Here is a 57,671-nt window from a genome sequence, read left to right as displayed (position 1 = left end):
TTAGGCTTTCTTTTGGTAGGAAACCAGTCGGCAAATTACAAGAAAAAGTTTGTCAGGTACAAATCACTAGGAGTGAAATAAGATTTCCTTAGGTTAAAATGACGTAGAAAACACTGTTAAAATGTGGTGTAAATACTCGCTTTCAGGCTTATCCTACAAGTACAACTTTGGATACAACTTATTTAAATACAGCGTATTAACCACTACCAGCACAGACATTCGGGTAATCTATTTTGATGTAGCTACCTATAATTGTTGCCTGCCACGTTTTGGCCCCTCTATCGTACTTTTGGCATAGTAGAATAGTCTGCTGGTGTGCTCATGACCAGCCACGTTTGTAACCAATTGTATATGACAAAGTCAATGGCATCATTGCCAAGCCACTATACGGGCGAGTTTTACACTGACACCACCACCCGGACGCTCTATGCCACCGACGCCTCGGCCTACCGCGAGATGCCCCTGGCGGTGGCCGTGCCTCGCACCGAAGCCGACCTAGCGCTCCTAGTTCAGTACGCCCGTCAGCACAAGTTGCCCCTAATTCCGCGCACGGCAGGTACCTCGTTGGCCGGGCAGGTAGTGGGCAACGGCCTGGTGGTCGACGTGTCGAAGTACCTCAACAATGTTTTGGAAATTAATGCCGAAGAGCGCTGGGTACGAGTGCAACCAGGCGTTGTACGGGATGAGCTAAACCAGTTTTTGCGGCCTTACGGTCTCTATTTTGGTCCTGAAACCTCAACCGCCAACCGGGCCATGATTGGTGGTATGGTGGGCAATAATTCCTGCGGATCCAACTCTGTAGTATATAGAGCTACGCGCGAACACACGCTGTCGGTGAAAGCAATCCTGTCCGATGGATCGACAGCAGAGTTTGGTAATCAATCAGGCTGGGAGTATACGAAGGCCGTGGGCGAAGCAAGCCGCAAGAATGACCGAACGCGGCCCGGCTCTGCCTCACTGGCCGACCAGATTTTGCTGAAGACCAACGCTATACTGAGTAATCCGGTCAATCAGGCTGAAATCAGGGCGCATTTCCCAAAAGCCAGCATCGAACGCCGCAATACGGGTTACGCCCTTGACGAACTGTTGAGCTGTGCTCCTTTCGCGCCCAACGGTGAGCCGTTCAACTTCTGCAAGCTCATTGCCGGTTCGGAAGGTACGCTTTGTTTTATAACCGAAATAAAGCTGAACCTGGTACCGCTGCCCCCCAAAGAAGGCGGTCTGGTGTGTGTGCATTGCCACAGCATCGATGAGGCCCTCCGCGCTACCCTGGTGGCCCTGAAATACCAGCCGCAGGCCGTTGAACTTATCGACGACATTATTCTGGAACGGGCCGACACCAACGCCGCGCAACGGGCCAACAGCTTTTTTGTCCAGAAAACACCAGTTGGGGGATTCCCCATTATCCTGGTGGTCGACCTCTCGCGGCCTACGCATGACGAAGTCGTAACCGCCGCCGCCCAGATGGAGGCCGAGATGCGGGCGGCAGGCATGGGCTACCATTTTCCGTTGCTCTTCGGCGACGATACCAAGAAAGTATGGATACTGCGCAAAGCCGGGCTGGGCCTGTTGGGCAACCTCCCCGGCGACGAAAAAGCAGTGGCCGTGATTGAAGATACCGCCGTGGACGTCAATGACTTACCGGCCTATATCCGGGAGTTTAATGAGATCCTGAAAACCCACAACATGGCGTCGGTGCATTATGCCCACGCGGGATCGGGCGAGTTGCACTTACGGCCTATCATCAATCTGAAGACCGCCGAAGGCCACCGGCAGTTTAGGATGATTGCCGAAGAGATTGCCACGCTGGTGAAGAAATATAACGGCTCGCTCTCTGGCGAACATGGCGATGGGCGCTTGCGGGGCGAGTTTATTCCGCAAATGGTGGGCGCACACAATTACGAACTGATGCGGGAGATCAAGCACCTCTGGGACCCGGATGGACTGTTCAACCCCGGCAAGATCGTCGACACACCCCCCATGGACACGTTCCTACGTTACGAAGCCGACCAGCAAACGCCCGATTTTCAGACCTATTTCCGCTTTCACGACCAAAATGTACTGCAACATGCTGAGCAGTGTAACGGCTCAGGCGACTGCCGGAAAACAGAAAAATCGGGTGGGACGATGTGCCCCAGCTACATGGCTACCCGCAATGAAAAAGACACCACGCGGGCGCGGGCCAACATCCTGCGCGAGATGCTGACACGGTCGCCGAAGGAAAACCGGTTCGACCACAAAGAGATCAAAGATGTGTATGATCTCTGCCTCTCGTGCAAGGCGTGTAAGTCCGAGTGCCCTTCAAACGTGGACGTGGCGAAGCTGAAGGCCGAGTTTCTGCAACACTACTACGATGCCAACGGTGTGCCCCTCCGGTCGCGGCTGGTGGCCAATTTTGCCACATTGTCGGGCATTGCCAGCTATGTGCCCTGGGCCTGGAACGCGGTATTGGGCACCCCCGCCCTGCGCCGCCTGGCCAACCGCCTCGTGGGTTTCCACCCCAACCGCACCATGCCACTCATGGGGAAAACGACGTTAAAAAAGTGGTTTGACACTAGACACCGGACGCTGGATGCTGGGCCTACGATACAACCAGCCGCTATCCAACGTCCAATGTCCAATGTCCAACGTCTTTATCTCTTCTGCGATGAGTTTACCAATTTCAACGATGTAGAGGTAGGCAAGAAGGCTATCATGCTGCTAGAGCGGCTGGGGTATACGGTGGTCATTCCTGAGCATGGCGAAAGTGGCCGGGCGGCGCTCTCGAAGGGAATGCTGAAATACGCCAAAAACCTCGCCGAGCGAAACGTATTGGCCCTGCGCAACCTGGTTACCGACGAAACGCCGCTGGTGGGTTTGGAACCCTCGGCCATCCTCACCTTCCGCGATGAATACCCCGATCTGGTCGATGCGTCACTAGCCGACGATGCCCGCGACATTGCTAAAAATGCGTTGACGTTTGAAGAATTTATTGCCCGTGAGTTAGATAATAAACGCATTGACTCGCAAGCGTTTACCGATGAAAAACGCCTAGTAAAAGTCCATGGTCACTGCCAGCAGAAAGCAGTATCGAACATGGCTCACAGTAAGCGGATGCTGGCCTTGCCGAAAAATTATACTGTTGAATTGATTCCGTCAGGCTGTTGCGGCATGGCGGGGTCGTTTGGCTACGAAAAAGAGCATTATGATGTCTCGATGCAGGTAGGCGAGCTAGTCTTACTGCCCACCGTGCGGCAACTGGCCGATGATGTGATTATTGCCGCCGCTGGCACCTCCTGCCGCCATCAGATTCACGATGGTGCCCACCGCACGGCCAAGCATCCGGCTGAGATTTTGTACGAGGCGTTGCGGTGAGAGAGTCAAGCCTAATTAAGCCTGCTACGCCAATTCGCGTTCGCCTGCATTTTCGTACTTTCGTGGGTATTTTATCAGTCATCGACTTAATGAAAAAAATCCTTCTTGGTGCCGCCTTGCTGCTTAGCTGGCAAGGTATGGCCCAAACTTCATCAACCACTAGCACAGCGGGTTACGACCCGCAGGTGCTGTTTCACCCGCTGTTTAATATGCAGCCCGGCAACGACTACCGCACGGGCAGTGGTGCCCCCGGCCCGCGCTATTGGCAGAACCGGGCCGACTACAAAATCAATGTCAGCCTCGACGATGTGCAGAACACTGTAACGGGCGAAGTAGAGATTACGTACAAAAACAATTCGCCCGAAGCACTCAACTACCTCTGGCTGCAACTAGACCAGAACGCCTTTAGTGACTCGTCGCGGTCGGCTAAGACCACGCCGATTCAGGGCGGGCGGTTTGGCAACAAAGATTTCGCCGGAGGCAATACCATCACGGCGGTATCGGTAGAGCAGGGAGCCAGAAAGTTGGCCGCTGCCAACTTCCTCATCACCGACAGCCGGATGCAGATCAAGCTCACCGAGGCCCTGAGAGCGGGTGGCGACGTGGTGAAAATTAAGATCGCCTATTCGTTTAAAGTACCTGAATACGGCTCGGACCGGATGGGGCAGTTGAAGCGCAAAGACGGCGTCATCTACGAGATTGCTCAGTGGTACCCCCGCATGTGTGTCTATGACGACATTCAGGGTTGGAACACACTTCCCTACTTGGGCGCAGGTGAGTTTTACCTCGAATATGGTGACATCGATTTTGCCATTAACGTGCCCTGGGACCACATTGTAGTAGGTTCGGGCGAGTTGACCAACCCCACCGAGGTGCTCACCGCCGAGCAGATTAAGCGGCTGGCGCAGGCCCGCACGAGCGACAAGACGGTGATGATCCGCAGCAAAGACGAGGTCACCAATGCCAACTCGCGACCCAAACAGTCGGGTCGGCTGACGTGGAAATTCCGCGTCACCACCACGCGTGATGCCGCCTGGGCTTCTTCAAAAGCGTTTGTCTGGGATGCCGCCAAAATCAACCTGCCGAGTGGCAAAACAGCCCTGGCGCAGTCGGTGTATCCCGCCGAAAGCGCCACCGATGATTCGTGGAACCGGTCTACCGAATACGTGAAGCACAGCATCGAGTTCTATTCAGGCTATGTCTACGAGTACTCGTACCCCGTGGCGACCAACGTGGCGGGCATTGTGGGCGGCATGGAGTACCCCGGCATTGTTTTCTGCGACCATCGCGACAAGAAAGACGGCCTCTTTGGCGTAACCGACCACGAGTTTGGCCATAACTGGTTTCCCATGATCGTGGGCAACAACGAGCGCAAATATGCCTGGATGGATGAAGGCTTCAACACGTTCATCAACTTCCTCTCAGCGGCGGCCTTTAACAAGGGCGAATACAACCGTGAGCAAGGAACCATGCACGACGTAGCCCCGGCACTTTATTTCCCCAAAGAGCCAATCATGACCATTCCCGATGTGCAACCTGCGCGGGCACTGGGCGTATTGGCCTACTACAAGCCAGGCATGGGCCTGCGGATTCTGCGCGAAAGTGTGCTTGGCTCTGAACGGTTCGACTACGCCTTCAAGCAATATGTGGCGCGCTGGGCGTTCAAACACCCCACCCCGCACGACTTTTTCCGGAGCATGGAAAACGGCTCGGGCGAAGATTTGGGCTGGTTCTGGCGCGGCTGGTTCTTTGAAACCTGGAAGCTCGACCAAGCCGTGAAAGACGTGAAATACGTGAACTCGTCGCCCGAAAAAGGGTCGACCATCACCATCGAAAACCTCGATAAACTGGCTATGCCTGCCGTGGTAGAGATTCAGGAAAGCAACGGAAAGAAGACCCGCTTAACCCTGCCCGTTGAGGTGTGGCAACGTGGCGGCACCTGGAGCTTCCGAGCCAACACCACCTCGGCCATCTCGCGCGTGACCATCGACCCCGACGAAAAACTGCCCGACTACAACGAGAAGAACAATGTCTGGACCGGCGAACCTGCCAGCCAGGGGAATTAGAGACGATTTAAGCGCTTGTCGGTTATGATTACAAAACGGCGGTTCTTCGGGGCCGCCGTTTTGTGTTTACTGTTTTCGCTACGGCACCAAAATCAGCTTGCCCGTGGTGCCGCGCCCTTCGAGGTCGCGGTGGGCCTGGGCGGCGTCGGCCAGAGCGTAGGTTGGTTGGATAAGTACGTTCAGTTCGCCTGTGGCCACCCAGTTGAAAATAGCCCTGGCGCGTTCCAGCAGGGCCGAACGGGTGGCAATAAAATGCCCTAGCGAAGGCCGCGTGAGCACCAACGACCCCCGCCGCATTAGTTCGGTCAGGGCTACAGGTGGCACCTGCCCACTAGCCGACCCGTAGGAAGCCATCATCCCCAGTAGGCGTAGGCAGTTCAAACTCCCCTCGAAGGTGTCTTTTCCTACGCCATCGTAGACCGCGTGTACACCCTGCCCGCCCGTGAGGGTCTTCACGGCCTCGGCAAAATCGGTTTGCGAGTAGATAATAACCTCATCGGCTCCGTTGGCACAAGATAGTTCTGCTTTGTCGGGCGTGGAGACGGTAGTGATGACCCGCGCGCCCCGCCTGCGGGCCAGCTGGGTCAGCAACAGGCCCACACCGCCTGCGCCCGCATGTACCAAAACGGTGTCGCCGGGGCGGATGGGATAGACTGTAAAGGCCAGGTAGTGCGCCGTCATACCTTGCAATAATACTGCGGCCGCCTGCTGGTCGCTGATATGGTCGGGCAGAATAATTAGCTTGTCGGCAGGCACGGCGGCATACTCGGCGTAGGCTCCTGGTTGGGTGTTGTAATACGCCACGCGCTGCCCTACGGCGACCTCCGTTACGCCCTCGCCCAAGGCCTCCACCACACCTGCGGCTTCACATCCTGGCACAAAAGGCAGGGGTATGGGGTACATGCCCTTGCGATGGTAGGTGTCGATGTAGTTGACGCCGATGGCCGTGTGTCGGACAAGTGCCTGACCGGCGCCTGGTGTTGGCGTAGGCATAGCGACCAGGGTAAGCACCTCCGGACCACCCGTTTCTGACAATTGTATAGCACGCATAAGGGCAAGCGATCTTATTTAAACTATGGGCTAAAGTAACACTAACAGTGACCAATGTGGCTTGTATTAATCGGCGATTTTGGCGTAATTTTGTAAGACGTATTCTTGATTAACCAACACGTAACATGAAAAAATCGCTGCTTTTCAGTACACTACTGGCGCTGCTGTTTGTAGGCCTGAGCGGGTGTCAGAAGCAAGCCGAGCCGACCGAATATATGCCCAAAGCGGCCAATCCGGAGCGGTATAACGCCTGCCTGAACAAGCTGACGCAGGTGGTCATCCACGACATCTTTTCGCCGCCTGTGGCCAGTCGCATCTATGGCTACGCTACGCTGGCAGGCTATGAGGCCATGGTTGCCTTCAACCCGAATTACGAATCGCTGGGGGGTAAGCTGAAACGGTTTAAAACCCCGCCCCGCCCCGAAGCCGGGCAGGCGTATTGCTACCCCATTGCCGGGGCCAAAGCCTTCCTGACTGTGGCCCGTGCCCTGACGTTCTCGGCCAATTTTTACGACGAATTCGAGCCAACATTTTACCAGCAATTTGAAGCCGATGGCGTTCCCGACGACGTGCGCGAACGGTCGATGGCCTACGGCGAAACGGTGGCCAAGGCCATTCTGGAGTTTGCCGCCAAAGACACCTACAAGCAAACGCGGGGGTTCAAACACACCGTGACCAACGAAGATGGTACCTGGGTGCCTACCCCACCTGCTTATATGGATGCCGCCGAACCCCAGTGGAACCACATCCGCTGCTGGACGCTGGACACCTGCAACCAGTTTGCCCCGCCTAAACCGTTCAAGTTCACCACCACCAAGGGGTCTGATTACGAAAAAGAACTGACGGAGGTGTACAACATTGGTAAGAGCCTGACGAAAGAACAAACCGAACTAGCTTACTTCTGGGACGACAATGCGTTTGTGATGAACGTGGCCGGGCACGTGTCATACGCCTCGAAAAAGATGACGCCGGGGGGCCATTGGCTGGCCATTGCCCAGACCGTAGGGCGGCAACGGAAGCTCGACCTGATGCGTATGGCCGAAGCCTATGCGCTTACTTCGTTTGCTCTGGCCGATGGGTTTATTGCTTGCTGGGATGAGAAATACCGCAGCAAAACCGTGCGGCCCGAAACCGTGATCAACAAGGTGGTAGACCCCAAATGGGCACCGTTTCTGCAAACACCACCTTTCCCCGAATACCCCAGCGGCCACAGCACCATTTCGGCCGCTGCCGCCACCGTACTCACCCAGCTTATGGGCGACAATATTGCCTTCACCGACTCGACCGAGTACCAGTATGGGCACGGGGTGCGGTCGTTCAAATCGTTTAAGGATGCCGCCGACCAGGCCTCCATTAGCCGCCTTTATGGAGGTATCCACTACCGGTCGGCGCTGGTCAACGGCGCAGCTATGGGTGCCAAAGTAGGCCAGAACGTGCTGGAAAGGGCCAAAACCCGCAAGGGTGAAGTAGCAACGAAATGATATTGGATTTTGGATTGTTGCTGACGCCAGAGAAAACGTACGCTGGCGTCAGCAACAATCCAAAATCCAATATCATTTTCTTTCCAGTTCCCGCAGCAGCTTGTTAGCGTAGATGAACTCGTTGAGTTCTTTCACGTCCGAATGGGCCAGGGTGTCGCTGTTGCCTTCCCAGAGTTTGTGGCCTTCAAAGAGAAACATAATTTTCTCGCCAATTTCCATCATCGAGTTCATGTCGTGCGTAATCACCACCGTGGTGATCTTGTATTCGTCGGTGATCTCTTTGATGAGCTGGTCAATCTTGATCGACGTGAGCGGGTCGAGGCCGGAGTTAGGTTCGTCGCAGAAGAGGTACTTGGGGTTCATTACGATGGCCCTCGCAATACCCACCCGCTTTTTCATACCCCCCGAAATCTCCGACGGCATCCGCTGTTCGGCGTTTTCCAGTCCTACGCGTTGCAGGCTGGCATGCGCCCGGTCTGCTTTTTCATCTTCGCTCATTTGCGTAAGCATATCGAGCGGAAATCGGACGTTATCAAACACGTTTTTCGAATCGAATAGGGCCGACCCCTGGAAGAGCACGCCCATTTCGCGGCGAATAGCCTTGCGCGTGTTTTCATCGGCGGTCAGGAAATTACGACCGTCGTAAAGCACTTCGCCCTCGTCGGGGGTAACAAGACCAATCATACACTTTAGCAGTACACTTTTACCCGTGCCACTACCGCCAATAACCAGGCTGGTTTCGCCCGGCTGAAATGACCCGTCGATGCCCGCCAGCACCTGCCGGTCACCGAAGGTCTTGGCTATGTTCTTGATTTCTATCATGGAGGGGCATGAGTGAAGGTCTGGCGTTCATTCACTCATTAGTTTCTATGCCAATAACAATTGAGTCAGTACGAAGTCGGCGACGATGATGGAGATACAACTGGCTGTAACGGCGTTGGTCGAGGCGTTACCGACTTCCAAAGCGCCGCCACTTACATTGAAGCCCTGATAAGCCGAAATGGTAGCAATTAAGAAGGCGAACACCTCTGTTTTTATCAATGCAAACTTGATGCCGAACGGGTTGTAGCTAAAGCGCAGGCCGGTCATGAAATCTTCGTGCGAAATAACACCCACGATAACCCCCGCCAGATAGCCACCCAGAATGCCCAAAAAGGCCGCCATGATGGTCAGTAAGGGAAACATGAGCATGGCCCCGATTACTTTAGGCAACACCAGATACGAGCTTGAATTGATGCCCATTACTTCCAGCGCGTCGATCTGCTCAGTCACGCGCATGGTGCCCAGCTGACCCGCAATGCTAGAGCCAACCTTACCCGCCAGCACAATGCTGCTGATGGTGGGCGCGAATTCCAAGATGGTGCTGTCACGTACAATAAAGGCAATGATGTTGCGCGGCACAAAGGGGTTGTCGAGGTTGTAAGCCGTTTGTACGCAGGTAACAGCCCCGATAAACGACGCAACGATGGCGACGATGAAGACCGAGTTGACACCGATATCGACGCATTCGTCAAGGATCAGGCGTAGATATACTTTGAGGCGTTCGCGGTTGCGGACCAGCGTGCCCAGGAAAATAAAATACCGACCAAGGGTAACCATAGTAAGGGGAGAAGTGGGGTGCCCGACCGCAACGGTCATCTATAGTGGCACTAGCAGAAAGAACGGCCCGGCCCGGCGAATGGTTTCGGGGGCGGCTTCCGTTTGATAGCCGAATGGCCGAACTTTGCCCCATGAATAAGCTGATTGTGGTTACCGGCGGGTCGAAAGGTATTGGCCGCGCCATTGCCGACTTTTTTTCGCAACGTGGTTATGATGCCGTAGTCTGTGCCCGCTCTGTAGATGGTATTTCGGGTGAACGGATGCTCCCCTTTGCCGCCGACCTCAGCACCCGCGAAGGCGTCAATGCACTGGTAGGGTACGTCAAGAGCCTGAACCGCCCCGTCGACGTGCTGGTAAACAACACGGGTACGTTTCAGCCGGGGCAAATCAGCAACGAAGCCGAGGGCACGTTTGAGACGCTGATGAACACCAACGTAGCCTCTGCCTACCATCTTACGCGCGGCCTTGTAGGTGCCATGATTGCCCGGCGGGCGGGGCATATCGTGATGATGTGCTCTACGGCCAGCATTACGGCATACACCAACGGCGGCTCGTACTGCATCTCTAAATTCGCCCTACTGGGCATGAGCAAGGTGTTGCGTGAAGAACTGAAACCCCACGACGTGCGCGTGACAGCCGTGCTGCCCGGTGCCACGCTCACCGCCAGTTGGGAAGGCACCGACCTGCCCACCAGCCGCTTCATGCAAACCAACGATGTGGCCGAAACCGTCTGGGCTGCCTGCACCCTCCCCCCCACCGCCGTTGTCGAAGAAATCCTCATCCGCCCACAGCTGGGAGACATCTAATTTTAGTGGTAAGTGTTGAGTGCTCAACACTTACCACTCCCTTTTATGAACACCTACTTCCGCCTTCTTTCGTTTGGTAAGCCGCTGGGGCGGTTTTTGGTGCCGTATGTACTCACGTCGCTGCTGGCGGCGGTGTTTGCCACGATCAATTTTACGCTGTTGATTCCTCTGCTCAACGTGCTCTTTGAACAGACCAACACCACCAAAGTACAGGCTATGCTGAGTAAGCCTATGCCTGCTCACTGGTATGACGTTACAGCCTGGTTCAATTACTACTTCGCCTATTTCTTTCGGGCTTACGGCCAAATGGGTACGCTGAAGTTCGTTTGTGCAGCCGTGGTCGTTTCGGTGCTGAGCAGCAATATTTTCAAGTACCTGTCGGTCAGGCAGTTGGAGTCATTCAAGGCGCGTATGGTAGCCACCCTGCGCGAAACGGTCTTTGCACGGGTACTCGGTCTGCACCTCGGCTACTTCTCCGATCAGCGCAAAGGCAATCTTATTTCGCACATCACCACCGACGTGCAGGAGGTCGAAAATTCCATTGCCAACACGCTCTCGGCGGCCTCAAAAGAACTGTTTACGCTCATCAGTTTTCTGGTGGTGCTGTTCAGCATTTCCACCCAACTCACGCTGGTGGCGTTTCTGGTGATCCCAGTGTCGGGCGTGATCATTGCCACCCTGGTGCGGCGCATGAAACGCGACGCCACCCAAGGCCAACAACGCCTCAGTGGCCTGCTCACGGTGCTTGACGAAACCTTCGGCGGCATGCGCGTGGTGAAGGGTTTCAACGCCGAAGGGTTTGTGCTGAGCAAGTTCCAGACTGAAAACAACGGCTACCGGCAGGCCGTACAGTCACTGGCCAATCGCCGCGAACTGGCCTCGCCGTTTTCCGAATTTATGGGCGTGACGGTACTGGCGGGCATTCTGCTCTATGGCGGGTCGTTGGTGTTGTCGGGGCAGTCGCCGCTGACGGCGGGTGAGTTTGTGGCCTACCTAGCCATTTTTTCGCAGGTGACGCGGCCCGCCAAAGACATCTCTAACGCCTTTAGCGCCTCGCAACGGGGGCTGGTGTCGGGCAAACGGGTGCTGGACCTGATTGATACCGCACCCGCCGTAACCGACAAACCCGGCGCCATCCAACTGACCGATTTCAAAGACGCTATTTCGTTTGGGCGGGTGTCGTTCGCCTACGAATCGGGTACGCCGGTGCTGAACAACGTGAGCTTTACGCTCAACAAAGGCAAGACCATTGCCCTGGTGGGGTCGTCGGGCGGGGGCAAATCGACCCTGGCCGATCTGGTGCCGCGCTTCTACGACCCCACGTCGGGCAAGGTGAGTATTGACGGCCACGACCTCCGCGACTGCCAAACGGCCTCGTTGCGCAACCTCATGGGCCTGGTGACGCAGGAAAGCATTCTGTTTAACGACACGGTGTTCAACAACATCGCTTTTGGCAGCGCCGCCACCCCCGTCGAGGTGGAACAAGCTGCCCGCATTGCAAATGCCCACGAGTTTATCAGCGCTATGCCCAACGGCTACCAAACGGCCATCGGCGACCGGGGCAGCAAGCTCTCTGGCGGGCAGCGGCAGCGCATCAGCATTGCCCGCGCGGTGTTGCGCAACCCGCCCATCCTGATCCTCGACGAAGCCACCTCGGCGCTGGATACCGAGTCGGAGAAGTTGGTGCAGGAGGCTCTCACGCGCCTGATGGCCAACCGTACCACGCTAGTGATTGCCCACCGCCTCAGCACCATTCAGCATGCCGATGAGATTCTGGTAATCCACAAAGGCCAGATTGCCGAACGCGGCACTCACCAGTCGCTGCTGGCCAAAGAAGGCGGCTACTACTGGCGCTTGCAGACTATGCAACAGGGATGAATAGAGTATGCATCGGGGTTAGTTAAGGTACGATATGTATTGGCAAACAGCATACTAGTTCGTAGGCAAAAACCTAGGAAATAGCATACCTTTTTGTAAGTATACGCTTACGTAGTCGGGATTGTGGGTCATAAACACGCCCGGCCTTTTCCGTGTTATGTGCTTTACAGACCATCCACCATGCACGTCATCAGTATGTCAACACAGCCCCCCGAAAACACGCCCGGTCCAATTGACCAACTGGCGTTGCGGTACCTTCGGCGGGCACTCGACGCGAACCACCCGACCGACGAGCCGTATGTACTGAACGAGGTAGAAACCTATGTAATCCACAAAATCAGGTGGGAAACATTAAGCATGGCGGGCCTTTTTGGTGTGCTGGGCGTGGCTCTGCTTTACATGCCACAATATTTCTGGCCTGCCTTCTTCCAGGGCACGGTGCTGTCGCTGTTCAGCTATGAGGTGGAGGCTCCCCTTGTTACGGTGCTGTATGGCATTTTACTGGTATATCTGGAGATCTACGCCCTACTCTACATTAACCTTCGGGCGGTGCGCTATATCATGGCCGTCTGTCAGTTTCCCCGGCAACATGATGCCCAATATGAACGGCACCTTCAGGCACTGGCCGACGCCGCCCAGGAAAAAGAAAATCAGTCTATTCTGCGCTACAGCATCGATCCCTACCTGGGTCTGCCACGCTGGGGCCTGATGTTCTTCTTCATCGTTAACCGGCTAAAAGCAGCGCTAAGCAACATGGTGCTTAAGTTTCTGGTGAAACGCCTGTTTGGCCGCTTTGTAGTGCGGCAGGTGACCGACTTTGTGAGCATGCCCGTCTATGCATTCTGGAATATCTGGGCATCGCATCGGGTTATCCACGAAGCTAAAATCAGAGTGATGGCCCCGCTTACCGTCCGCGAGTTTGTCGAGAACCTGCACGACGAATGGAAGCACAATGAAGAGTTTCGGAGCCTTATTCCCGAAGCCCTTCAATACGTAGCTATCCTGAAACGGCAATACAATTACGCCCACCTGCTGCTCACCGAAAGCCTGATAAATCGCTTTGGTATTCAGTCAGTTAAGCCAACCGGCAACTTTCTGACCATGCTCGAAAAGACGTCGCCGGAATTGCGCCGTCCGCTGGAGCGGCTGGTTGTTTTCGGCGTCCTTATCGACGGTGATCTGTCGTGGTTCGAGAAGCAGCGCCTGCGGAAATTGAAAGCCCGTGGCTGGCTTACCTATTCCATTGCCGACATTGAAGCTATCGGCGATGAGTACTACAAAGGCCGGGGCCTTTGGGTGTGAGAGGTTATTGGTTATTAGCCCTGCGGGCGTCATTAGCCTTCGGCGTCATTCGGCAGTAATTCATTGCCTTTACGACGAATGACTACCGAATGACGCCGAAGGCTAATGACGCCCGCAGGGCTAGTGACCAATAACTTATTTCAGACTTTCTAACACAATTTCTTCGAAGCCGGGTAATGTCTTATAGGCATAGGTAGCCCGCCAGGGGGTGTCTTTGTAGTCATATGACACTTCGAGATAGGGTTTCTGGCCGTTGCCGCCCGTATCGGCCCGGCGGGTGTTAATGCGCACGGGTATGTTTTCGTAGTACTTGAAGTAGTTGGGATGAGTGAGGTAACCCAGCGGTGTGGTGTCCCAAGGTACAAATCCGTCTACGCCAAAGGCCGCTTTGTTGAGCAACTGCCACGGGCGCAGGGTCTTGCTCAGCCACTGATCGCCCTCAGAACCACGTGCCAGAAAATCAAGGTCAGTACGGCCCAAAAATGTGTAAACGCTGCATTCATAACCTGACAGCACCACTTTTACGCCCGAATCGAAGAGAATACGAAATGCATCGGGGTCCATCTCGAAATTGTAGTCGCCCACGGTTATTTTCTCCAGTCCGGGCCGAAACGGCAGGCCCGGCGTACGCCCCGCACACACTACCACAACCTCAATCTGTTTGGCCAGTTCGGGGTGGTTTTTGAGTACCGTGGCTACGTTGGTAAGGGGGCCAATGGCCAAAATGGGCATCCGTTCGCGGCGCAGGGCTTCGGCCATAGCACGGCTGGCATCGGTTTCGCGGCCAGCGTCTCGGAGGGTATCTGACCCCCGAAAAACGGGAATAACACGGCCCGTTTTGTTGTAGTAGCCCAGCAGTTTCTGGGTTATACTGTGGCCATAGTTTACGTAGGTCACTGTGCTGATACCCACTAGTTGCACTTTGTCGCTATGGCGCAGAGCCATCATGAGCGCAATGGCATCGTCTACTTCGCGGGCGCCCTGTCTGTCGGGCAGCCCCACCATAATGTCGGTGTCGAGCCAGATGTGTTTGGGGGCTGATGGAGCCGTTTGTGCAACGCTCAGCAGCGGCAGAAGTAAAGAAAGAAGGACGTATTTCATTCGTTGACAGATATAAACAATGGCCTTAGGCCGTATGAATCAGCTGGGCCGCTTTGGCCAGTAGTACTTTTTTTTCAGCCAGCGACAGACTCAGCGGCAACTGCGCCAGGCCAATCAGCCGGCGCATGATTTCGACACCCGTAAACTGATGCAGCAGGGTGTCATTGAACCCATCGGGGCGGTCATACAGGTGCAACACCTGCTCCAGCACGGCCATGGGCTGCCGGGCCATGTGCAGGTGTGCCAGCATCACGCCCAGGTCAAATTCGGGCGGGCCGTAGAAACAAAATTCAGGGTCTATAATGCGCGTACCTGCCTTTGTATGTAGCCAGCTACCCGGATAATAATCGCCATGCAACAGTGAGTAGAATTCAGCACGGTTATTGCTCGTATACTGCTCAGCCAGCGTAGCAATGGCCTTTTTCAGTGCATCGTCTTGTTTGCAAGGCATAGCCAATGCCTGCAAACCGGCCTGAACAGTATCCAGATCGAAGCCATTATCGGCTAGAAAAGGGTAGTTGAAAATATGTTCGGCGTTGAGGGTTCGCATGGCCTGATTAGCAAAGGCCGGGTCGGGTTGAGCCACGCGGAACTGATTGTGTAACAGAGAAATAAACGCCACTAGTTGCCGCAACTCGTCCAGGCTGAGCGTATGGTTGGGTCCGTTGGTACTACCCTGGTAGAGGTGCGTAAAATCGCTCGATTCGCCCAGGTCCTCCAGTACCAGCAGCGACTCGTCGATGTCGGCTCCCAGCAGTTGGGGCATTGCGCCTGTCAGTATGGGGTTACAGCCCACACGCTGGTAGAACTGCCCTTCTATGACAGCCCGTTCAACGGGAGCGGCAATGGTTGGGTATTTTTCAACGTAGGGCCGGGCCTGCTTGACAATCAACGAGCGGGCGTTGGTTTGCACACGAAGCGTATAGTTCATATTGCCTTCGCCGGGTTTAGTCAGCGAAAGCAGCGTTTCATCAGGGCTAATCCAGCCTTTATTGATTAGGTAGGTTTGCAGTTCAAGAGGCTGATTTGCGTCGAGGTACATAGATAGCGGGCGGTTGCAGAATGATGCTAAATGGCTGCAAGGCTGCAAGAATAAGCCATTCAGCAAAGGATTTGCTAAAAATTACGGAGAATGCAGGGCTTTGGATGACAGAAACACCACGTTGCCCTCTAAACTATATAACTAGTAAACGGGGGAGTAACCCCCCGTTTACTAACAAAATATTTCCCGCTTGTCGCCTTAGGCGCCAGTGGGCTTTGTGATTCTTGTTTAGTGCTTACCTTTAAACGTCGGTTGATGAGCCATACTTACGTCAGCCACCTTATTCATCAGCATTGCCCGTGTCTACAATTCGTTGTTGCCAGATTGTTTGCTTCTTCATCTGGCTTATGCCTGCTTACGGTATTGCTCAGGGGGTTCCGGTCATTGGACCAGAACTTGAATTTGCTGGTATATCGGTGGTTTTAACAACGCCAGGGCAGCAACGCTTACAACAGGAAGTAGCCCGTCTTTACGCCGACCGCACAGCCCTGCGCAATTCGCTCGAGCAGATGCGCTATGTGCAGTCAGTGCTGGAACCGCTGCTGGAAGAGCATGACGTCCCCAACGATTTCCGGTATCTATGTCTGCCCCTCACCCAACCCGGTGGCGGGTATTGGCAGGTAGATAACGCCACCAAAGCCAAGGCCCTCAACCTGCGCGTAGATGACCAGATTGATGAGCGGCTTAACGTGGCGTCAACGTCAGAGGCCGCCCTGGCCGAAATAGCCCAGCTTCATGCTGCCCAACCAAACTGGATGCTCGTGTTGCTTCAGTACGTTGGCTACCGCGCTGCCGCCAATGCCGCCACCGTCTCGCCAACTCAGTATACCCTCCCGCTCGACGCGCCAGCGGTCGTTTGGGGCACCATTGCCCGTAAGCTCGTTTTTGAGCGTGAATCGCCGCTGGTGCGGCCCATTGAGCCTTATTTGCTCTACGATTACCGCCAAAGCCGGGGCAAATCGCTGTCTACTATTGGCCGCGAACTGGGCGTTGACCAAAGCCGGTTTGTGCCGTTTAACGAATGGTTGCGGGGCCGCGTTATTCCCCTCGACAAGGCCTATCCGGTGCTGGTTCGGCTTACGCCCGGTGAGTTTTTGGGCGTTAAGAGTCAACTCAACGGCCTGGTACAAGCTAACCAACTAGGGCAATCGGGGCAGGCTGTGCAACGGACCGACATGGGTTTCCCTATTCTGAAAAAGCTGCCCGCTACCACCTCACGCGACGCCCTCACCCGGGTGTCGGCCCAGTTTTATGAGATCAATGAACTGCGTGGTATTCAGGCTCAACCCTGCGACAATGCCGTCACACTGGCTTATTACGGCAATATTTCGGTTAAATCATTTCTGGATTATAACGACCTGAATGAGCGTGATCCCGTGCGGCCCGGCGAGATTTACTACCTGGAGCGCAAAGCAAAAAAAGCCAAAATACCCTTCCACGTGGTCCAATATGGCCAGTCCATGCGCGACGTGTCGTCGGTCTACGGGGTGCGGCTGCAAAACCTGTTGCATTTCAACAACATGGAACCCAACCAGCGCGTACAGTCGGGGCGGATTCTGTGGATGCAAAAGAAGCGGCCGTCCAGTCAGCCCATTGAATACCGCAAAATGCCCGATCTGTTGCCCGAACCAGAACCCAGCGTAGCCCAGCGGGGCCTCAGCCGTGAGGACGACGAAACCCAGATCGACATGCCTGACTCACATTCAACCGTAGCGTTGGCCCGTCCCGATTCACTGAAGTACGCTGCTGCAGCCCCTCAGCCTGTGTCTACGGTGCTGTCGGTAGAAGAAACCGAGCCGGTGAAGGGCACATTTTTGCACGAGGTACGCCCCGGCGACACCTTCACGATTATTGCGCAACGGTACCGGCTTACCGTACCTGAGTTATTGAAACTCAATAACTGGCAACTCAGTAAACCGCTGGTGGTGGGCCAGCAACTGGTGGTGGGCGCTGAACCCGCGGCTATATCCACCCCCGCTACCAGCGCCAGCACTACTACTCCACCGCGGGTGGCAGGAACGCCGGTGTCTCCGCCGGTCGGCTCAGCCCGTCGGCCAACTACCCCAACAAGCCCCGCCCCAAAAAGCCGCGAATATGCTGAGTCGGTTGTGGATGTAGACAAACGGCCCGTTATGCCGACACCCGCTTCAGCCTCGACAGCCTCAGCTGGGGTGTTGGCCAAAAGTACTCCCGTTCGCCCCACAACCACCAGCAAACCAACGGCTGGCCAGCGGCTGGTCAATGAAGCCAGGGTTGAAACGCCAAAAGTCAATGGCAACTCCTACTACCATATCGTGCAGGCAGGCCAGACTGTTTACCGCGTAGCCCTCATCAATAAAGTGAGCGTACCTGACGTAATGCGCTGGAACAACCTCAGCAACTACACGATTGAAATCGGCCAGCGGATACTTATTAAGAAATGAGTGACGGTCCGACGCATCGGTGAGCGAATAGCCTGGAGCGCTTCGCACATTCACTCAATCGCTCACCGATGCGTCGGACCGTCACTCATTTCTTTATTTGCTCCTCGATCCAATCGAGGCCGCGGCCGTATAGAGCTTGAGCAAAGTAAACCCGATTGTCAAACTCAGCGTCATTGGTCTGGCTTTCAGACAGATACTTACGTACTAACCGGGCGTTGTCACCGGCCTGTGGCTGCACTACCTCGGCATCGGTAGCGGTATGGAACTGGGCGAAATAAGGTCGGTCGGCGTCGAAATTTTGGAACGCCAGGTGGTTGGTTTTGGTGCGCACGGCACAGAGCACCCCCGTGGCCCGCGAAGTAGCTGGTGCCAATGACCCTTCCAGCCCCCGTTTCAACACGATGGCCCCGTCGAAACCCGCCATCAGCGCCAGTTCAGCCATTTTCATCTGGTAGGTAATATGAAATACCGACGTCACCAGAATCTGGGCGCGGGCCGGGTTGAGCACTTTTTCCAGCGTCGACAAGAATGGGCGTTTTAGCAGCACCCGCCGCCGGTCTACCCACCTATCCAGCGCGGGCGAAAGGGCTTTTTGGTCCAGTACCCAACCGTAGGGCGTGAGCGGTTCGGTCAATTCATGCCCGCTTTGCAGAAACGAACAGCCCAGGTGCATGTATAGATCGTAGGCGTTGAGGGTTTGTTTTGGTCCCGGTGTGCGCCCCACCATCGCCAGCGGCTGGTAGTTTCGTTGCTGAAAAAAATGGGCCAGCAACGGGGTAATCAGGTACGAATGGTCAACCCCGTCAAACGGTTCGGCTAGTTGCACGATGGGTTGGTCAGCCACGGGCGGTACTTTCTGAAAACCAGGTGCCAGCGTAGCCATCGCCGCCTGATACAGCCCCTGATATTCGTCGTTCGATTCGTGCCGTACGCGCATGATGCTCACCGCCAGCCCCCGAAACGTGTCGCAGTCGGTTTCGCGGTTCTGTTCGCCAAAGAGGTAGTCGCCCAGTTGCCGGGCCTCGCTGATTTGCAAATGATGCCCCCGGATGAGTTTGGTGGCAACGGGCATCAACATAAGCGGCAGGGTAGGGCAGAGTTTATTGACCAGAAACGTGGGGTGCGAAAAAGCGTCGCGGCCAAAGCAAGTCTCCAGCGTACGTTCGGCCTCGGTAGGGCCTTTGGTTAGCAGTGCCCCAATGAAGGCCCCAACTTGAAGTAAGTCACCATTGCCGGATAGCAACACAGCGCGGCATTCTTCCAGCAAATCAGGCGGTAGGGGCTTACTACCATACTTACCAATCCCGATGAGTTTAATGCCCCGGCCCAGTGGGGTGTCGCCCGGCGCAAGCGAGGGACTAGCGGCTGTCTGCATGGCTGGAGATTACATTTGGCAAAAGTGCTCATCTGCCTCTTTTGTTCAGGAATTTTTTTGCCGTTGTGTAGCTGTAAGTCAGGGAATGAATTTCCTTACCCTTTCTGATTAGTTATCTTAGCTGGTAGCCCGATTGGGTCATAAAAAGGCCATGATCATAACCTATTCCGGCGTTCATCGAACCACCATCTTTGCTTTACTGACGGCCTGCCTGATCGGCGTTGAGATGGCGCTTGCCCGATCAACCGTTTTCAGCCAGCATCCCTCGCTACTGTCCTTCGGCATTTTATTCGACTGTACGGTGGTGGTTACGCTGCTTTTCTACGGCTTGGTAGCCCGTCCGCTGCGTTTACCCTCCAGCCGAACAATATTGGTTGCACTGGCTATGTTGCGAGTGGCGTTGTTTATCTTACCTACCACGCCGCCCACCCCAGAGCTAAGTCTGCCAATACTGGCTGGATTACTGGAGGGGTGTTTACTGGTAATGACGGTTTTACGTATACGCACCATCCGGCAGACGTATCGTGCTCTGCGTCCTACCCACGGCATTGAAATGGCCATACTGGGGGCTTTCGCTACTGTTTTTGGCGAAAACGCAGCTGTCATTATCTTGTCGGAAGGGCAGGTGATGTACTACGCGCTATTCAACTGGCGTAAACCCGCCAATTTGCCGACAGGCGCCACGGCCATCACTACCCACCGTGAATCGGGACAGGTGGCCCTACTAGCTGGGCTGCTGAGCGTGGGGTTGATTGAAGCCGCAGCCATGCATGTTGTGCTGGCGCACTGGTGGCCCACGGTAGCGTTTTGGGCTACATTGGCGAGCCTTTATAGCTGCCTGATTGTTCTGGCTATCATCAACGCCATTCGGAAACGGCCTTCTTTCTGTACTGAAACGGCCCTGCACCTGCGCCTGGACATACGCTGGCAGGTCATCATTGCCCGCACCAGCATAATAGCTATAACGCCAATCTCAGAAAAGCCTGCCAAACAACCAGGCTTGCTCAACGCGTCGCTACTTACGGCCCCAAACGTGCTTATTACCCTCCGTGAACCAGTGGTTGTGACGGGTATGTATGGCCTTAGCCGCACGGTGAAGCAGGTTTCACTGTTCGTTGACGATAGAACAGAGTTTACAGTCTTCTGTCGCTTCACCTGTAGTAGCTTGCAGACGCGAAGCAACAGAAGACCGTAAACTGTAAACTCCCTATGTCTAGACAAAACGTACTTTCCGGCTCACCCTGGGAAGATAAAATGGGCTACTGCCGAGCCGTCAAAATTGGCAATGTCATTGAAGTGTCGGGTACGGTAGCCATCGTGGATGGTGAGACCGTGAAGGCCGATGACATCTACGCCCAAACCAAAAATATCCTCGACCGTATTGCCAACGTGCTGGCAGGTCTGGGTGCGTCTATGAGCGACGTAGTCCGCACCCGCATGTTTACCACCGACGTGTCGCGCTGGCAGGAAATTGCCAAAGCTCACGGCGCTGTTTTCGGCGAAATCAAACCGACCACCAGCATCTACCAGATCAGCGCACTCATCAGCCCCGAATACCTCATCGAAATCGAATTCACAGCCATTGTTGATGGGGGACGCGGATGACGCGTTCCGCCTTCATTCTTATGAAGATCTTCATTTACACATCACTCAACGAAAGCAATCAGGCCGTTCTCCGTCAGCGAATCGGCAATGACCACACCCTGACTTTCCGCAGCGCCGCTACGCCCGCCCCACCGGCAGACGTGGCCGTGCTCATGGGCAACCCACCTACGGAGCAGGTTCGAGCACTTAGCAACCTCAGGTTCTGGCAGTTAGACTCAGCCGGTTTCGATAAGTATGCGGGCATAAAGCTGGCTATTCCCGTTTGCAACATGGGCGATTTTTTCGCCTGGCCCTGCGCCGAAACCATTGTAGGGGCCGTACTGGCGCTCTACCGCCGCCTTGATGAACTGGCTGTGCAACAGCGGGCAAAAAACTGGATCGGTGTGCCGTTGCGCTACACCATGCACACCCTGCACCGACAACGGGTAGTGATCCTGGGGGCAGGCACCATTGGGCAGGCCGTGCGGTCTATTCTGAGTGGTTTTCAGTGCCAGATAAGCTTGTTGGCCCGTACGAATCCCGCTGCCAATCTACACAGCCCGGACGACCTGCTAGCCGCTCTACCCACCACCGATTTACTCATCAACACCCTCCCCGGCTCGGTCGATGGGTTTGTGTCGGCAGAGGTGATTGCAGCCATGAAACCAGGTAGTTTTTTTGCCAACGTGGGTCGCGGCAACACTGTAGACGAGGCCGCGCTGATTGCCGCTTTGCAGAATGGCCACCTCGGCGGGGCGGCGCTGGACGTAACGGCACAGGAACCTTTGCCTGCTGACAATTCGCTTTGGGCCATGCCCAACGTCCTGCTCACGCAGCATACGGCCGGGGGGCAACGCGGTGAAGATGAGGGCAAAGTGGCGCAGTTCATTCACAGTTTCGGCCAGTTTATTCGCGGCGAAACACCTGATAATCAAGTAGATCTGGAACGCGGTTATTAGTTTTTGCCAGTTGCTCTCGTCAAAACTTTTCCGAATGTTGGAACGTTGAGGCTCCAACCGCCACCTGCTTCAAACAGGAACTTGCCATAGAGCAGGGTATTGCGGAGGCAAGTTCCAGAGGTTCGATTCCTCAAGTACACTGGTCGTACCGTCGGAAGACAACTGGATGAAGTGAAGGACCAAGTGGCAACACTTAACCTGGTTCGGGTTTGCAGGGCAGCAGATACCGCCCGGCCATTGGTCGGGCTTACGTTGCACTCCCCCGATTTGGGTGTCCTTCATTTCTTTTTCTATCATCAACTCCAGCTTACCATGAGTTTATTCTCGCTGAAAAAGACATATCAGGTCAGGCCAAATCAGGCAGGGTATCTTTATCGTAACAACGTATTTAAGCAGGCCTTGCCCGCCGGCCGACACGAGATCAGCGATTGGCGTAATCGTACGTTTATGGTTACCGTACCCACGGTCAGTAAACTGATTACGATAACGAACCAGGAAGTGCTATCGAAAGACAACATAGCCCTGCGTTTTTCCTATACGATCCGCTACCATATTGCCGACGGACTGATTTTTCTGTCTCACCATGATTTCCAGCATACTGTTGACCAGACAGTACACCATCTGGAAGCCCAGCTTGCCGCCATTTGTCAGGTACCTGTCCGCAACCGGATTGCAGCATTGGAAAGCGAAGTAATGAATGAAAAACGGGCCGAACTCGTTGATTTTGAGCTAACCGACGTTCAGAACTCGGTGCGTGGTTTAGGCATCGTTGTTGAGCAGATCGACCTGCGTGATTTAACGTTTCCGAAAGCTATTCAGGACCTATTTGCCCGACAACTGGAGGCCAAGATCCGCGCCAAGGCTGACCTCGAAAACGCCCGCACGGTGGTGGCTACGTCACGGGCACTGAAGAATGCGGCTGACCTCATGAAAGATGATACCAACATTCGCTTTTTTCAGATGATGGAGATGATCACAAAGATTGCTGCAAAAGGTAAGCACACGTTTGTTGTTGGTGATATGCAACAACTCACAAAGACGACACCCTAAACAAGCGGTGCTGGATAAGCTGTACTTAACGACGTTTTCCGTTTTCATACCCTTTCGGCGTTACCCCGTACCTTTGCGGTTTTCACGGAACGGTTGAACCGTCTTTTGCCCATTTTTTGTTAAACTCCGAAGCAACATCTGGTTATGGAATCGCAAGCAGCACCTAGAGGCAGACTGAATGCCCTGCAAATCAGCCTACTAAGACTGTTCGACCGTGGCATGACCGACGAGCAAATCCTGGAGTTGAGACGGGTGTTGGTAACCCATTATTCGGCCTTGCTGCACGATGAGGTTGAGCGGGTAATTCAGGAGAAAGGCTATACCAATGACGACTTTGAGCGGATGCTCAATAGCCCATCTTAATAATGCGGGTTGTTATTGACACCAATTGCTTACTTGCTTCGATTCCCCCGCGCAACCCTGCCTATGCGTTGTACAAAGCATTTGTAGCAGAGCAATTTACATGGGTTGTCAGCAATGAAATCCTGACAGAATACGCTGAACAACTGACATTGATGTACTCATCAGTGACAACAGATTTAGTTTTAACTATTCTGACGATTGCGCCTAACACCCTCTTCCAGGAAGCTTATTTCAAGTGGCAGCTTATTGAGCAGGATCATGACGACGACAAATTCGTTGACGTAGCTATTGCCGCAGGGGCCGATTATTTAGTAACCAATGACGGCCATTTTGACATTTTAAAAACTATTGACCTACCTAAAGTAACGGTGGTCTCGTTGCAGGAATTTCTTGCGTTGATCAATTAATTCGTACACATTTTCGCATGGCCGAACGCATTACGTATGGAAAGACCTGGTGGGGGCAGCAGTGGCTACAGGCACTCACCCGCATCGATGAAGCCAACCGCCTGCCACGGGGCAAAACCTACGCCAACAAGGGCGCCGTTCGTGCCCTGAAAATCGACACCAACCAACTCAGTGCGCAGGTACAGGGCAGCAAACCCCGGCCCTATAAGGTGAAAATGACGGTGCCGCTATTCGACGCCAACGAGAAAAAAGCCCTCCTCACCGAGATCCGCAACAACCCGGCCCTGCTGGCGCAGTTGCTCAACCGGCAGCTTCCGCCCGATTTGATTCAGTTTGCCGACAAGCGGGGTATCCGGCTCTTTCCGCGGTCGTTTTCCGAGTTGCAGGCGGGTTGCTCCTGCCCCGACTACGCCATGCCCTGCAAGCACCTAGCCGCAGTTATCTATTTGATGGCCAACGAGATAGACCAGAATCCGTTTCTGGTTTTTGGGCTGAAAGGCCTCGACCTCCTGGCCGAACTCCCCACCGACGCCATCGGCAGCGGAGGCATGGAAACGGTCCTGTCGGCGCATAGTCTGCTTACGGATGATCTGCCCGGTTCGGCGGGCGAAGAAGACGACTGGAAACCCAACGATACCGACCGGGCCGCCCTCGACTTTGCCACGCTGCCCACCCTGGCCGACTCGCTGCTGGGCCTGCTGGAACCCGAAACGACCTTTACGAAAAGCAACTTTCTGAAAGACCTCGGCAAGGCCTATAAGCTCTTTGCCAAACCCATGCAGGACAAAGTGGTGGTGAGCCACCCCGAACCAAGCGACAGCCTGGAACTGCAACTGGATGAACTGCTCGACCTGCGGAAGATCAATATTTTCAGCGAGCATGGCGACGCCCGGCCCCTCCCTCATTTCGCCATTGCCGACCTGATGGGCTGGCTCGCCGACCTCACCGACGCCGATTGGCCCGACATGAGCGACTCGGTACGCGCCCTATACCTCACCCGTCAGTTTACCGTTGCCCTGATCCGGCGGGGGGCCATCGTGCCGCAAATTCTGCGCATCGGCACCGACGAAAACCAGTACCGGGTGAGGTGGGTACCCGCCACGCTCAACGAAACCGTTCGGCGGCAGGTAGACCTGATAGCCACGCAGCTACCGCCCGAACTGCTCAACGTTCGCTGGCAGAAAGACATTCTGGTGCCCGCTTCGCCAACAGAACAGGTGCTGATGCTCAGCAGCTTACTACTCCGTCAGCCTGTTCGGCAGCCCACCGTGGAACTCTGGGAACGCTGGCCGCTGGAAGATGCCGATCGGCTGTTTTTCGGGCAGGAGATCCTGAAATTCGAGGGGTTCGGCAAGCGCGAAAAGCCCCTGGCCATGCAGCTCTGGCTCAACGATTTCTTCCTGGGCCAAAAGCGGTTTGTGCCCATTCTGGCGGTTGAGGACTCCGAGTTTGGCGATGTGTTTAAGCTCAGCCTGCTCATCCGCGACCGGCAGGCCGAAGATGCCGCCGCGGCACCCGTGCCCCTGACCGAGATTCTGGACGAGTCGAAACACGCCAAGATCAGGATGGCCGTCTTGCAGGATCTGCTCGTGCTGTCGCGGCACTTCCCGGATCTGTCGAAGCTGACAAAGAAAAATGGCCCGACGTACCTGAGCTATGCGCCTGACGATTTTGTTAAGATTTTGCTCGAAACCCTGCCCCGGATGCAGCTCCTAGGTATTTCGCTGCTGCTGCCGAAGTCGCTGCAACACTGGGTTCGTCCGCAGGTGGGGGCGCGGCTGAAGGCCAAGGTATCGGCCAGCAACGCGTTCATGAAACTCGACGATATGCTCACCTTCGACTGGCAGGTGGCCCTCGGCGACGACTTTGTGAGTGCCAGCGAGTTTCAGACGCTGGTAGACAACCGGACGGGGCTGGTGAAGATCAAAGACCAGTACGTACTCATCGACCCCAACGATTTTGCACGGCTGCAAAAGCAACTCGCCAAACCACCCGAACTGACCGGCTCGGATCTGCTCCGAGCCGCCCTGGCCGAAGAGTTTCAGGGCAACCGCGTAGGCATCGGGGCCGACGTGCGGGAGCTATTGAAGCAGTTTACCGACACCGCCGCCCAGCCCCTGCCCGACCACCTCAACGCCCAGCTTCGGCCCTACCAGCAGCGCGGTTACGACTGGCTCGTGAAGAACACAGCCCTGGGTATGGGTAGCCTCCTGGCCGACGACATGGGCCTGGGTAAGACGCTTCAGGTAATCACGTTATTGCTCAAATTCAAGCAGGAAGGCCGTTTTCTGAAGCAAAAGGGCCTGGTGGTACTACCTACCACGCTGCTCACCAACTGGCAAAAAGAAATTGCCCGCTTTGCCCCCGACCTGAAAGCGCACGTCTTTCACGGCCCCAACCGCAAACTGCCGGAATCGGGCAAGAGGGCCACCGATTCGGGCAATGCCTACGACATCCTGCTGACCACCTACGGCGTGGTACGGTCAGACATAGAGACGTTCAAAAAACACACCTGGGCGGTACTGATTATCGACGAAGCGCAGAACATCAAAAACAATGATACCGAGCAGACAAGGGCCGTGAAAACGCTGAAATCGGGCATTCGGATTGCGCTCAGCGGTACCCCCGTAGAGAACCGACTGTCGGAGTTCTGGAGCATCATGGACTTCGTGAACCGGGGCTACCTGGGGGGCATGAGCAAGTTCAACGAAGAGTTCGGCAAGCCTATTCAGCAGGAGCGCGATGGGCAAAAACTCGACCTGTTCCGGCGCGTGACCAGTCCGTTTCTGCTCCGCCGCCTCAAAACCGACAAGAGCATCATCACCGACCTGCCCGACAAGATCGAGAACAATCAATACTGCGCCTTGACGTCGGAACAGGCCGCGCTGTATCAGAGCGTGGTGTCGGAAAGTATGCGGGCTATTGAAGAAAAAGACGGCATTGCCCGGCGCGGCCTGGTGCTGAAGCTGATGACGGCGCTGAAGCAGATTGGCAACCACCCGCACCAGTATCTGAAGAAGGGCAATCAGAATCCGGCCCTTTCCGGCAAGGTGCAGATGCTGCTCAATTTGCTCGAAACGATCTACGCCAGCCACGAGAAGGTGCTGATTTTCACGCAGTACCGCGAAATGGGTGAACTATTGCAGAGCTTCATTCAGCAGGCGTTCGGGCAGGAGCCGTTGTTTCTGCACGGGGGTACCTCCCGCCCCGACCGCGACGAGATGGTGGATATGTTCCAGAAAAACCGCTCCGACCATACGTTTATTCTGTCGTTGAAAGCGGGCGGCACGGGCCTCAACCTCACCCAGGCTAACCATGTCATCCATTTCGACCTCTGGTGGAACCCCGCCGTAGAGAATCAGGCCACCGACCGCGCCTTCCGCATTGGGCAAACCAAGAACGTGCTGGTGTACCGTCTCATGAACCAAGGCACGCTGGAAGAAAAAATAGACGCCATGATCCGTTCCAAAAAAGAACTCGCCGACCTCAGCGTGAAAACCGGCGAAACCTGGCTCGGTGACCTCAACGATGATGAGCTGAAGGAGCTGGTCAGTTTGGGGTAGTTGCGGAACTAACCGAGTTGGCCTATCTTAGTGAAAATAGAAACTGACATGACCGAGATCATTTTTGTGGTTCACGAAGCCGAAGAAGGCGGCTACTATGCCAAGTCGGAAGGACCAGCCATTTTCGCGGAAGGCGATACCGTCGAGGAGTTGAAGGCAAACATCAAAGGCGGCGTAGAATGCTATTTCGACAATGGCGCAGAAATGCCGAAATTGGCCCATCTGCACTTTGTCAAAGACGAAGTGTTCGCGCTTTAATTCATGAAAACGCCCCGCGACGTTTCTGGTAAAGACCTCATAAAATTGCTCAAACGCTTCGGTTACGAAGTAGTTAGCCAAAATGGTAGCCACATCAAAGTGACAACAGAACAGAATGGCCAGCACCATATTGCCGTGCCCAATCACGACCCGATCAAGATTGGTACGCTCAACGGAATCCTCTCCGAAGTAGCCCGTCATTTTGGTTTAGCTAAAGATGAGGTAGCGCAAACACTGTTTGGTTAACTTACACCACCTCAGCGTGAAAACCGGCGAAACCTGGCTTGGCGATTTGAGCGACGACGAGTTGAAGGAACTTGTCAGTTTGGGCTGAGAATTTTCGTAACTTACAACTATGAGCACTGCTATTCTGGAGACCGAACAATTGCCTAGCCGCCTCTCGCGAGCTGAGAAAGCCGTAAGAAAATTTCTTTCTGTATCCTCTTCTTAGGTTCTTAAAAAGCCTCCTGGATGGGACTAACTAACCCATGATTCTTTTTTTGCGACATTTAGGACAACAAACAATCGTTTAACTCTTAATTGTACTTATTGCTTGATTACTATAAAGTTGACTTGACTACCAGCTTTTCACAATTCTTCAGCACGTAATTGACCTCTACAGGATGGAAAATTTAGACTACGATCAACTTAAATCTTTGTTCAAGAGAGTAGAGGGAGACATTACTTTACAAAACTTAAGAAAAGACATAGCTAATAAACTCATGAAAAATTATCCAACTTACGAAACAGCTGAGTTTTTGTTAGACAGTTATCCCGGTATGGTGACTGCATTCACAAATAGAATCGGTCCAGAAACAATAGAATTTGAAAATAAACTTCAAACATGGGTCGGTAAAATGATTTTAAAAGCCAGGCCAGATTTAAAGCATGTGTACAAGGTTTTTAAAACCTGTAACAGTAATAATACAGAATTACAGGAGTTGGCAGGATTTGAAGTTATTGATCTGTGTATGAAATTGGAATTCGATGAATTTGATATTAGTAAAATATGGTACGTTTTTAATCATGCACGTAAAGGTTCTGAACTACAATTCAAAGCGGCTAGTATATTACTAACCGAAATCGGAATACATTCATCATCCGTACAGACTATTTTAGATATTGCGCCCGCTGGGTCTGAATTAGAGAAGGATGCTAAACGTCAATTACAAATTTCTAAAGAATATGAAGATCAGGAATACGATAGTGGATTTGAATAACAATTGCCAAAACCCGCATTCCAGTTTGGGTATTAGAACAAGCCCGTCGTCTTGGTGCTACCGAAGCTGATTTATTGCTGGCATATCCCACGCTGTATGCTGCCGATCTGGCCAATGCCTGGGCTTATGCGCGTACCAACGCCACTGAAATTGACCAAGCCATCGCTGAAAACGAAGCTGATTAATAAGGCGGTATCTTTACCGAAAGAATCTTCCGTCACGGCCATGCTTCTCTACGGTCAACTTACGTTTCAGGAGTTGCGCGACCGGTTTGGGATTGTGGTTGAAAATGAGGCGTTTTTGCCTGCTATAACGCCGCTGGTGTTACCAGATTGGCTACGGCATTACCTGACGATCAATCAGTTATCGCCTGCGATGGCTAAATCGGAGAAGGCGGTGTCGGAGATGTTGATAGCGCCGGTTCTGTCGGCAGTGAAAGAAAACAATGCTGATAAGATTGCCTTGTTTTCGGGAGATTCACTCACCATGCCCGGCGAATCATCCGGCATTTGTGATTTCATCATCGCGGCTAACCCCAAGGCGTTCCTGCCCGAACCGCCCATTATCGTGCTGGTCGAAGCTAAGCGACAGGATTTGTACAGCGGTATTCCCCAGTGTGTGGGCGAAATGCGGCCGCCCGGAGCGTTAACGAACGGGCTGGTATTCCTTATGAAGCCGTTTACGGCTGTGTCACAACCGGCAACGAATGGCTCTTCATGCAACTCAGTGGCAACCGCGCCATCACCGACCCAACTATCCTGTATTACCCCCAACTAGATCGGGTACTGGGCGTTTTCCAATGGATAATCAGCCAATTTGATTAGAACCGTGATGACCACCGCAGCCATTGCTCACTACCTGCATCAACCCGGAATGGTGATGGTGAACGTGGTGCCTTGGCCTTCGGTGCTCACTACGGTGAGGGTGCCGTTGTGGCCTTTGGTGATGATGTCGTAGGCCAGCGACAGGCCCAGGCCCGTGCCCTGACCGCTGGGTTTGGTGGTGAAAAAGGGCTGAAATATCTTGGTCTGTAGCGCCTCGGGCATACCCATACCGTTGTCGCCGATGTGTACCATTACCTGTTTACCCCGGCGCTCGGTGCGCACGGTCACGGCAGGGTGGTAGCCAGGCTCGCCCAACCCAGCCCGTGTCTGCGTAGCGTAGAAAGCATTGTTAAAAATATTGAGCAGCACCCGGCCCATATCTTGTGGCACCAGACTCACCAGCCCAACGGTGGGGTCGGCTATGAGTTCATGGTGCGCCGTAAATCGATCCGTCGAACCGGTTTTGTCTTTGGCACGAATGCCGTGGTAAGCTAGTGTCAGGTACTCGTCGGCCAAGGCGTTCAAATCAGTCGCGGCGCGTTGACCGGTGCTGGCGCGGCTGTGTTCCAGCATACCCCGCACAATATTGGACGCCCGCAGACCGTGATGCGCAATTTTCTGGAGGTTCTGCGTCAGGTTGGTCATGAGGCTATCTTCCAGATCGTAGTCCCGAACGGGCCGCTGACGCTCTTCATTCAGTTCCTGAATAATATCGACCGATACTTCGGCGAAGTTGCCCACAAAATTGAGCGGGTTCTGAATCTCGTGGGCAATCCCCGCCGTCAACTCACCCAGCGAGGCCATCTTTTCAGCCTGAATCAGTTGGTTCTGCGTAATCCGCAATGTGTCGAGCGACTGCCGGAGTTCGATGCGGAGTTCTTCCTGCTTCCGCAGAAAGCCGTCGATCAACATATAGATGATGATCGAAATAAAGATGAGGTTGGCCGTAAAAAAAAGCGTGACTACGTAGCCAGGCAACCGGGTGGCGGGGGGCGTGGTTGACAATTCCCAGACACCACCCACTAATACCACTACGATGAAGAGGTAAAAGAAGAGCCGGGCCGTTTTGCGGGTTACAAACGTGAGGGCAATAACGGGGGTAATAAAACTGGCTAGGATAACTATGCTGCTCTCCACAAACCCACCTACCAGGATGTGATTGACCAGGGGAGCCAGCAGAATCAGGCCAAGCTGAAGGTATTTGTAAACGTTGAAATTGTGGGTAATGGCCAGATACCCCAGTGCAAACACAAATGAAATGATGTAGCTGCCCGACGACAGGGTCATGCTGGGGAAGCCCAGCCAGACGTAGATAAGGCAGTAGATTACACCGAATATGGCCGTAAAAAATCCCAGTTGCACGGCAGTGGTACGCCGGGTGTACTCTTCAGTATCCAGGTCGACGAAACCCAGGTTATTCCAGAGGTATTTTTTCCAAAATACGGGTGATGTCATGTAGGGGTTGCCTTTCGTGTGTTGTTGGCAAGCTGTCTTCGCGCCTCAACAAATGAATAGAGGAAAACTACATCGAAAATAGTTGTTAGTACACACAAAGACAGCAAAAAGCCGTCGGTAAAATGCAGGAAACAGAATACGTTGATTAGCAAGTTACCTATCGCTTTAGCCCAGCTAGAAGAGTACGAAAACAACGTCCAGTTGTTCAGTCGCAACGCCAGCGGGATATACGTAGCCGAGATCATCACGTTCAGAATATAGCCCGAATAGGCCCCTATGTGGCTGATGGGCGCATCGTAGATCTTGATGTAATAATACAACACCGGTGCCCAGCAAACGATACCAAACGCCACCAGCCACGGTGCTATGCGCGTTAGCGAGGGGATCGAGATCTGCTTGTAGCCGTAGCGAAACGCGCCGTAGACGATGAGGCAATCCATGAAAAACCAGACCCGGTACCCCCACATAAACAGGGCACCCATGTTGGTAACAAACACCCAGCTCCAAAGAAACTCCCAAACAATGTTGCCCGTGATTGTCACCACCGGAATATCGACGAACTGGTGTCGGAAGATGTTTCGCAGGGTGAAATAATAAACCACGATCCAAAGAAAGCACCCCGCCCCAAACAGGATCAGTTCCAGCGTAGTGTAATCGACAGTGTTAATAAATGCCTGGTTCATAACTAGTTATTGTTGTCTTGTTTATTTTCCCCGCACCCACGACGTCACAAACGTCCAGGCGGTGTAGGCCAGGAACCCGGCTCCGTAGATCAGGCCCCAAACTACCATGATGGCGTTGAGCCAGCCGGGGGCTTTGCCGTAGGGCATCCCGTGCCGGTAGCGCCAGAGGTCATACCATTTCAGGGGCAGAAAGAACACGGGTTCGTGGAGTTGCCAGACATCGCAATAGGGGGCGCTGCTGCCCGACGCGGCAATGATGCTGTTGACGGCCCGGCGGGCGGCTTCGTTGGCCCCTTCCATAGTGGCCAGGTCGGTGCTGGTGCGCACGTAGTCGGAGGCCAGAAACAGGTTGTTCAGGCCGTCGAGGTAGGTGTCGGGGCGTTGAAACCAGCTGTTGACGGTGTTCACCAGCAGCGGTTCGTGGTTCACCAGTTTGTCGCTGACGTCCGATTTCTTACCCACTACCGATGCACCGGGGTCGGTGGCGGTGGGCGGTAGCTCTTCGTTGAGCGAGTGGTCGAGGTAGAAGCCTTTGTAGGGAACGCCGTGGTCCTTATAGGTAGCATAGCGCATCTCGTCGCGGAGGAGCACCTTGCCGTCTACGTTCAGGCTGCGCTTCAGCTGCGCCCACACCCGGTCAGCAATTTCGTCGAAGGTCTGGCAGTCTTTGGCCATCATGGGGGGCAAACCCGGCTCGGCAGGGCTGAGGCTTTCCCAGTCCGACACGTCGACCGAGAAAATGGTTTTCACCTGCCCGTCGCTCCGCCCGCTCATGTCGAAATCGGCCCAAAATGGCAGCTGCGAAATGGAAGTAAGCGCCCACTCGCTGTCGACGTAGATGCAGTGGCCTTTTACAATCTCGACTTCCTCATTGAGGTAGAACTGAATCCCATTCATCCAGGCCACGTCTTTGGCTAGGTCGTCGAGGTGCTGAAGGCTACCCACCTGCTGCTTAACGGTATCGCTCAGTACCACGGCAGTTACCTCCACGGGCGTGGCCAACAGGTAATAATCGCCCTGGGCGGGTGGGTCGTAGGCGGTGCCCTTTTGCCAGTCCTGAATCGTTACGGACTGCACTTTTCCCTTGTCACAGACCACCTCTTCCACCAGCGCGCCTTTAAAAAATCGAACGCCTTTACTCACCAGATACGCCTCCCAGGGTTCTATCCAGACCTGGGTGGTGGGGCCGTTGAGTACCCGGTCGGTGTGCATGCCGGGGTTGGCAATGTTGAAGAGCAGCTGGATGAAAATGTCGCCGCCGGTTTTGGTACTGGCCTTTTTGGCGTTGGCGGCCACCAGCGTGCGCGTGAGGCCCTCTACCAGCAGGTGCTGGTAGGCCGGGCTGTGGCTGTCGGCTTCCATATATTGCCACCAGCCCACTTTTTCGTAGTCCAGGTCGCGCCGCCGTTGACTGGAGGTCATTAATTGCCAGACTTTTTCGGCAAAAAAACGGGCCTCGCCGGGCAGCAGGCCCGTATCGTGGGTGTGCAGCACGGCAATGGCCGCCTCAATGTCGGCCAGCGATTTGGGAAAGCTGACAATGGTGATGATGGGCGCTTTACCGTTACGGAAAATGCCCACCCGCGTTACGTCGACGAGGTTGTCAAACACGCCCTGCGGGTTTTTCTTACCCGACGGTGCCGTGTACGGAATGCGCTTCATGGTGTCGGTGATGTGCCGGTAGAAGCCGGGGAAAAACCGAAAGCCGTGTTCGCCGGGTAGCGACCGGCTGCTCATGCCGGGGGCCGACGGGTGGTCGCCGTTGGGGTCCGTGGGGTCCGAGCCGGGGACGTTTACGCTGCGGGCCTTTCCGCCCAGGTAAACGGGTTTTTTCTCGTAGACATCAACACTGAAGCCGCGTTCGATCAGCTCATGGGCGGCGCTCATCCCGGCGACACCGCCACCGAGAATAACAACTTTAGGCATGAAATCAGGAGGTTAAGTACGTTTGACAGCAAGATAACTTTTTGGCAGCATGACCAACGGATTAGGCCGCCCATATACGCTGAGAGGTCATTTTGGGCTACCGGTCTTCGCTATTGATCGGCACAAACGGCTCGTCTACCTGCCAGCTGCCGACGAAGCCAGTTGCGGAGACAGCGCCGAGGCAGACACCCTGCGGTTGTAGGCTTCCAGGGCATTGATATAGCCCAGATACTGCCTGGTGAGGTCGGTTTGGCCGTTGAGGCTGTAGCCTTCCTGCACTTCGCGGCAGGTGGCCAGCAGGTTTTCACGCAGCACGGTCGTGACCTGATACCCCCCCTGCGCCCGCTTGCGCAGCCGCCCCACGGTGCCTTCGTCCAGCAATTGGCGAGTGCGGGGGTGGCGCAGGCTGTTGTCTATAGTGCGGTAGAGCGCGTCGGTCTGGATAAACTGCCCGAACGACCGGCACGCCTGCGCTACGCCCAAACCATTGCTGGTCAAGCCAGTACGGTTTCCCAACAAAAGTACCGTATGGTTGGCCAGCGTGTCGGCCTGTTCCAGCCGATTAGTGAGTGTGGCGTACAGCGTTTCGCGTTGCCCTTCCAGCGCCGCCAGCGCGGGTAGCGAATCGGGATCTACGCGCAGATACTGACTACCCAGCCGCAGCAACAGATTGCGGGCCACCAGGGCAGCGGCGTCTTCGTAGTGCTGCTGTGCGGTACCGTATTCATTGCGCGACTCGGCGTAGCGGGCGTTGCTCAGCAGCCGGCCGTAGCCCTCCTGACTTTGCAGAAACAGCACCACGCCAATGCCCGCCAGGATCAGCATACCCAGCCCCGCCCAGGCCAGTTTTGTTTGCCGCACCAGGGCCAGGCTGCTCCGCAAAAAGGCCCGTTCCAGCCTGGAAAGCCAGCTTAACCGCCCAAACTGCGCCGCAAATGGTCGCAGCAGCCAGACTCTTCCCGGCGGCAGGCCGTTCGTGCGCAACAGACTTCGTAGCACCACACCGCCCCAGGCATAGGCCCGCTGCTGCCCCTGATCGCGGTAGCGCAGGCTGGCTTCGGTAAGGCTTTCGCGCTGGGCCAACTGCGCCGGTCCCGCCGCCCGAATCCACTGCCGAAACGTGCTCCAGGAATTAATCAGGGCTTCGTGGGTAAGCTCATAATACCCATCGCCGGCCTTCACGTCGCGGCCCGACACCAGCCGGTTGTCAGTTAGGGCAGTCAGGATCTGGTCGCAGAGGGGTTGGTTCAGACCAAAATCCAGTTCAGTATTGCCCACCCGCCGACGAGCGTATTCGCCGCCCTGAAAGGCCACAAACCGCAGCAGCAGGTCGCGGAAAAAGTCGAGGTGGGCGGCAAAGGGCTGCATGAGGGCCGCGGCTTTGTTTTCCAGAATCTGCCCGATGCCCACGTAGTCTTTTTCGTAGATGGTGCGTTCGGGGCGGTCTTTGGCCAGTTCGTAGAGTTCGTTCAGGGCCAGCGAGAGCAGCGGCAGAGCGTTGGGGTAGTGCCGGAAGTCTTCAATAATGCGAGCTACAGTCTCCTTTTCGGGGTAATAGAACATGCCCGTTTGCAGGGCCGGGCGCACAATGATTTCCTCCAGCGCCTCTACATCGAGCACCGGAATGGCGTACTGCTGCGTAGCCGTTTTCCAGAAGCGTTCCTGCGGGTTGAACTGCGGCACAAACTCGATCCGCACCGTGGCCAGCACCTGCGTTTGCTGGCCGACGGGGCTTTGCTGAAAGGCATTCAATTCGGCAAAAAACCGCACCAGAGCCTCATCATCGCGGTTTTCGGCCTGCGTAATCAGCTCTTCCAACTGGTCGATCAACAGCAGCTGCGGCGGCTGTTGCGTCACCCGCGCCAGTTCGGCCAGGGGCGTTTTTCCGGGTCGCATCACCGCATACGTAACCCCGTTGCGCTGCCGTGGCCCCAGAATGCCGCCCATCACGAGCGACGATTTGCCCGTGCCCGATGCCCCCGCCACCACCACCAGCCGGGTAGTGTCGAGCAGGCGGTTCAGGTCACGAATGGCCCCGTCGCGGCCAAAGAAAAAGGCGCTGTCTTCGGGCTTGTAGGCGCTCAGGCCTTTGTATGGGTTTGTGCGTTGCCGACTGGCCAGCGAAGCCGGGTTGAACGAGGGGGCCAGAAACACAAACTCGCCGCCTTCGTGGCTCGAAAACGCAAACAAACACGAGGTCTGGTCGTGGTCCTGACCCGCTGCCGCGGCCGCCAGGCGCTGCTGCACGTAGCCCTGCAACTCAAACACGGTCACGATGCCGTCGTGGTTGGTGTCGGCCTCGCCGTGCATCAGGGCGCGGGAAAGCAGCACCGCAAATGGGGAGTTAACCTCCTGTTGGTCAGCTACATCGCTAGCCACATACTGATCCAGCGCCTGCTGATTATGAGCCGATGACGTCAGGATCTGGTTGGCCCGGTAGCGGGTGTAATGCCCGAAATCTTCCTGAAAAACGGCTCCTTCCACCTCGGTGTCGATCCCGCCCCGGAAGCCCGCCACCGCCTGTTGCACCGCCCCGGCATAGCAGCAGTCCAGAATGAGCAGCACCTGCTTGCCGTTGAGGTGCAGGACCTGGTCGGCCAGCCACTGCATGGAAATAGCGGTGTCGGCCAGTTGTCCGCGCCGGGCGTCAACGGGCATCAGGTAGCCGCCGTAGCTCGACGACCCGTCGGTTTGTTGCTGGGTCAGGGCCACGCCATGGCCGGCGTAGTAGATCACGATCTGCGCCTCGCCGTCGGGGTCGAGGAGGGCAATTTGTTCTAGAAACGAGACAAACGTGGCCCTGTCGGGGTCGGCACAACGGTGGATTTGGTAGCCGTAAGCCCCCAGCGCGTCGGCCATGAGGCTGATGTCCTGTATGGGTGTCTTCAACGCCCTGATGCCCGGATCGGTGTAGGCCTGCACCCCGATCAGAAAGGCATGACGTTGCGGAAAAATGGCCAGCGTACCCATAAGCGGCTACTGCGCAGACGAATCGACCAGGTAATCGGTGGGCGTTTTGCCGAAAAACTCCCGAAACACGGTGCTGAAGTGCGCCGGACTTTCGTAGCCAATCATATAGGCCGTTTCCGACACGTTATGACCACCGCGCAGCAGTTCGCCGCTGCGCTTGAGGCGATACTGCCGGATGAAGTCGGTGACGGAAAGGCTGGTGACCGAGGCCAGCTTGCGGTGCAGGGTGCGGCGGCTCATGCCTACCGCCTGCGCCAGTTCATCGACCCGGAACTGGCCGTCGTCGAGGTGATTTTCGATCAGCGCGTACAGTTTTTTCACGAACGTGTCGCTCATCGTTTCGGGCTGATGAAGCTCTTCCGGGCGGTTGAACTGTTGCTGAAAGTGCGCCCGCAAGGTTTGTTGCCGCACCAGCAGGTTATGAATCCGGAGGCGCAGTTCGTCTACGTGAAATGGCTTGCTGATGTAGTCGTCGGCGCCCCGTTCCAGGCCCTCCATCCGGCTGTTTTGGGCGGTTTTGGCCGTCAGCAACACCACGGCTATGTGGTCGGTGGCGGGGTCGGTTTTGAGGCGGTGCGTGAGCTGGTAACCATCCATGCCGGGCATCATGATGTCGGACAGCACCAGATCGGGCAGTTCGGCCTGCGCCAATGCCCAGCCGTCGGTGCCGTTGTGGGCCGTCAGAATCCGGTAGCGGTCGGCTAGTTCGGCAACAATAAAGGCGTTGAGTTCGGTGTTGTCTTCTACCACCAGCACCAGCGGTTTTTCGGTAACGTCGACAGCCACAGGAGGCGGCTGATGCAACGGCCTCACAACCGCAACAGCCTCATTTATAGGCAGTAAAGGTAAAACCGACGAATCTCCATCGGCATACGGCTCCGTACGCATTATAGGCAGCGTAACCGTAAACGTGGTTCCCGACGGCCTGCTTTTGTCCTGCGCCGACACGCTGCTGACGGTCACGCTGCCGCCCATAAGTTCGGCCAGTTCTTTCACCAGCGCCAGGCCAATGCCCGTGCCCGGATTGGCAAACTGGTAGGACGAGGCACCGCCCGTCAGGCCCGGCTGCTGAATCTGGTAGAAGCGGTTGAATATGTACGGCAGCTTTTCGGGGGCAATGCCAATGCCGGTGTCAGTCACGGTGAGCGTCACCACCGGGTTGGCGCTAAGCCGGACCGTTACGTGGCCCCGTTGCGTGAACTTCAGGGCGTTGGCAACGAGATTATGGGTAATCTGTTCCAACTTGTCGGCATCGAATGTGTAGCCGTCAGTCAGTTCGTTTTCGTAGGAGAGCAGCAGGTTTTTCTCGCGGGCCACTCCCTCAAACGCCTGCACGATCTGCCCCACAAAATCGCCGGGGTCACCAGCCTGCAACGCCACCGAGAGGTGCCCCGATTCGAGCTTGGCCAGGTCGAGCAGTTGGTTTATGAGCCGCAATAGCTGCTGGGCATTGCGGGCCACCATGCTCAGGCTGTGCTGCAACTCGGCCGAGTCGGGGTAGCGCTTCAGCAGTTGTTCCAGCGGGGCCAGAATCAGCGTAAGTGGGGTCCTGAATTCGTGGGTGATGTTGTCGAAAAAACGCGTTTTCAGCTCGTCAATGATCTTTAGCTGGTGCGACTCGCGCAGTTGGCGCACCTGTTTGGCCGTTTTTTCGATGGTGATTTCCAGGTCGTCGAAGACAATAGGTTTGCACACGAAATCGAACGCCCCCCGGTTCATGGCCGTGCGGATATTGCCCATATCGCCATAGGCCGACACCATCACCACCAGCAGCAACGGGTTCAGCGCGGGCAGTTTGGTCAGCAGCGTGAGACCATCCATTTCGGGCATGTTGATGTCGAGCAGGAGCAGGTCGATAGCAGGCTCGTTGCGCAGCACCGTCAGGGCCTCGTAGCCGTTATGGGCGAAGTGAAATGCGTAGGTCGAATCCCGAATTTGGCGCCGAAACCAGTTCAGCAGGAGTGGTTCAAGATCAAGTTCGTCGTCAACGACTAAGATGGTTGTCATAGGGAGGTCAATAGACTACGGAAAAATAGCTATAAACCCCGCTTATACTCTATTTATGCATTGACTGGTAGGGGGTTGGTTGTTAGTGTCTGGTAGTTGATAGTTGCTGACACAGGCATACCTTAGCCGATAAATAGATTTTGGGTATACTTAATATTGACACAATACCGATCATTGGGCTTACTGATTAGATTTAGCCGTACCAAATCTACCAACACACGTTATTATGAAACATCTTTCGCTTTTCGGCTGGCTCTCACTGGTCTTCATCTTTAGCGCGGCCCTCACCTGCAATGATCACCGCGACCAGCCAGCCCCCCGATTCCGGCTCAAAACCGTCAATTACGTCAAGCCAAATGATGCCGGGGCTGTACAGAATGGCTTGTATATACTCTCTTACGACAGTAATGGACGTCTTTTATCATTCAGTAACGAAAGGTTTCTTACGCTTAGATTTAAGACTGCATCTATTACGTATGATGCAAATGATCGCATAAATTCTTCGTACCGGTATTTAACACCAACGGCAATTCCTATTCTAGATTACAGCTTCGATAATCAAAATAGACCCACTCGAATAAGACTTAACTATGGGTCCGATTATAAGGTGGTTTATGATTTTACTTACGCTGGAAATAGTACCACGCCTTCGTCCCGTACGACAACCAGGATTGAAAACGGAACACCTATTGGTACTAAGACTGAGACGTACACGTTTGTGGGTAACAATGCAACAACAATCAACGGCAACGCCCACACCTACGACTCAAGTCCTAATCCATACAAAGGATTATTTGGTTTCAATGCTATCGAATATCTATCGCCCGATTATTTTTCTTCCGGGTCAATTACTGAGCTAAATAGACCGTTCAACATCAGCGAGAATTTTAGCGATTCATCGGTTAAAATTTTTAATCAGAACAACCGCACCACCAATGCTCAACTGACTTATGGCAGCAATGGCTTGGTAACGAAGATTACTTACACAGACGGTAATTCTGAAGAGTTCACCTACGAAACGTATTGAACAAATTAGCATTTACTTCTCATAAAAAAGACCACGTTATCGTGGTCTTTTTTATAGTTTTATTTTTTACCAGATTTTCAATGCTTCGCTTCGGCGTAGTGGCGTTTCAGCAGGTCATCGCCGAAGTCGTTGCCTTTTTCACGGAGGATGGCGTGGATGTGGTTGCCGTCGTTCTGGAAGCCCACGTTGTCATATTCGATCAGGAAATCGGGGGTGTTGATGATGTAATAGTGTGGTTTGTTGTTTTCCAGGCTACCCACCCAGGCAAAATACACCTTGTCGAAGCCCGTCTTTAGCAGTTTGTCATAGAGCCGGTGCGCAGTCTGATGCTCGAAATTGTGCATGTATTCCTGAAGCAACATCGTCAGGATAACTCGCTGATCATCAGAGAAATCACCCGCCGACAGGCCGTAGTACGACGTGATCCGCTGATTGGCCTGCGGCGAGGTAATGATGTCCTTCGGTACCGCCTGTGGCAGCACGGCTTTGGCCCGTTGCTTGTCGGTCAGGGCGTTCACCAGCATAAACCCGTAGTCTTCTTCCTTGCTCAGCACCCGCAGCCCGGCATATTTAGCCGATTTCACTTCCGAGGGGTCGGTGCCGTAAAACATCGGCGACGTGATCACATCACCACCGTTGACCGTGATGCTCAGCGCCATATGGTGTCCGCCAAAATTCAGCCCCCACGGGGCCTTCTCCTGCGGTTTACCCCAAATGGAGATGTAGAAATTACCATGCGCCCACTTCAAATTCTGCATCATTGTCAGAGTCCTCTGATCAATTTTTCCGGCATCGAAGGCCTGCTGATAGAGCGTATTCAGTATATCGTCCAGCGCCATGATGCTGACAACTTTCAGATACCCCTGCGAGCTGAGTAACGATGACAGCACCCGGTGAAACGCCATCCGACTTTGGTCGGTCAGGGCGCCGTAGGCAATGCCAGGGCGGGGCACCATGCCTACGGGCAGGTTGGTCCACTTGCGGCGCGTGGTATCGCTAAAGGCGTAAGTAGCTTTTGTCTGTTCGTCAGGGCTGAGGGTGCTCAGAAAATGGCCCACCGTGGTTTGCACAGAGGCACCGGGCTGGGCACGGAGGGTATAGCTGGTCAGTAACAGGCAGAGTAGCAGCCAGTGGCGGTTGGGTAAGTAGCGATTCACTGTCGGTTAGGAGTGGGTGTAAATCTGAAAAAGGCATAGCCGCAAAAACTACTTAACCCCGCCAGCAGGTGCCAGACCGAGTGCCCCTGACAAACCGAATACGGATCGCAGTTTATTTTCTGCACGTCCAACTGACGAATTTTGAAAGCGATAAGAATCAATGTGATACTGGATATTGCCAGCAAGATAGATCGTTGCTTACGAAACTGCACATAGTTGATCAAAGTCAGCAACCAAATGGATAGTATAAAAACGGGCAATAAAATACTACTCGATATGAATAAAGCAAGTGGATAAAAAGCGACGATTAACAAAATGAGCAGGCCAACTACACTTGTTTTCAAGCGGTCCGTTAATGTCCATTTGTAAAACGCCTGGTACAGACAAATAGCCAAAAGCGCGATGCTGAGGCCGTAGGTACCGTTCATGTCTACCCGTTGCCCAACCCAGGTCAGCGAAGCATGAAAAAAAGCGCTCCCAACGCTCAGGTAAATGAAAGCGCCGCCGATGAGGTAAGATAAACCCGGAAATTGTTCCAACCGGTTTCGCCCAATAACTGCCCTGTTCTTTTGATCTTCCCAGGCTAGCTGACAGATGAATATGCCGAAAAAGAAATAGACAATATTAGAATATGTATTCATGGACTGGTGAAAAAACCGGTCCACGTTATTAAACTCACAATATTCAACCGTCAACGCTGATTTGCTGATAACCATGCCATCCCATGCATGACCGGTTAGTAGTGCATTTAATACGAAATAGATTAATAGTACAATTAGCGAATAAATTACAGACCGGGTAGTTATTTTTTTGAGCATACAGGTAGGGGTTTGTAGTTTGTGGTTTGTAGTTGCTACGCGAGGTCGGTTGCTGACGCCTAGCCTCTCGACTGCGCTCGGGGTGACAACAACCTTGAAGCAATTCTTATAGGTTGCTCTATTTGTCTGTCACCCCGAGCGCAGTCGAGGGGCCAAGCGTCAGCAATCTAAAGCGCGTAGCAACTACAAACCACAAACCACAAACTAAAAAGAACGCCGGAATTTGTCGGAAGTGCCGTGGATGCGGCCTGAGAAGCCTGCCCGCAGGGGACTGCGGAAACGGGCAGGTGTTGGCTGATAGGCCATCTCTTCGGGCTGACCAGCATAGGCGTCGGGGCCATCGGTCGCCGGTTTGGCAGTGGCTTTATCGCTACCAACTGTGATATATACGACAGCCGTAACAAGCAATACAGCCGCAATAAACATACTGGTTTTCATAGGGTTAGGCCGTTTTTTTCAGTTGAGTAAAAAGGTTATTGGCAGCCCGTATTGAACCGCCAACAACCGACACTTATAGCGATGAAACGAGTGGACGTAGGCGGAAAGGGTGTACTGCTGGGCTTGCCTCTTGTAACCCGCCGTAAACTTCAGGCTCTGCCGACGAAAGGACGTTCGTTTTTCGGCCAAACATGTTCGGGAATCGGCCAACATGGGTTGACATGCCCAAATTTATAGTACGAAATGGGGTTTCCGTGGTACATTTAGCCTATGGAACTCCAAACGCATTACCGCGCCTGCAACCTCTGCGAAGCTATCTGTGGACTCACCGTGACGCACCAAAACGGGCAGGTTGTCAGCATCAGCGGTGACCCCGCCGACCCGTTCAGTCGGGGACATATTTGCCCCAAGGCGGTAGCCCTCAAAGACATCTACGAAGACCCCAACCGCCTACGCCGCCCGCTGAAACGGGTGGAGACTAACGGCGAGGTGTCGTGGCAGGAAATTGGCTGGGAACAGGCGTTTGATGAGGTGGCCGACCGCCTGCATCAGGTGCGCACCGCCCACGGCCCCAACGCCATCGGGGTGTATGCGGGCAACCCCACGGTACATAATTCGGGGTCGTTTCTGAGCATGCCGGGCCTGGTGCGGGCCATCGGTACGCGCACTATGTTTTCGGCCTCGTCGGTCGATCAGTTTCCGCACCATTTTGCGGCCTGGCAGTTGTTTGGCCACCCCCTGCTCATGCCCGTTCCCGACCTGGACCATACCGATTTCTGGATCATCATTGGTGGCAACCCCATTGCGTCTAACGGCAGCATCATGACCGCGCCCGACGTGGGTACGCGCCTGCGGGCCATTCAGCAGCGCGGTGGGCGCGTGGTAGTGATCGACCCGCGCCGCACCGAAACCGCTCTTCGCGCCAACGAACATCAGTTCATCCGCCCCGGCACCGACGTGTTTCTCCTGCTGGCCATGACGCAGGTACTTTTCGCCGAAAACCTGGTCAACGTGGGTCGCCTGGCCGACGTGACCGACGGCCTAAATGCCCTTCAGGAAGCCGTAGAGACCTTTTCGCCCGAAACAGTGGCCAGCGTTACGGGGGTGCAGGCCGACGACATCCGGCGGCTGACGCGGGAACTGGCCAACACGCCCCGCGCCGCGCTTTATGGCCGCGTGGGCGTATCGACGCAGGAGTTTGGCGGGCTGTGTCTCTGGCTGGTAAACGTGCTGAACCTGCTCACCGGCCATCTCGACGAGCCGGGCGGCATGCTCTTCACCTCGCCCGCCATCGACGCACTAGCCGACAGGCCGGGGGTGCCGAAAAATCCGTATACCAAATACAATCGTTTCCAGAGTCGGGTAAGTGGCAAGGCCGAGTTTATGGGCGAAATTCCCGTGGCCTGCCTCGCCGAAGAAGCCGAAACTCCCGGACCGGGCCAACTGCGGGCCTTGGTCACGAGTTGCGGCAACCCCGTGCTCTCAACACCCAACGGCCGTCGGGTTGACGAGGCTTTGGCCGGGCTGGAATTTATGGTGTCGGTGGATATTTATTTGAACGAGACCACCCGCCACGCCGACTACATTTTGCCCCCGCTCACGGGCCTCGAAACGGCCAATTACGATCTTACCTTCCACGTACTGGCCATCCGTAACACGGCCCGGTATTCGGAACCAATGGTGCCAAAACCAGCCGGAACGATGTACGACTGGGAGATTTTCGAAAACCTGCGGCTGCGGCTAACGGGCACCCCGCGTGACGAATGGAAGCTGCAAAACCCCGCCAAAACCATTGATCAGGGCCTGCGCTTCGGGCCGTATGGCCAAACCGGACTAAGCCTGGAACAGCTGCTGGCCAATCCCCACGGCATTGACCTGGGACCACTACGTTCACAACTCCCTGCCCGCCTGCAAACCCCCGACCACCGCATCAACGCCGCCCCGCCCCTGTTCCTGGCCGACCTATCCCGTGCGCAAGCCGCTATCAATCAATTAGTTAATCCTACACTCTCTGCTCCCGGCTCTCCGCCCGCCCCTCCCGGCTCGCTGCTCCTCATCAGCCGCCGCCACCTCCGCGACAACAACTCCTGGATGCACAACGCCCGCGTACTGGTGAAGGGCCGCAACCGCTGCACCCTGCTTATCCACCCCGACGATGCCGCCCGCCTCGGCATTGGCACGGGGCAGGCCGTGCGCGTTCGTTCCCGCGTGGGCGAGATCGAACTCCCCGCCGACGTCTCAGCCGACATCATGCCCGGCGTGGTTTGCATGCCCCACGGCTACGGCCACAACCGCCCCGGCACCCGTCAGGACATTGCGCAGCAGCACGCCGGTGCCAGCGTCAACGACCTCACCGACGAGGCCTTCTCCGACACGCTCACAGGCAACGCCGCCCTGAATGGCGTACCGGTGTGGGTAGAAAGCGTGGGGTGACGAACACAAATCCGGGTGCTGCCTGTTTATCGTATGATGTCTAACCAACCCACCCGCCTTTGATCGGGTGGTATGAGCAAATTGTACGATGAACAACCAACTCGACAACGTCAGAAAGGCCATTGAGCCGCTGAGACAGCAAATTATCAACCACAAAGTGTATGGGGTCATTGATGACATCGACGACCTGCGCATCTTCATGCAGCACCACGTGGTGGCCGTATGGGATTTTATGTCGCTGCTGAAAACGCTGCAAAACAACCTCACCTGCACCTCCGTACCCTGGTTTCCGAAAGGCTCGGCCGATACGCGCTACCTCATTAACGAGATCGTGATCGGCGAGGAATCGGATGTGGATGAGGCAGGTAATCGGCTGAGCCACTTCGAGTTGTACCTGAACGCCATGCAGCAATCAGGTGCCGACACGGGCCGGATAAACACATTGCTGAATACGCTTCAGCGCACGGGTGATCTCAATCAGGCCTTTGATGCTGCGAATTTCCCCGAATCGGCGCGTCGCTTCGTCGAGTTTACGTTTGGCGTCATCAACAGCGGGCAAGAGTACCTGCAAGCGGCGGTATTCACCTTCGGGCGTGAAGACCTCATTCCGGGCATGTTTCTTTCTATCGTGAACGACCTCAACGCCAAATTCCCCGAAAGCATATCGACGTTCAAGTACTACCTCGACCGGCACATCGAAGTAGACGGCGACCACCACAGCCACCTGGCCCTGCAAATGACCGAGAGCCTGTGCGGCACCGACGAACAAAAATGGCGCGAGGTCGAAGCCGCTACCATCGAATCGCTCCAAAAGCGCATTGGCCTCTGGGACGGCGTCTACGACGACATCATGGCCCACCGGGGGGAGTTGGCGTTTAGTTAGGGGTTGGTGGTTGGCTGGCGCCTGTGGCTTCGCGGTCGAGGGGCACGTAGCGCGAAGCCACAGGTGCCAGCCAACCACAAACTACAAACCATAAACCATAAACTATCCCTCCCCCCAAACACTCCTTGCCAGCAGCACGTCTTTACCCGTTTCGGTGTCGAGGATGCGGTGGGTGAAGGCGGCGGGGGTGTCGGGGGCAGACTGTACACGGAGGAGGTCACCCCAGTGAGTTTCGGCTTTGTACACCACGTCCAACTCGGTTAATTGACCCGTTTTCAGCACGTTATGCTCCGAAACAGCGCTGCCCAGTTGTTCCAGTAGCCACTGGATGTAGGTCACGTTGTTGACGTGCTGATTCTGGTCGATGCTGAACCAACCCACCTGCACAGTCTGCTCCTGCGTGGGCGTAAAGGGCTGCGTCTGGAAGGCGGGTTTGAGAGGCAGCTTGGGCATGGGGTCGATGGCTGGGGGCAGCGGAATCTGCCGGATGAAGTCGGGCAGGGGGGCCATAGCGCGTTTTTCGGTCGAGAACACTAGCCAGGTGCTGGTGGCTTCGGCCAGTAGGGTACCGTCGTCGGCACTAATCTGGAAGTCGCGGTAGATGAAATATTTCTCCACCGCCGTGGGGTAGGTACTCACCCGGATGGTGTCGCCAAAGCGCGGGTACTGGTGCATCTGAAGCCGAAACCGCATGAGCATCCAGCCGTAACCCCGCGCCTGCAAATCGCTAATGCCAATGCCGTAGCTCACTGCATTCAGGCTGGCCGACTCCTGCATCAGGTTCATCAGTGCCGGAATACTCAGCCGCCCAAATGCATCACATTCGTACCCCCGCAGGGTGTAGGTGTCAGTTTGGATGAGAAGCATGGAAAATAAGTGCAAAGTGGTGAGTGGTAAGTGGTGAGTGTAAGAGCAAAAAACTTACCGCTTACCGCTCATCACTCACCACTCATAATGTGTACGCCCGAATAAGCAGCCCGCCGAGGATGGCGCCGATGATGGGGCCGACAACGGGAATCCAGGCGTAGCCCCAGTCAGACGAGCCTTTGCCGGGGATGGGCAGCAGGGCGTGGGCAATGCGCGGGGCCAGGTCGCGGGCGGGACTCATGGCGTAACCGGTAGTACCGCCCAGCGACAACCCGATGCTCCAGACCAGCACCCCCACCAGGTAGGGACCTACGCCCGTAGCCAGTACGCCCAGCGCCTTAGAGGATATGCCCGCCAGCCCCAGAATGAGCACCAGCGTGGCAATGGCCTCGCCCAGCAGATTCGGGCCGACTTGCCGGATGGCAGGACCCGTGCTGAAAACAGCCAGCTTATCGAACGGATCGGGCGTCACCTTCCAGTGGGGTAAGTAGGTGACGTAGACCAGGATAGCGCCCAGAAAAGCGCCCAGCATCTGGGCCGTGATGAACGGAACGAGGTTGCTATAATCGTTGGTAGCCACGGCAAACGCCACCGTCACGGCGGGGTTCAAATGGGCATCGAGGCTACCGAAGGCTTTCGACACAAACACGCCCATGGTTACGGCAAAAGCCCAGCCGGTGGTGATCACAATCCAGCCGCTGTTGTGGCCTTTGGTCTGTTTGAGCACCACGTTGGCCACGACGCCATCGCCTAAAAGGATAAGCACCATCGTGCCAATGAGTTCACCGAGGAAGGGAGAGGTATGCATGAAACGGCAGGTTTAGGAGGGAAAAATCTATCTTTATGCAAGTTTAGTCAAAGATTTTAACCCCCGGCCTATCCCCTTTCGATGAAAGCCATCCAATTTGAACAACCCGGCAAACCTGCCGCCATCCTCCAGTCGGTCGAAAAAGAAATGCCCCAACCCGGCCCAGGCGAAGTGCGCATTCGGGTAGGGCTAAGCCCTATCAATCCGTCCGACGTTATGTTTGTACAAAACCTCTACGGCATCCGGCCTCAACTACCTTCAGGGGCGGGGTTCGAAGGTATGGGCACTATTGATGCCGTGGGCGAGGGCGTGAACCTGGCTACGGGTGGGCGCGTGAGCTTCACCACCGTGGGTGCCTGGGCCGAATACGCCATTGCCCACCACAAAAGCCTGATCCCCGTTCCTGACGAAATTTCTGACGAGGTGGCTGCGCAGTTGTTTGTAAACCCATTTACGGTCGTAGCCATGGTAGAGGAGTCGGGCGTGAAACCCACCGCCGACGTTACCGACGGCCCCCAAGAGTGGCTGATGCTCACGGCCTGCGGGTCGGCGTTTGGTAAAATGGCCATTCAGCTCTGCAAGCAACGCGGCATCCGCACCATCGGCACTGTCCGCCGCGATGACCTGACCGACGAGCTGAAGGCCCTGGGCCTGACGGAAGTGATCAACACCGAGACCGAGGATATGGCCGCTCGCGTGAAGCAAATCACTAACGGGCAGGGCATAAACTGCGTGCTCGATGCCGTGGGAGGCCATACCGCCACCGAGGCTATCAAGTGTCTGGGCAAAGGTGGCACCATGCTCATCTACGGTCTCATGAGCATGCAGGACCCCACGCTAAACGCAGGCCTGATGATCTTCCGCGAACTGACGATCCGGGGCTTCTGGCTCACCGACTGGATGCGCCGCGTAGACCCAAAAGTTCGCCAACGAGTTGCTGGTGAAGTGATTACGTTATTATCTTCGGGGACGATAAAGCTGCCCGTAGAAGCTACCTACAGCCTCGACGACATTGTCAAAGCCGTTGAACACGCCGACGCCCCCGGCCGCTGGGGGAAAGTACTAGTGAAACCGTAAACATTTACGAATTACGAGGTACGAATTACGATTTATTGCTGACGCAGGCGTAGCCCCCCGCCCTAAAGACGGTCCGCTACTCTCGCGTCAGCAATAAATCGTAATTCGTACCTCGTAATTCGTAAATCCCTCTCATGCCTCTTCTCAAAAAACTCGGTTTTCTTTGGTCCTATAGTGTGCTGCTGGTCATTGTAGGCGGCTACTACCTCGGCGGCCCCAACTGGGCCGTGGCCGGGGTGCTGTACGTCTACGTCGGCATCCCCCTGCTCGACTGGCTCACGGGCGAAGACCACAGCAACATTGGCCACGATCAGTTCGACGCCGTGCTGAACGACCGTTTTTTCGACGTCATCGTCTACTCGTTCGTCTACCTCCAATATGGCTTGCTGGGCTGGGGTGGCTACGTTATCCTGCACGACGGCCTGGCCCTTTGGCAGCAAATCGCGCTGACCTACAGCATCGGGCTGTTTGGTGGCACGATCATAAACGTAGCCCACGAGCTGGTTCATCGCAGCAGCCGGGTGGCCCTGCTCCACGCCCGACTGGCCCTGGCGTCGGTCTGTTATATGCACTGGGGGCTGGAACACGTGCAGGGGCACCACCGCCACGTGGCCACACCCCACGACCCCGCCACCGCCCGCCGGAATCAGACGATGTACAGTTTCTGGTGGCAGTCGCTGGTGGGTGGGTATCGGTCTGCGTGGGCCATTGAAAAACGGCTGCTGGCCAAAGATGGGAAGCCGTTTTTGTCGTGGCAAAATCAGTTGCTTGGGTTCGCGTTTTGGCCTACGCTGCTCTGTACGGTGCTTACGGCGGGGTTTAGCCTGTACCTAGGGCATATGGCCTGGGCGTTTCCCTTGTTTTTTGTGGGACAAAGTCTGGTGGCAATCCTGCTGCTCGAAAGTGTCAACTACATTGAGCATTACGGCATCGTCCGGGCCGAACTATCGCCGGGGCGCTACGAACGCGTGAACCCGTTGCATTCCTGGAACGCCAGTCAGGTGGTGAGCAACATGGTCTTGTTTCAGTTGCAGCGCCACTCCGACCACCACGCCTACGCCGCCCGCCCCTACCAGGTGCTCCGCCATTTCGACGAAAGCCCGCAACTGCCCCACGGCTACGCGCAGATGATCCTGATCGGGATGGTGCCGCCGCTCTGGTTCCGCATCATGAACGCCCGCCTCGACGCCTGGAAAGCCCAGGCCGTCGACACCGAAACGATCACGAAAGTGGTGCGGCAATACGCATGAGAAGGTAGTTTTCAGTTTACAGTCTTCTGTTTACTGTTGGCTTGCGCACGTGGCTTCGCTAGCCAACAGTAAACAGAAGACTTCCTTTCAAAGACTCCCTTACTACCTTCGTGGCATCAATCCGATGTTCATGAAACTAGTCTTATACAGTTCACTGCTGCTGTCTTTACCCGTTTTTGCCCAAACCAATCTGCCCAGCCTCATTCCGCAGCCACAGTCGGTGGTGATGGGGGCGGGGCAGTTTACCATTACCACCCAAACGCAATTGGCTGTGCTTACGCCCATTCGCGAGGTGCGCGACATGGTGCAAACCAACCTGCCAGGCCTGAAGATCAACGACCTGGCTAAGCCCGCCAACAACATCACCGTGCGGCTGGCGCAACCCGGTGGCGCGGCGCTTGGCCCGGAAGGGTACGAACTGGTGGTGTCGTCAACGGGCATTCGGCTCACAGCCCCCCAAGCGGTGGGGCTATTTTACGGCCTGCAAACCCTGCGCCAACTCCTCCCCGCCGACCGTGAACGACCCGGCTTTCGGTTCAATAACACACTCAACACCAAGGCCTTGACTACGCTACCCGCGCTCACCATCCGCGATCAGCCGCGCTTTGGGTGGCGGGGTATGATGCTCGACGTGAGCCGGTCGTTTTTCACCAAAGACTACGTGAAGCGTTTTATTGACCTCATGGCGCGCTACAAATACAACGTCTTCCACTGGCACCTCTCCGACGATCAGGGCTGGCGGGTGGAGATCAAAGGCCTGCCCCGCCTCACGCAGGTAGGGGCCTGGCGCGCACCCCGGATGGGTCGCTGGTGGGACCGGCCCAACCCCGTACCGGGCGAACCGCAGACCTACGGCGGCTTTTACACCCAAAACGAGATCCGCGAGGTGGTGCGCTACGCTCAGGAACGGCACATTATGGTGGTGCCCGAAATAGACATGCCGGGCCATATGCTGGCTGCCATTGCCACCTACCCCAGCCTCACGTGCAGCGGCAAACCGGTGCCGATTTATCCCAATGGCAAGTTCTATAAGGTAGAAGACAACACGCTGAACCCCTGCAACGACAGCACGTATATCTTTGTGGACAAGGTGCTTACCGAAATTGCACAGCTCTTCCCCGGCCCCTACATCCACGTAGGTGGCGACGAAGCCTTCAAAGGATTCTGGGCTACCTGCGAGGCCTGCAAACCCATTATGGCAACCAACGGGTTGAAAACGGTGGAAGAATTGCAGAGCTATTTCATCAGGCGTGTGGAAAAGATCGTGCAGAGCAAAGGCAAAAAACTCATTGGCTGGGACGAGATCCTGGAAGGTGGCCTGGCTCCCAATGCTACCGTCATGAGCTGGCGGGGTATGAAAGGGGGCACCGAAGCCGCCAAACAGGGCCACCCGGTCATTATGACGCCCTACCAGAACTGCTACGTAGACTTGTATCAGGGCGACCCGTCGGCCGAGCCGAGTACCTACGGCATGTGTCGCCTGACTAATTCGTATGCCTTTGAACCCGTGCCCGACAGTGTGCGAGCCGAACTGATTCTGGGCGGACAGGCCAACCTCTGGACCGAATCGGTACCCACCACGCGCCACGCCGAGTACATGGTCTGGCCGCGTGCCTTCGCCATTGCTGAGGTACTTTGGTCGCCGAAGGCCACGCGCAACTGGCCTGACTTTGTTCGGCGGGTGGAAACCCACTTCACCCGCTTCGACGCGGCGGGCGTGAACTACAGCCGCAGCTACCTAAACCCGTTCGTGACTATTCAGCGGCAGGCTCCGGGCGGCCCGCTCAACCTGCTCATCGGTCATGAACTGGCCAACACCGACCTTTACTACACCGTCGACAACACCATCCCCGATGCCCAGTCGACGCGCTACACCCAGCCGTTTGTGTTTCCCAAAGGAGCCGACCGCCTCCGTGTAGTGGCCTACCGCGACGGAAAGCCCGTTGGCCAACCCCTCAATATCCCCGCCGCCGATCTGGAAGCGCGAGCGAAATGATTTACGAATTACGAGGTACGATTTACGATTTTTGCTGACCGGTCTGCCGGTACGGCACTCTTTTGCTGTAGAGCAAACCCATGCGACAGCAAAAATCGTAAGTCGTACTTCGTAATTCGTAAATCAAAACGTGTCTACAACCATCGCCCCGCTGGCCGAGAGCCTGCCCCGTTTTATTGCCCAACAAGATCCGTCGGCCATTGCGGTGCTGGTGGACAACCATACCGCCAGGGCTTGCTACCCGCTGGTGAAGCCGCTGCTGCCGAAGCATACGCTCATTCGGATTCCGGCAGGTGAAACACATAAGCACCTGGCCACCTGCGAAACAATCTGGGGCGCGTTGACCAAAGCCAATTTCGACCGGCACGGGCTGCTGCTGAACCTGGGCGGCGGGGTCATTGGCGACATGGGCGGGTTTTGCGCAGCCACCTATAAGCGCGGGATTGCCTTCGCGCAGTTGCCCACCACGTTGCTCTCGCAGGTGGACGCCAGCGTAGGGGGTAAGCTAGGCATTGATTTTCAGGACCTTAAGAATCATATAGGGGTGTTTAAGCTGCCCGATGCGGTGCTGATCGACCCGGCGTTTCTGGGTACGTTACCCCCGCGAGAACTACGGTCGGGATTCGCCGAAGTGATCAAGCACTGCCTCATTGCCGACGCCGTCGAGTGGGAACGTCTGCGCCACTACGACCTGGCCGACATTGACTGGGCAACGACCGTGGCGCATTCGGTGGCTATAAAAGAACGGGTGGTGGCGCAGGACCCTACCGAAAAAGGCCTGCGCAAAATTTTGAACTTCGGCCACACGCTGGGTCATGCCGTGGAGACGCATTTCCTGCATCGCCCAAAGGGCCGGTTGTTTCACGGCGAGGCCATTGCGGCAGGGATGATTATGGAGGCCTACATTGCCTACCAGAAGGGAATGATCACCGATTCGCAACTCGACGCAACCGAAGAGTACCTGTTTGCCGTATATGGCCGAGTACCGCTTGCCGAAGCTGATCTGAACCCCATTCTGACCCACACTTTGCAGGACAAAAAAAACCGTGCCGGGCAGGTGCGCATGGCGCTCATTGACGGACCGGGGCATTGTGCCTATGACATACCGGTTAGTAAATCAGTCATGCGCGAAGCCCTTGAGTATTACGTCGGTAACTAAATTGTGAAGTTTGCTCAGCGGGTGTTGTGAGGCCAAACATAAGTCGGTAACTTACGGTTCTAAGCGTACAGTTTTTTCCCTTCAACATTAATTCATAGAACATTTAGTAACAACATTTACCCACATGGTTATGAACCGATACTTTGGTGCCTTTGTCGTGCTGGCTTTGGCCGGTCTGAGCATGGTTTGCTGCTCGCCCGGTGGCGGCCGCCTGTTTGTGGAACATGATTATAGCTACGAAGGCCACTTCAAAGACTATAAGTCGTTCAATTTTTTGGAGTGTGAATTCATCGACTCGACCCTGCTTTGTTCCGACATTCAGGACGCGATTCGGCACCAGATGGAAGCCCGTGGGTATAAGGTCAGTAACCGCAGTCCAAACCTGCTGGTGTCGTATAATATCTTCCGCAGCGACCTCCGCTTCCGGGGCTATCAGCAGCCAGTAATCAAAGACTGGGTAGTACGCGAAGATGACGACGCTACCTACAAACGCATCGACTATAACCTCGACGAAGGCACACTGATGATTTCGCTCATCGACGCCGAGACGTATCAGGTAATCTGGAAAGGCTACGCCTCGAAGATGATGCGCAACCCTAACTTCAAGAACAACTACTTCAAGGGCATCGTCCGCTCCATCTTCGACCAATACCCCCTCATGGCCACCAATAACGGCAGCTCGGGGTTTGGCAGATGAAGGGATTTACGAATTACGAGGTACGAATTACGATTTGTTGCTGACGCTAGCATACGCATGCTTTAGCCTGCTGGCTTCAGCAACAAATCGTAATTCGTACCTCGTAATTCGTAAATCCCTTAGTACTCCGCCATTTGCTCGTGCACGTAGCACCACACCCAGCGTTCACCGGGTTCGGCGGAGGCCACAACGGGGTGCTGCGTACGGTGGAAGTGCTTAGTTGCGTGTTTGTTGGGCGACGAATCGCAACAGTGCGTACCGCCGCAGGTCTGGCACGTACGCAAATGCACCCACGATGCGCCGGTCTTGACGCACTCGTCGCATACCAATGCCCGTGGTTGGGTTACGTTGGTTAGTGAAGTCAGGTCGTCACAAAGCTTCTGCCGAATCATAAACAAGTTAGTTTCTGAAGAAGCAAGTTACTGTATTTACCAAAAAGGGCCACTGTTCGCGAACAGTGGCCCTTTTTGGTGGAGTAGGTAGTGCTAACTGCCTACTGTTTCTTCGTCTGCTGACCGTTGGGGCCGGTTTTCAGCGGGTCTTTGCCGGGGCCTTGCGCGGTTTTGTTGCGCTTGGCGGCGTCGCTGTAAGAGCCCTCACGTTGCGCACGTTCGGTAATACTTACCGGCGTTGCCCCCTGCGACGATTCGCCATTGGCAGCTGTTTTTTTACCGTCACCTGCCTGGCTACCCGGCGCTGAGGCCTTTTGGGTTTTGTCGTTGGCCGCCATAGCTGCCGCCCGGCTTTTGGGTTGCACCGAACGAGCCTCTTTAGCGCGTGTTCCCTGGGCGCCACCCGGCGAGGCTACGCTGGCGTCACCTTCCGAAGTGCTACCCTGCGTTTTCATGGGTGCCTCCGGGGCTTTGCCACCGTTACCATTGTTAGTACCCACGCTACCTAGCGTCTGCCGCTTCGCGGCCGAGGCCTTTGCCATATCGGCACTCATGGCCTTGTCTTTGGCTGTAGGCGTGGTCTTAGCCGTGGTAGTGGGACTGCCTGACGTGCTCGTGCTGGTTGGTTTGTTGCCCTGCACCTGATCCTGACCAGCTGCCGCTTTCTTGCTGTACGACTTAGCCTGACCACCACTGCCGCTATTCATGGTCGGCTGGCCTCCGCCCTGATTGCTTGCCTGGGCTGCACCACCCGACGATTTAGCTGCGCCGGATGAAGTAGACGCCCCTGACTTGGAAGCACCAGACTTAGTTGCCCCCGCTTTTGGGGCACTGGCAGCACCCGTTGCCTTGGCGGCGGGCTTATCACCACCCGGTGGCGGTACGTTGCTTTGCGAGGTAGGCGACAGGTTGGTGTTGCCATTACGCGACACCCCATTCTGCATTTTATTACTTTCTTTCGGGCCGGCGTTGGCACTGCCTTTCCGTTGCAGGCCATCCTTGCCCGATGTGTTGCGCTGCCCCGATTGGCTGGCGTTGTTGCCGCCTGTACTTTGCGATTGCGTCTGCGCTATAGCCGCTGTGGTCAGCAATGAGGCCATCAAAAGGGTGGCTATCCAAATTCGTTTCATGTCGTTGAGTCAATTAGTCTATTTAGTAAGTAAACTACTAGCAGAGGAGGTTGTTTGCAAAAGCGGGTGATCATGCCTGTGCTTCGGAACTTTACCCGCAACGGGCGGTTTCATCCCGATAGGCACTGCCCGAAAATTGACGAACCTATTGAGTTGAACACGTCTACCTCTCCTGATCCATCCGACGATACCCCGGCCCTACCCCGGCGGCTGAGTCTGCTGCAAGGCACCGCGCTCAACATGATCGACATGGTGGGCATTGGGCCATTTGTGGTGTTGCCGCTGGTGATGAAAACCATTGGCGGGCCGCATTTTCTGCTTGCCTGGGCCTTTGGAGCACTTATTTCGCTGATTGACGCCTCCGTATGGTCGGAATTAGGCGCGGCGTTTCCGCAGGCGGGGGGCAGCTACCGGTTTCTGAAAATTGCCTACGGTGAAGAAAAGCTGGGGCGGCTGATGTCGTTTCTATACGTTTGGCAAACGCTCATTCAGGCCCCGTTGGTGGTGGCATCGGGGGCCATTGGCTTTGCCCAATATGCTTCCTACCTCTACCCGCTTGATGACCTGACGCGCCGCCTGGTGTCGGGGGGTGTGGTGCTGTTGGTGATTGCCCTGCTCTACCGCCGCATCGATGGCATTGGGCGTATCAGTGTGCTGCTGTGGCTGTGTGTACTGGGCACCATGGGCTGGCTTATTCTGGGTGGCCTCCTGAACGGTACCCACCCCGTTGAGCAGCTTTTGTCCGATGCCTGGACCGCCACCGAAAGCACCTCGCCACTGGTGCTGGCGGCTACTGTGGGGGCGGCTTCGGTCAAGACAATCTACTGTTACTTAGGCTATTACAACATCTGCCACCTCGGTGGCGAGATCCAGAAACCCGAACGAAACATTCCGATGAGCATGTTTCTGTCAGTCATCGGCATTGCCATCCTGTATAGCCTGCTGAACCTCAGCGTGGCTAGTGTGCTGCCGTTCGAGACCGCCGCCAACAGCAAGTTTATCGTGAGCACCATGATCGAAACGCTGTATGGAACGAATGCGGCGCGGTTTGCCACGTTGCTGGTGCTGGTGGTAGCGTTTTCGTCGCTGTTTGCGGTTTTGCTGGGGTATTCGCGCGTGCCCTATGCGGCGGCGGTAGATGGGCAGTTTTTCTCGGCTTTTGCTAAGCTGCACCCCACGCGGCAGTTTCCATATGTGTCGCTGCTGTTTCTGGGTGGACTGGCCTTCATTTTCAGTTTGTTGTTCAAGCTCTCCAACGTGATCACGGCTATTTTAGCTATGCGCGTGGTGGTGCAATTTATTGGGCAGGCCGTGGGGCTATTGCTGCTCCACGGCCGCTCCCAACAAGCTGGGCAGCCCGCCGTAACGTTCCCCTTCCGTATGCCCCTATACCCCCTTCCGGTGCTGTTGGCCATTGCCATTTGGGGCTATATTTTCTATTCTACCGGCCGCGATTATATGCTGTCTGGCCTAACAGTCATGGCCCTCGGCACAGTGGCTTACTTCATTTCGGCGCGGGTACGGCACCGGTGGCCGTTCGGGTAAAACGGTCGGCGCCTCCTCTTTGCATAGCGACCAAACCCCGCAGTCATTATGAAATCATACCTGCCCTTATTTCTTTGCCTGGCGCTGTTTCATGAGGTGGCTGCGCAGGTGGTGGCTCCCCAACGCGTCAAAGATGATATGGCCGATGCCGCCCAGGTATTTCTGGCCACGCTCAACGCCGAACAGCGCAAGACAGCCACCTATTCATTTGCTGATAATGAGCGCTTTACCTGGGACTTTGTGCCCCACGCCCGCCACGGCCTCACGTTGAAACAAATGCAGCCCGGACAGCGAAAAGTAGCCCTGGAATTACTAAAAACGGGCCTTAGTGCGGCTGGTTACGACAAAGCCCTCCAGATCATGGACCTCGAAAACGTGCTGCGCGTGGTAGAAAACCGCCCCGCCAACGACACCTACCGTGACCCGGAAAACTACTATTTCACCGTTTTTGGCGACGTGGGTGCCAAAGAGCCGTGGGGCTGGCGCGTGGAAGGGCACCATTTGTCGGTGCAGTTTTCTACGCTGGGGGGACGGGTCATGTCCATCACGCCGCTGTTTATGGGCAGTAATCCGGGCGTTGTGCGGGCCGAGGTGCCGCAGAAGGGCAAGGAACTCATGCAGAGTGAAACCGAACTAGCTTTTGCCCTGCTCCACACCATGAGCGAAGCGCAACTGAATCAGGCCATTCTGGCCAAAAAAGCGTTTGGCAACATCACCACAGGCAATAGCCGCCGCGCCTCGATGGAACGTATGGATGGCCTACTCCTGGCCGATATGAATGCCAAACAGCGGGCCTTGTTCCTGGAAATTTTGGGTATTTACCTCAACCGCTACCGCATCACGCTGGCCAAACAGCAGATGGAGCGCATTGAAAAAGCCGACCTCAACAAACTCCGCTTTGCCTGGGCAGGCGACACCACCGCCAACAACAGCTCAGGCTACTACTACCGCATCCACGGCCCAATGCTACTGATTGAGTACGATAATTCGCAAAACAACGCCAACCACGTTCACACCGTGGTCCGCGACCTCACCAACGACTTCGGCGATGACCTGTTGCGGGAGCATTACGAAAAGCAAAAACATTGAATCATCTCTTCCCTTATATAGAACGTACACTACTTCACCCCAACGTTACCATTGCTGAGCAGTATGCGGCCCTCGACGAGGTGCATCAGTTGGGGTTGGCGGGGTTGGTGGTGGCACCGTTTTGGGTGAAAAAACACCGCCGCGAACTTGGTGATATTC

The 57,671-nt window shown here is 55.4% G+C and carries 48 protein-coding genes (1 of these 48 cut by a window edge); 30 read left to right on the top strand and 18 right to left on the bottom strand.

Features of this window, described 5'->3' with window-relative positions; all coding sequences use genetic code 11:
• The first annotated feature begins 351 nt into the window (after positions 1–351).
• Both J2I48_RS08955 and J2I48_RS08950 read left to right on the top strand, forming a co-directional pair.
• Entirely contained in the window at positions 352–3,354 is a 3,003-nt protein-coding gene (locus tag J2I48_RS08955) for an FAD-binding and (Fe-S)-binding domain-containing protein (protein WP_207335073.1), read from the top strand.
• Positions 3,355–3,443: 89 nt separating this feature from the next.
• On the top strand, positions 3,444–5,420 hold the full coding sequence (locus J2I48_RS08950) for a M1 family metallopeptidase (RefSeq protein WP_207335072.1): 1,977 nt from the start codon (positions 3,444–3,446) through the stop codon (positions 5,418–5,420).
• A gap of 78 nt (positions 5,421–5,498) precedes the next feature.
• Here the strand turns inward: J2I48_RS08950 and J2I48_RS08945 are convergent, their stop codons facing one another.
• A complete protein-coding gene (locus J2I48_RS08945) occupies positions 5,499–6,470 on the bottom strand; it encodes a quinone oxidoreductase family protein (protein WP_207335071.1) in 972 nt (323 codons plus the stop codon).
• 125 nt (positions 6,471–6,595) lie between these two features.
• On the opposite strand from J2I48_RS08945, the gene J2I48_RS08940 reads away from it, so the two are divergent.
• On the top strand, positions 6,596–7,951 hold the full coding sequence (locus J2I48_RS08940; RefSeq protein ID WP_207335070.1) for a vanadium-dependent haloperoxidase: 1,356 nt from the start codon (positions 6,596–6,598) through the stop codon (positions 7,949–7,951).
• Positions 7,952–8,023: 72 nt separating this feature from the next.
• Here the strand turns inward: J2I48_RS08940 and J2I48_RS08935 are convergent, their stop codons facing one another.
• Positions 8,024–8,773 carry an ABC transporter ATP-binding protein gene (locus tag J2I48_RS08935; protein WP_207335069.1) on the bottom strand — a complete coding sequence of 250 codons (750 nt, stop codon included), beginning with the start codon at positions 8,771–8,773 and terminating at the stop codon, positions 8,024–8,026.
• A gap of 45 nt (positions 8,774–8,818) precedes the next feature.
• Positions 8,819–9,550: an MlaE family ABC transporter permease gene (locus J2I48_RS08930; protein WP_207335068.1), complete on the bottom strand. Its 732-nt coding sequence runs from the start codon at positions 9,548–9,550 to the stop codon at positions 8,819–8,821.
• Between the two features lie 131 nt (positions 9,551–9,681).
• Between J2I48_RS08930 and J2I48_RS08925 the strand changes: the two genes are divergently transcribed.
• The 3 genes from J2I48_RS08925 (at position 9,682) to J2I48_RS08915 (ending at position 13,536) form a co-directional block, all read left to right on the top strand.
• Positions 9,682–10,356, top strand: coding sequence for an SDR family oxidoreductase (locus tag J2I48_RS08925; RefSeq protein ID WP_207335145.1), 675 nt, complete (start codon positions 9,682–9,684; stop codon positions 10,354–10,356).
• 45 nt (positions 10,357–10,401) lie between these two features.
• Entirely contained in the window at positions 10,402–12,234 is a 1,833-nt protein-coding gene (locus J2I48_RS08920; RefSeq protein ID WP_207335067.1) for an ABC transporter ATP-binding protein, read from the top strand.
• 195 nt (positions 12,235–12,429) lie between these two features.
• Positions 12,430–13,536, top strand: coding sequence for an LBF_2804 family protein (locus tag J2I48_RS08915; protein WP_229375975.1), 1,107 nt, complete (start codon positions 12,430–12,432; stop codon positions 13,534–13,536).
• 135 nt (positions 13,537–13,671) lie between these two features.
• Here the strand turns inward: J2I48_RS08915 and J2I48_RS08910 are convergent, their stop codons facing one another.
• Positions 13,672–14,637 (bottom strand): nucleoside hydrolase, encoded by a 966-nt coding sequence (locus tag J2I48_RS08910; RefSeq protein ID WP_207335065.1) that lies wholly within the window; start codon positions 14,635–14,637, stop codon positions 13,672–13,674.
• Positions 14,638–14,662: 25 nt separating this feature from the next.
• On the bottom strand, positions 14,663–15,679 hold the full coding sequence (locus tag J2I48_RS08905) for a phosphotransferase (RefSeq protein ID WP_207335064.1): 1,017 nt from the start codon (positions 15,677–15,679) through the stop codon (positions 14,663–14,665).
• A 347-nt stretch (positions 15,680–16,026) separates the two neighbouring features.
• On the opposite strand from J2I48_RS08905, the gene J2I48_RS08900 reads away from it, so the two are divergent.
• On the top strand, positions 16,027–18,102 hold the full coding sequence (locus J2I48_RS08900; protein WP_207335063.1) for a LysM peptidoglycan-binding domain-containing protein: 2,076 nt from the start codon (positions 16,027–16,029) through the stop codon (positions 18,100–18,102).
• Positions 18,103–18,187: 85 nt separating this feature from the next.
• On the opposite strand, the gene J2I48_RS08895 is transcribed toward J2I48_RS08900, so the two are convergent.
• Complete coding sequence (locus J2I48_RS08895; RefSeq protein ID WP_207335062.1) at positions 18,188–19,477, bottom strand: anthranilate phosphoribosyltransferase; 1,290 nt, start codon at positions 19,475–19,477, stop codon at positions 18,188–18,190.
• A 151-nt stretch (positions 19,478–19,628) separates the two neighbouring features.
• On the opposite strand from J2I48_RS08895, the gene J2I48_RS08890 reads away from it, so the two are divergent.
• From J2I48_RS08890 to J2I48_RS08835, 12 genes are all read left to right on the top strand, one after another.
• Positions 19,629–20,672 carry a hypothetical protein gene (locus J2I48_RS08890; protein ID WP_207335061.1) on the top strand — a complete coding sequence of 348 codons (1,044 nt, stop codon included), beginning with the start codon at positions 19,629–19,631 and terminating at the stop codon, positions 20,670–20,672.
• 14 nt (positions 20,673–20,686) lie between these two features.
• The gene (locus J2I48_RS08885) at positions 20,687–21,082 is read left to right on the top strand and encodes a RidA family protein (protein ID WP_207335060.1); all 396 of its coding nucleotides are present in this window, start codon (positions 20,687–20,689) and stop codon (positions 21,080–21,082) included.
• Positions 21,083–21,102: 20 nt separating this feature from the next.
• Entirely contained in the window at positions 21,103–22,020 is a 918-nt protein-coding gene (locus J2I48_RS08880) for a D-2-hydroxyacid dehydrogenase (protein WP_207335059.1), read from the top strand.
• A 312-nt stretch (positions 22,021–22,332) separates the two neighbouring features.
• Positions 22,333–23,070: a slipin family protein gene (locus J2I48_RS08875; RefSeq protein ID WP_207335058.1), complete on the top strand. Its 738-nt coding sequence runs from the start codon at positions 22,333–22,335 to the stop codon at positions 23,068–23,070.
• Positions 23,071–23,214: 144 nt separating this feature from the next.
• Positions 23,215–23,433, top strand: a complete 219-nt coding sequence (locus J2I48_RS08870) for a DUF8507 family protein (protein WP_207335057.1) — start codon at positions 23,215–23,217, stop codon at positions 23,431–23,433.
• A 2-nt stretch (positions 23,434–23,435) separates the two neighbouring features.
• Entirely contained in the window at positions 23,436–23,840 is a 405-nt protein-coding gene (locus J2I48_RS08865; RefSeq protein WP_207335056.1) for a putative toxin-antitoxin system toxin component, PIN family, read from the top strand.
• Positions 23,841–23,857: 17 nt separating this feature from the next.
• Positions 23,858–27,403, top strand: a complete 3,546-nt coding sequence (locus J2I48_RS08860) for a DEAD/DEAH box helicase (protein ID WP_207335055.1) — start codon at positions 23,858–23,860, stop codon at positions 27,401–27,403.
• Positions 27,404–27,451: 48 nt separating this feature from the next.
• On the top strand, positions 27,452–27,661 hold the full coding sequence (locus J2I48_RS08855; RefSeq protein WP_207335054.1) for a type II toxin-antitoxin system HicB family antitoxin: 210 nt from the start codon (positions 27,452–27,454) through the stop codon (positions 27,659–27,661).
• A 3-nt stretch (positions 27,662–27,664) separates the two neighbouring features.
• Positions 27,665–27,907 (top strand): type II toxin-antitoxin system HicA family toxin, encoded by a 243-nt coding sequence (locus tag J2I48_RS08850; RefSeq protein ID WP_207335053.1) that lies wholly within the window; start codon positions 27,665–27,667, stop codon positions 27,905–27,907.
• Between the two features lie 377 nt (positions 27,908–28,284).
• Positions 28,285–28,881, top strand: coding sequence for a hypothetical protein (locus tag J2I48_RS08845; protein WP_207335052.1), 597 nt, complete (start codon positions 28,285–28,287; stop codon positions 28,879–28,881).
• Complete coding sequence (locus J2I48_RS28545) at positions 28,878–29,066, top strand: DUF433 domain-containing protein (protein WP_207335144.1); 189 nt, start codon at positions 28,878–28,880, stop codon at positions 29,064–29,066. The genes J2I48_RS08845 and J2I48_RS28545 overlap by 4 nt, the downstream gene beginning before the upstream one ends.
• Positions 28,978–29,658: a hypothetical protein gene (locus J2I48_RS08835; protein WP_207335051.1), complete on the top strand. Its 681-nt coding sequence runs from the start codon at positions 28,978–28,980 to the stop codon at positions 29,656–29,658. Before J2I48_RS28545 ends, J2I48_RS08835 begins: the two co-directional genes overlap by 89 nt.
• Positions 29,659–29,744: 86 nt before the next feature.
• Here the strand turns inward: J2I48_RS08835 and J2I48_RS08830 are convergent, their stop codons facing one another.
• From J2I48_RS08830 to J2I48_RS08810, 5 genes are all read right to left on the bottom strand, one after another.
• Positions 29,745–31,160 (bottom strand): sensor histidine kinase, encoded by a 1,416-nt coding sequence (locus tag J2I48_RS08830; protein ID WP_229375973.1) that lies wholly within the window; start codon positions 31,158–31,160, stop codon positions 29,745–29,747.
• Complete coding sequence (locus J2I48_RS08825; protein ID WP_207335050.1) at positions 31,157–31,843, bottom strand: transmembrane-type terpene cyclase; 687 nt, start codon at positions 31,841–31,843, stop codon at positions 31,157–31,159. Before J2I48_RS08825 ends, J2I48_RS08830 begins: the two co-directional genes overlap by 4 nt.
• Before the next feature lie 21 nt (positions 31,844–31,864).
• The gene (locus tag J2I48_RS08820) at positions 31,865–33,769 is read right to left on the bottom strand and encodes a hydroxysqualene dehydroxylase (RefSeq protein WP_207335049.1); all 1,905 of its coding nucleotides are present in this window, start codon (positions 33,767–33,769) and stop codon (positions 31,865–31,867) included.
• A 135-nt stretch (positions 33,770–33,904) separates the two neighbouring features.
• On the bottom strand, positions 33,905–36,739 hold the full coding sequence (locus J2I48_RS08815) for an nSTAND1 domain-containing NTPase (RefSeq protein ID WP_207335048.1): 2,835 nt from the start codon (positions 36,737–36,739) through the stop codon (positions 33,905–33,907).
• Positions 36,740–36,745: 6 nt separating this feature from the next.
• A complete protein-coding gene (locus J2I48_RS08810; protein WP_207335047.1) occupies positions 36,746–38,746 on the bottom strand; it encodes a response regulator in 2,001 nt (666 codons plus the stop codon).
• A gap of 226 nt (positions 38,747–38,972) precedes the next feature.
• Between J2I48_RS08810 and J2I48_RS08805 the strand changes: the two genes are divergently transcribed.
• On the top strand, positions 38,973–39,773 hold the full coding sequence (locus J2I48_RS08805; RefSeq protein WP_207335046.1) for a hypothetical protein: 801 nt from the start codon (positions 38,973–38,975) through the stop codon (positions 39,771–39,773).
• 77 nt (positions 39,774–39,850) lie between these two features.
• Here the strand turns inward: J2I48_RS08805 and J2I48_RS08800 are convergent, their stop codons facing one another.
• The 3 genes from J2I48_RS08800 to J2I48_RS08790 all read right to left on the bottom strand — a co-directional run bounded on the left by J2I48_RS08800 (position 39,851) and on the right by J2I48_RS08790 (position 42,186).
• Positions 39,851–40,930 (bottom strand): DUF3500 domain-containing protein, encoded by a 1,080-nt coding sequence (locus J2I48_RS08800; RefSeq protein WP_310587265.1) that lies wholly within the window; start codon positions 40,928–40,930, stop codon positions 39,851–39,853.
• On the bottom strand, positions 40,927–41,748 hold the full coding sequence (locus J2I48_RS08795) for a ceramidase domain-containing protein (RefSeq protein ID WP_207335045.1): 822 nt from the start codon (positions 41,746–41,748) through the stop codon (positions 40,927–40,929). The genes J2I48_RS08800 and J2I48_RS08795 overlap by 4 nt, the downstream gene beginning before the upstream one ends.
• A 204-nt stretch (positions 41,749–41,952) precedes the next feature.
• Positions 41,953–42,186 carry a hypothetical protein gene (locus tag J2I48_RS08790; RefSeq protein ID WP_207335044.1) on the bottom strand — a complete coding sequence of 78 codons (234 nt, stop codon included), beginning with the start codon at positions 42,184–42,186 and terminating at the stop codon, positions 41,953–41,955.
• 270 nt (positions 42,187–42,456) lie between these two features.
• Between J2I48_RS08790 and J2I48_RS08785 the strand changes: the two genes are divergently transcribed.
• On the top strand, positions 42,457–44,619 hold the full coding sequence (locus J2I48_RS08785) for a molybdopterin-dependent oxidoreductase (protein ID WP_207335043.1): 2,163 nt from the start codon (positions 42,457–42,459) through the stop codon (positions 44,617–44,619).
• A gap of 88 nt (positions 44,620–44,707) precedes the next feature.
• Positions 44,708–45,502: a DUF3050 domain-containing protein gene (locus tag J2I48_RS08780; protein ID WP_207335042.1), complete on the top strand. Its 795-nt coding sequence runs from the start codon at positions 44,708–44,710 to the stop codon at positions 45,500–45,502.
• A 102-nt stretch (positions 45,503–45,604) separates the two neighbouring features.
• On the opposite strand, the gene J2I48_RS08775 is transcribed toward J2I48_RS08780, so the two are convergent.
• A complete protein-coding gene (locus J2I48_RS08775; RefSeq protein WP_207335041.1) occupies positions 45,605–46,369 on the bottom strand; it encodes an acyl-[acyl-carrier-protein] thioesterase in 765 nt (254 codons plus the stop codon).
• Between the two features lie 82 nt (positions 46,370–46,451).
• Positions 46,452–47,177 (bottom strand): MIP/aquaporin family protein, encoded by a 726-nt coding sequence (locus J2I48_RS08770; RefSeq protein ID WP_207335040.1) that lies wholly within the window; start codon positions 47,175–47,177, stop codon positions 46,452–46,454.
• Between the two features lie 81 nt (positions 47,178–47,258).
• Between J2I48_RS08770 and J2I48_RS08765 the strand changes: the two genes are divergently transcribed.
• The 5 genes from J2I48_RS08765 to J2I48_RS08745 all read left to right on the top strand — a co-directional run bounded on the left by J2I48_RS08765 (position 47,259) and on the right by J2I48_RS08745 (position 53,356).
• On the top strand, positions 47,259–48,254 hold the full coding sequence (locus J2I48_RS08765) for a zinc-dependent alcohol dehydrogenase family protein (RefSeq protein ID WP_207335039.1): 996 nt from the start codon (positions 47,259–47,261) through the stop codon (positions 48,252–48,254).
• 134 nt (positions 48,255–48,388) lie between these two features.
• Positions 48,389–49,504, top strand: coding sequence for an alkane 1-monooxygenase (locus tag J2I48_RS08760; RefSeq protein ID WP_207335038.1), 1,116 nt, complete (start codon positions 48,389–48,391; stop codon positions 49,502–49,504).
• 130 nt (positions 49,505–49,634) lie between these two features.
• Positions 49,635–51,500, top strand: coding sequence for a beta-N-acetylhexosaminidase (locus J2I48_RS08755; RefSeq protein WP_207335037.1), 1,866 nt, complete (start codon positions 49,635–49,637; stop codon positions 51,498–51,500).
• A 130-nt stretch (positions 51,501–51,630) separates the two neighbouring features.
• Positions 51,631–52,659 (top strand): 3-dehydroquinate synthase, encoded by a 1,029-nt coding sequence (gene aroB, locus J2I48_RS08750; protein ID WP_207335036.1) that lies wholly within the window; start codon positions 51,631–51,633, stop codon positions 52,657–52,659.
• A gap of 130 nt (positions 52,660–52,789) precedes the next feature.
• Positions 52,790–53,356, top strand: a complete 567-nt coding sequence (locus J2I48_RS08745) for a DUF4136 domain-containing protein (protein ID WP_207335035.1) — start codon at positions 52,790–52,792, stop codon at positions 53,354–53,356.
• A 119-nt stretch (positions 53,357–53,475) separates the two neighbouring features.
• On the opposite strand, the gene J2I48_RS08740 is transcribed toward J2I48_RS08745, so the two are convergent.
• Positions 53,476–53,748, bottom strand: coding sequence for a UBP-type zinc finger domain-containing protein (locus J2I48_RS08740; RefSeq protein ID WP_207335034.1), 273 nt, complete (start codon positions 53,746–53,748; stop codon positions 53,476–53,478).
• 101 nt (positions 53,749–53,849) lie between these two features.
• Complete coding sequence (locus J2I48_RS08735) at positions 53,850–54,878, bottom strand: hypothetical protein (RefSeq protein ID WP_207335033.1); 1,029 nt, start codon at positions 54,876–54,878, stop codon at positions 53,850–53,852.
• A 72-nt stretch (positions 54,879–54,950) separates the two neighbouring features.
• Here J2I48_RS08735 and J2I48_RS08730 point away from each other — a divergent pair, with 72 nt between their 5' ends.
• The 3 genes in view from J2I48_RS08730 to J2I48_RS08720 are tightly spaced (at most 48 nt apart) and all read left to right on the top strand, a layout consistent with a single transcriptional unit that may run on beyond the window.
• Positions 54,951–56,423 carry an APC family permease gene (locus J2I48_RS08730; protein WP_207335032.1) on the top strand — a complete coding sequence of 491 codons (1,473 nt, stop codon included), beginning with the start codon at positions 54,951–54,953 and terminating at the stop codon, positions 56,421–56,423.
• 48 nt (positions 56,424–56,471) lie between these two features.
• Positions 56,472–57,512 (top strand): DUF3500 domain-containing protein, encoded by a 1,041-nt coding sequence (locus J2I48_RS08725; RefSeq protein WP_229375971.1) that lies wholly within the window; start codon positions 56,472–56,474, stop codon positions 57,510–57,512.
• Positions 57,509–57,671, top strand: the start of a protein-coding gene (locus J2I48_RS08720; RefSeq protein WP_207335031.1) for a beta/alpha barrel domain-containing protein. 491 nt of this gene lie beyond the right edge of the window; the window shows 163 of its 654 coding nt (coding positions 1–163); it begins with the start codon at positions 57,509–57,511; its stop codon lies beyond the right edge, outside the window. Before J2I48_RS08725 ends, J2I48_RS08720 begins: the two co-directional genes overlap by 4 nt.

Origin of the sequence: Fibrella aquatilis (assembly GCF_017353255.1) — a bacterium.
Classification (GTDB): Bacteria; Bacteroidota; Bacteroidia; order Cytophagales; family Spirosomataceae; genus Fibrella; species Fibrella aquatilis.
Note: the sequence above shows the minus strand (reverse complement) of the source record. Positions and strands in the feature narration are given on the sequence as shown.

Excerpts from the sequence above, each read along its gene's own strand:
- J2I48_RS08955 (WP_207335073.1), top strand. The coding sequence starts at position 352 with ATGACAAAGTCAATGGCATCATTGCCAAGCCACTATACGGGCGAGTTT.
- J2I48_RS08950 (WP_207335072.1), top strand. The coding sequence starts at position 3,444 with ATGAAAAAAATCCTTCTTGGTGCCGCCTTGCTGCTTAGCTGGCAAGGT.
- J2I48_RS08945 (WP_207335071.1), bottom strand. The coding sequence starts at position 6,470 with ATGCGTGCTATACAATTGTCAGAAACGGGTGGTCCGGAGGTGCTTACC.
- J2I48_RS08940 (WP_207335070.1), top strand. The coding sequence starts at position 6,596 with ATGAAAAAATCGCTGCTTTTCAGTACACTACTGGCGCTGCTGTTTGTA.
- J2I48_RS08935 (WP_207335069.1), bottom strand. The coding sequence starts at position 8,773 with ATGATAGAAATCAAGAACATAGCCAAGACCTTCGGTGACCGGCAGGTG.
- J2I48_RS08930 (WP_207335068.1), bottom strand. The coding sequence starts at position 9,550 with ATGGTTACCCTTGGTCGGTATTTTATTTTCCTGGGCACGCTGGTCCGC.
- J2I48_RS08925 (WP_207335145.1), top strand. The coding sequence starts at position 9,682 with ATGAATAAGCTGATTGTGGTTACCGGCGGGTCGAAAGGTATTGGCCGC.
- J2I48_RS08920 (WP_207335067.1), top strand. The coding sequence starts at position 10,402 with ATGAACACCTACTTCCGCCTTCTTTCGTTTGGTAAGCCGCTGGGGCGG.
- J2I48_RS08915 (WP_229375975.1), top strand. The coding sequence starts at position 12,430 with ATGTCAACACAGCCCCCCGAAAACACGCCCGGTCCAATTGACCAACTG.
- J2I48_RS08910 (WP_207335065.1), bottom strand. The coding sequence starts at position 14,637 with ATGAAATACGTCCTTCTTTCTTTACTTCTGCCGCTGCTGAGCGTTGCA.
- J2I48_RS08905 (WP_207335064.1), bottom strand. The coding sequence starts at position 15,679 with ATGTACCTCGACGCAAATCAGCCTCTTGAACTGCAAACCTACCTAATC.
- J2I48_RS08900 (WP_207335063.1), top strand. The coding sequence starts at position 16,027 with ATGCCTGCTTACGGTATTGCTCAGGGGGTTCCGGTCATTGGACCAGAA.
- J2I48_RS08895 (WP_207335062.1), bottom strand. The coding sequence starts at position 19,477 with ATGCAGACAGCCGCTAGTCCCTCGCTTGCGCCGGGCGACACCCCACTG.
- J2I48_RS08890 (WP_207335061.1), top strand. The coding sequence starts at position 19,629 with ATGATCATAACCTATTCCGGCGTTCATCGAACCACCATCTTTGCTTTA.
- J2I48_RS08885 (WP_207335060.1), top strand. The coding sequence starts at position 20,687 with ATGTCTAGACAAAACGTACTTTCCGGCTCACCCTGGGAAGATAAAATG.
- J2I48_RS08880 (WP_207335059.1), top strand. The coding sequence starts at position 21,103 with ATGAAGATCTTCATTTACACATCACTCAACGAAAGCAATCAGGCCGTT.
- J2I48_RS08875 (WP_207335058.1), top strand. The coding sequence starts at position 22,333 with ATGAGTTTATTCTCGCTGAAAAAGACATATCAGGTCAGGCCAAATCAG.
- J2I48_RS08870 (WP_207335057.1), top strand. The coding sequence starts at position 23,215 with ATGGAATCGCAAGCAGCACCTAGAGGCAGACTGAATGCCCTGCAAATC.
- J2I48_RS08865 (WP_207335056.1), top strand. The coding sequence starts at position 23,436 with ATGCGGGTTGTTATTGACACCAATTGCTTACTTGCTTCGATTCCCCCG.
- J2I48_RS08860 (WP_207335055.1), top strand. The coding sequence starts at position 23,858 with ATGGCCGAACGCATTACGTATGGAAAGACCTGGTGGGGGCAGCAGTGG.
- J2I48_RS08855 (WP_207335054.1), top strand. The coding sequence starts at position 27,452 with ATGACCGAGATCATTTTTGTGGTTCACGAAGCCGAAGAAGGCGGCTAC.
- J2I48_RS08850 (WP_207335053.1), top strand. The coding sequence starts at position 27,665 with ATGAAAACGCCCCGCGACGTTTCTGGTAAAGACCTCATAAAATTGCTC.
- J2I48_RS08845 (WP_207335052.1), top strand. The coding sequence starts at position 28,285 with ATGGAAAATTTAGACTACGATCAACTTAAATCTTTGTTCAAGAGAGTA.
- J2I48_RS08835 (WP_207335051.1), top strand. The coding sequence starts at position 28,978 with ATGCTGCCGATCTGGCCAATGCCTGGGCTTATGCGCGTACCAACGCCA.
- J2I48_RS08830 (WP_229375973.1), bottom strand. The coding sequence starts at position 31,160 with ATGACATCACCCGTATTTTGGAAAAAATACCTCTGGAATAACCTGGGT.
- J2I48_RS08825 (WP_207335050.1), bottom strand. The coding sequence starts at position 31,843 with ATGAACCAGGCATTTATTAACACTGTCGATTACACTACGCTGGAACTG.
- J2I48_RS08820 (WP_207335049.1), bottom strand. The coding sequence starts at position 33,769 with ATGCCTAAAGTTGTTATTCTCGGTGGCGGTGTCGCCGGGATGAGCGCC.
- J2I48_RS08815 (WP_207335048.1), bottom strand. The coding sequence starts at position 36,739 with ATGGGTACGCTGGCCATTTTTCCGCAACGTCATGCCTTTCTGATCGGG.
- J2I48_RS08810 (WP_207335047.1), bottom strand. The coding sequence starts at position 38,746 with ATGACAACCATCTTAGTCGTTGACGACGAACTTGATCTTGAACCACTC.
- J2I48_RS08805 (WP_207335046.1), top strand. The coding sequence starts at position 38,973 with ATGAAACATCTTTCGCTTTTCGGCTGGCTCTCACTGGTCTTCATCTTT.
- J2I48_RS08795 (WP_207335045.1), bottom strand. The coding sequence starts at position 41,748 with ATGCTCAAAAAAATAACTACCCGGTCTGTAATTTATTCGCTAATTGTA.
- J2I48_RS08790 (WP_207335044.1), bottom strand. The coding sequence starts at position 42,186 with ATGAAAACCAGTATGTTTATTGCGGCTGTATTGCTTGTTACGGCTGTC.
- J2I48_RS08785 (WP_207335043.1), top strand. The coding sequence starts at position 42,457 with ATGGAACTCCAAACGCATTACCGCGCCTGCAACCTCTGCGAAGCTATC.
- J2I48_RS08780 (WP_207335042.1), top strand. The coding sequence starts at position 44,708 with ATGAACAACCAACTCGACAACGTCAGAAAGGCCATTGAGCCGCTGAGA.
- J2I48_RS08775 (WP_207335041.1), bottom strand. The coding sequence starts at position 46,369 with ATGCTTCTCATCCAAACTGACACCTACACCCTGCGGGGGTACGAATGT.
- J2I48_RS08770 (WP_207335040.1), bottom strand. The coding sequence starts at position 47,177 with ATGCATACCTCTCCCTTCCTCGGTGAACTCATTGGCACGATGGTGCTT.
- J2I48_RS08765 (WP_207335039.1), top strand. The coding sequence starts at position 47,259 with ATGAAAGCCATCCAATTTGAACAACCCGGCAAACCTGCCGCCATCCTC.
- J2I48_RS08760 (WP_207335038.1), top strand. The coding sequence starts at position 48,389 with ATGCCTCTTCTCAAAAAACTCGGTTTTCTTTGGTCCTATAGTGTGCTG.
- J2I48_RS08755 (WP_207335037.1), top strand. The coding sequence starts at position 49,635 with ATGAAACTAGTCTTATACAGTTCACTGCTGCTGTCTTTACCCGTTTTT.
- J2I48_RS08745 (WP_207335035.1), top strand. The coding sequence starts at position 52,790 with ATGAACCGATACTTTGGTGCCTTTGTCGTGCTGGCTTTGGCCGGTCTG.
- J2I48_RS08740 (WP_207335034.1), bottom strand. The coding sequence starts at position 53,748 with ATGATTCGGCAGAAGCTTTGTGACGACCTGACTTCACTAACCAACGTA.
- J2I48_RS08735 (WP_207335033.1), bottom strand. The coding sequence starts at position 54,878 with ATGAAACGAATTTGGATAGCCACCCTTTTGATGGCCTCATTGCTGACC.
- J2I48_RS08730 (WP_207335032.1), top strand. The coding sequence starts at position 54,951 with ATGCCTGTGCTTCGGAACTTTACCCGCAACGGGCGGTTTCATCCCGAT.
- J2I48_RS08725 (WP_229375971.1), top strand. The coding sequence starts at position 56,472 with ATGAAATCATACCTGCCCTTATTTCTTTGCCTGGCGCTGTTTCATGAG.